Source organism: Cellulomonas triticagri (genome assembly GCF_003696205.1).
In the GTDB taxonomy this organism is placed as follows: Bacteria; Actinomycetota; Actinomycetes; order Actinomycetales; family Cellulomonadaceae; genus Cellulomonas; species Cellulomonas triticagri.
Genome location: NZ_RFFI01000008.1, coordinates 1 through 54,803, shown reverse-complemented (window position 1 = coordinate 54,803; position 54,803 = coordinate 1). Strand labels below are relative to the sequence as shown.

The window sequence follows — 54,803 nt, the reverse complement described above, 5'->3', positions numbered from 1 at the left end:
GTCCACGTCCGGGTGGTGGTCGGCGGCGTCCGCGAGCCGTCCGACGGCGTCCACCAGGGCGACACCGGTCGCGAACGACCCCGTCGCGAAGCGTGCCTCGGCGACGCCGCGCACGACGTGCCAGTCCTCGACGCCCTCGGCCGCGTGGAACAGGCCCGGCGTGATCCGGTCGTCCATGCGTCTCACGCTATCCCGGCGGCGCGGTCGCCGCCGGGCGTCAGCCCGCCAGGTCCAGCCAGGCGAGCAGCACGTTGCCGACGGTCAGCAGCCCGAGGACGAGCAGGCCGACGCGCAGCATCCCGTCGCCGAAAGCCGGTCGCGCCGCAGCGGCGGGGTCCGGGCGCGCAGCCTCGGGGGCGTCGGGGGACTGGTCGGGGTGCCCGTCGGGCAGGACGTTGGGCGGCGGGTGGTAGCCGTCGACCTGGCTGGACGGCTCGGCGTCGGCGGGCGCGGGCGCGGCGTCGGCCGACGGTGCGTCCTGCGTCGGGGCGAGGGCGGCGGCCGGGGACACCGGGCTGGTGGGAGCCGGGGCGTCCCACACGTTCACGGGCCGGAAGACGTCGTCCACGGTCAGCAGCTCGGGGCTGGTCGCCCCACCGAGCTCGGCGACCAGGTAGTCCACCACGAGCGGGACGTCGGCGGCGGCCAGCCGCTCGGGCAGGGCGGTGAGGTAGGCCGCGAGCTGGTGCTCGCCGACGGCGACGGCCCCGCCGCAGACCGCCACGGGGTCGAGGTCGCGCCCGCCGAGGCAGACGACGGCCTGCACGGCCCGCCGGTGCCCGGGGGCGAGCAGCGCGGTGAGGGCACCCGCCGCGCCCGCGACCTCGGCGACGTCCGGGGTGCGGCCGTAGCCGCGGTGCCGCAGGGTCCCGCCGAGGACGGAGATCTCGCCGTCCCACGGCAGCGTCTCGACCACGACGATGCCGCCGGGTCCGACCGCGACGTGCTCGACGGTGCCGCGGGTGCTGCCCGGGCGGTTCAGGCCCGTGAGGGTGACCCAGCCGGACGCGGCCGTCAGGGCGAGGGCGTGGCCGGTGCCGGGGGAGTCGTCGGCGGTCCGGTGCAGCCAGTCGTGGAACCAGCCGTCGTCGGCGTCCGCCTCCGGGCGCGCCTGCGGCACGTCGGTCGCCGCGCTCGTCGCGCCCGCGCCCCACCACCGGCCGAGCCGCCGCGCGCGTCGCGCGGTGCGCCCGGTGCCGTTCCCCTGGACCATCTGCTCACCCCGTAGAGACCTATCGGCGTCCCGGGTGCGGGTGCTGAGCGGAACCGGTCCACCGGTTCGGGTGGTGCGCCGGGGTCACCCCCGGCGCGACCGCGAGGTGCCGTCAGAGGCCGCTGCGGCGGGCGTACGCGGCCGCGTCGATCCCGCGCAGGTCGCAGAACTCCCGCACCGGCCCGGTGAGCAGCACGTCCACGTGCCGCAGGTCCGCCACCGTCGTCGCGCCGAGCAGCGTCATGATGTCGCCGACCTGCGTGAGCCACGCGTGGATGCGGGCGACCAGGGCGGCCTCGCCCTCGGTCAGCAGCAGCCGCAGGAAGCCGCCCGCGACACCCACCGCCGTCGCGCCCAGCGCGAGCGCGCGCACGACGTCGAGGGGGTGGCGGATGCCGCCGGAGGCGAGCAGGTCGACACCCTCCACGGGGGAGGCGTCCAGCAGGCCCTCCACGGCGGACTGCCCCCACCCGGCGAGGTAGTCCATCCCGCCGTCGTCGCGGCGCGCGGACTCGATGGCGGTGAAGTCGGTGCCGCCGCGGCCGGAGACGTCCACGGTCGTGACGCCGAGGTCCCGCAGCCGCTCGACGGTCCCGCGGGTCATGCCCGCGCCGACCTCCTTGACGACGACGGGCACGCCGACGCCGTCCACGATCGCGGCGATGTTCTCGGCCCAGCGCGTGAAGTCGCGATCGCCCTCGGGCATCACGATCTCCTGCGCGGGGTTGATGTGGACCTGCAGGCCGTCGGCCTCGAGGATCTCCACCGACCGCCGGGCCTGCGCCGGGGTGAGGTTGGCGTTGACGTTCGCCAGGACGAACCCGTCGGGGTTGAGGTCGCGCAGCACCCGGAACGACGGGATCGCGGCGGGCTCCCGGTGCAGGATCCCGGTCGACCCGGAGGCGATGGGCACGCCCGTCTCGCGCGCGGCGAGAGCCAGGGCGCGGTTGATCGTCTCGGTGTGCGCGGTGCCGCCGGTCATGCCGTTGATGTAGAGCGGCACGTCCCAGGTGAACGCCTGCGCGCGCGTGCGCAGCGACACCTGGGAGCGGTCCCCGGCGGCGAGGGGGTGGTTGAGGAACCGGACGTGGTCCAGGTCGTGCGCCCGGGGCTCGGCGTGCTGCTCCGAGGCGAGCCGGACGTGGTCGTCCTTGCGCCGTGCGTCCTGCGCCGCCGCGCCCGGGTCGGTCACGGCCGGACCTCGGCGTCGCGCGGAGCCTGGACCTGGAGTGACAGGTGCCGGACGTCGGACAGCGCCCAGCCGCGGAGCATCGGCTCCAGGTCGGCACCGGTGTCCACGAGGACGATGCCGCAGTCGCCGCCGCCCGCGCCCGAGGACTTCGCGGCCGCGCCGACGTGCTCGGCGGTCTCGCACAGCGCCCGCAGCGCCGGGGTCTCGATGTCCACACCGGCCTCGCGGGCCAGGGACGTGAGCAGCCCGCGCGCCCGGCGGATCTCGGCCTTCGCGGCGGGGGCGTCGTCCCGCTCGATGGCCTCGGCGAGGGCGTCCACGCACTCCCGGGACGCGGCGAGGAAGTCCGGGTAGTGCGTCTCCGTGACCTCCTTGCGCGACTGCATCGCCTCGACCAGGCGCATCGTCGACGCGGGCACGCCCGTCCAGCCGACTACCAGGCGCATCGACTCGGGCGTGGGCAGCCGCCGCACCGCGAGGCCGGGCCACTCGGCGGCCAGCAGGTCCGTGATGGGGCCGGACTGCGCGCGCAGCCAGTCGCGGTCGAGCGCCGCGTACCGGATCCACCCGCCGTACAGGCTCGCCGCGACGTCGCCGCCCGAGCCCATCGGGTTGACCTGCACCGTCGCCAGCAGCGCGAGCTTGAGCAGGTGCAGCGTCGGCAGGCCCAGGTCGTAGAACCGGTCCAGCGCGCGCACGGTCGCGGCGGTCACCGCGGCGGACGAGCCGAGGCCGAACTTCCGGCCCGAGCTGTCGTCGAGCTCGCTGGAGATCGTGATGTCGTAGAAGCCGAGCGTGCGGCCCTGCTCCGCGGCGAACCGCTCGACCACGTCGATCGCGGACAGCACGTAGTCGAACGGGCGGCTGTCGTGGTCCAGCACGACGCGGTCGCCGTCACGCCGCCACACCACCGGCAGCCGGCCGTACTGGTCGGACGCGATGGAGCCGGCGCCCTCGGCGCGGTCCAGCCGGACGGTGACGTGCCGGTCCACCGCGACCAGCACGGCGGGGTAGCCCGCCTCCACCACGGCGTACTCGCCGGCGACGAACAGCTTGCCCGGGGCGCAGACCTCGATCACGCGGCCACCCCCGCCCCGGCGGCCACCCGCAGGTCCGGGCCCGGGCGGGCGGTCACGACCCGGCGCGCCTCGTCGCCGTCGGTGCCACGAGCCAGCGCGGTCGCGACGACGTCGAGGTCCGCGCCGGAGCACAGCACCTTGACGTTCGGACCCGCGTCGATGGTCGCCCAGCAGGGCAGCCCCTCGGCGCGCAGCGCCTGCACCTCGTCCAGCACGGCCACCGTGTGTGCGGTCCAGTACCGGACCGGCGGGCGCGCGCCCAGCATCGTCGCGTGCATGCGCAGCGCGTTGGACTCGGCGAGCGCGCCCAGCGCCGCGAGGTCACCCGCGGCGACGGCGTCGAGCATGAGACGGACGTCCTGCTCCGTGGACTCGACCCAGCCGGGGAAGAACGGCGACGTCTCCACGGTGCGGCGCATCGCCACGCGGCTGGACACCGACTTCTGCCCGGCGTCCAGCACGACCACGGCCATCGCCGGGTCGAGCGGGCCCCCGGCCTCGCCGCCGGGCACGGGCTCGGCGTACGACGTCGCGTCGTCGGTCCCGCCGTGCCACACCACGAGCCCGCCGAACACCGAGCGCGCCGCCGACCCGGAGCCGCGCCGGGCCAGCCGGGACAGGTCGCGCGGGTCCAGGTCCAGGCCGTACGCGGCGGCCGCGGCACCGGCCAGCGCCGCGAAGCCGCTGGCGGAGGACGCGAGGCCGGCCCCGGTGGGGACGGTGGACTCCGAGGTCACGGTCGCGCGCGCGGTCGAGCCGGCACGCTCGCGCACGAGGTCGAGGAACCGGGACACCCGGCCGAGCTCGCCCTCGGACATCGGGCGCCCGTCCAGCGTGCCCGCGTCGGCCTCCGCGCCCACGGTGACGGTGGTGGTGGCGTGGAACGCGTCCAGGGTCAGCGACAGGCTGGACGTCGCGGGGATCGCCAGGGTCTCGTCGCGCTTGCCCCAGTACTTGGCGAGGGCGATGTTCGCGTGCGCGACGGCGGTCGCGGAGTTCGTCATCCGAGGGACACCTGGGCGGGAGGGGCGGGTCGTCGCGCGTCGGTCCGGTGCAGCCAGGTGCGCGCCGCGCCCGCGCGGCGCAGGGCAGCGGCGATCGTACCAGCGGAGGTCGCGTCGGCCGCGAGCGCGAGCATGCATCCGCCCTGGCCACCGCCGGTGAGCTTGGCGCCGAGCGCCCCGGCGGCGAGGGCCGCGCCGACGAGCCGGTCGAGCTCCGGGGAGGAGACGCCGAGCTCGGCGAGCATGCCGTGGGCGCGGGTCATCCGGGCGCCGAGGTCCTGCGGGCGGTCCAGCGCCAGGTCGTCCACGGTGTCCCGGGTGATCTGCCCCAGCGCCGCGACGAGCTCCGCGCCGCGAGCCGGGTGCCGGTCCCGGAACGACCGCACGTCGGCGACGGCCACCCGGGTGCGCCCGTGCACGCCGGTGTCGGCGACGACGAGGTGCGCGCGCAGGGCCAGGTCGAGGGAGCGGATCTCCCCGGCCTGGAACCACACGGGCTCGGTGGACGCCGTCGTGCGGGCGTCCAGCCCGGACGGGTTGCCGTGCGCGACCCGCTCACCGACCTGCACGAGGTCGAAGTGCTCCTGCGGGGTCAGCGTCCGCCCGACGAGGTCGGCCAGGGCGTGCGCGAGGGCGCCGGCGGTGGCGGCGCTCGACCCGAGGCCGCGCGCGGCCGGGATCGTGGACTCCGTGCTCAGCGTGATGCCGTGGTGCGGCAGCCCCAGGTGGTCGAGGGTCGCCTCGATGGCGGCGCGCGGCGCGGCCAGCACCTCGGGGGCGTCGGCCAGGGTGCCGGAGTACAGCACCGACTCCAGGGTCAGCGGCCCGTCCTCGCGGCGCGCGGTCGCGCGCATCGGGAGGCTCGCCAGCGGCAGCGCGATGGCGGGCTCGCCGTAGACGACGGCGTGCTCGCCCACCAGGATCGCCTTGGCCCGGGTGTGCCCGGTGCCGACGCGGCCCTCGGGCGCGGGGTTCGGCTCGTCGCGGATGGTCATGCTCCTCACATCAGGTGGGCGACGAACCACGGGGCTGCGTACAGCGACATGAACTGCACCCCGAAGTTGACGCCCAACCGGTTCAGGGTGCCGCACGTCAGCCCGACGAGCAGCACGGCGAAGACGTTCACGAGCCCGGCGTCCAGGTACGCCAGCAGCAGCACGAAGACGACGAACAGCGCCAGCACCGCCTCGTGCGGGACGTAGCGCGTGACGACGGCGGTCAGCCGGAACGAGTACCGGACCGCCAGGACGTACGACAGCACCAGGGCCAGCGCCCCGCCGACCAGCACCGCGACCACGAACTGCGACGTGCTCAGCAGGTGGTGCAGGTTCTGGTCCAGGCTCAGCACCGGCGGCGCGTTGAACAGAGCGTTCGCCGGGCCGACGGCGACGGGCGACAGCGGCAGGCCCACGGCCAGCAGCGGGATGATCAGCCCGGCGAGGTACGTCGAGTGCGCGAGCGCGGCCATCGCCGTGACTGCGCGCGAGGACCGCTCCACGGGCTGCTTCGCCCGGCCACCTGCGGCCTCGCCCATCAGCAGGGTCAGCGCGACCGGGCTGAGGAAGAACAGCGGCGTCGACGCCGCGGACACCGCCGCGCTGGTGCCGAGCTCGGCCCGCGTGAGCAGCTTGCGGGGGCTCAGCGGCGCGCCCTTCAGCTCGGTCGTGGTGATCCGCACCGGCGTCCGCCCGGCGCGCGGGAGCGCGGCCCGCAGCGTCGGGTTCAGCAGCGTGATCAGGCTGAGCAGCAGCGGGCCCGCCGTGATCGCGAGGAAGAACGACACCGTGATCGTGCCGTCCTCGGGCAGCACGCCCGTCTGCCGGTACAGCGCCTGCACGCCCTGGAACAGCAGGCCCAGCGGGACGATCGCCAGCAGCGACAGCACCTTGTTCTTGCCGAGCAGCGCGAGCACCACCGCGCCGCCCACGAACAGCAGCGACCCGTACTCCCGCAGCTGCTGGCCCAGCGGGGCGATGGCCTGGGCGATGCCGAGCGCCAGCGGCACCGCGACCAGCGTGCCGACCACCGAGCCCGCGGCCATCTTGCGGATCGTCTCCGCCGCGCGCCCCTCCTGCTTCAGGCGCAGGGCGTGGTCGATCATCGGCGCGGACAGCACCCCGCCCGGCAGGCCCACCAGGGCCGTGGGGATCGAGTTCGTCAGGTTCAGCGTCACCACCGCGGCGATGAAGAACGCCAGCACCACCTGCGGGTCCGTGCCCGCCAGCACCAGGGCCAGCGTCACCGGGAGCAGCACCGACGTCTCGTCGGTGCCCGGGATGAACCCGATCAGCGTGTACAGCGCGACGGCCGCGAGGGACGCGACGACCATCGGCAGCAGCAGGGAGAGGTCCACAGAGGTCTTTCGGAGCGGGGCGCACCCCCGGACGGGTCGGGGGAGCGCGAGCGGCTGGGCTCGGGGGTGGCGCGGGGGCGCCGGGGACTCAGGCCACCGGATCGCGGCCCGGCTGCCCGGGCTCTGCGGGGGCGTCGTCGGCGACGATCTGCACGTCCCGCTTCGGGCGCACGAGCGCGACGGCGCCGCCGAAGCCGACCACCGCCCCGCCGAGGCCCCAGAAGAACTCGTCCTGCCCGAGCGCGCGGCCCACCAGCACGGCGGCCACCGTCGCGGCGGCGCACACCGCCAGCGCCACGACCAGGTCGCGGAGCGACACCCGGTCGCCCCAGATCTCGACGTACTGCTCGTCGTCGCTCACGTTCCTCCTGACGTCGGCCACGGACCGCCACCCTAGGGCTCCGGCCGGGGGGACCCTGTGCGGCGGGTGTGCGGACGGCGTGCACGTGCTGGTCGGACTGCCGCGCGGTGCACCCGTCCGGGTGACGTCCGGCCGCCCGGACCCCGCCGGGGCCCCCGACACACTGCGCCCGCCGCGGGGTCCGCGGCAACTCGGGAGGCTCCGGTGGCGACGTGGCGCAGGACCCGGACGATGGGGAGGTATGAGCGACCAGACGACGCCCCAGGACCCGACGACCCAGCACCCGGCTCCCGAGCAGCCCGCGCAGCCGCTCGAGCACCCCGGCCGGACCGGCGACATGCGGCAGCAGCCCGACCACGGCGAGGACACCTACGTCGGCTCCGGCCGGCTGGACGGCAAGCGCGCGCTGGTCACCGGCGGCGACTCCGGGATCGGGCGCGCCGTCGCGCTCGCGTTCGCCCGGGAGGGCGCCGACGTCGCGCTGGTCTACCTCCCCGAGGAGGAGCCGGACGCCCGCGAGACCGTGCGCCTGGTCGAGGAGGCCGGTCGCCGCGCCCTCGCGCTGCCCGGCGACATCCGTGACGAGGCGTTCTGCGGCGAGGTCGTCGCCCGCACGGTCGCCGACCTCGGCGGGCTCGACGTCCTGGTCAACAACGCGGCGTACCAGATGGCGCAGGACGGCGGCCTGCTCGACCTCACCACCGAGCAGCTCGACCGCACGATGAAGACCAACGTCTACGCCCTGTTCTGGATCACCCGCGCCGCCCTGCCGCACCTGGCGCCCGGGTCGACGATCATCAACACGACGTCTGTCCAGGCGTTCCAGCCCAGCCCGCCGCTGATCGACTACGCCGCCACCAAGGCCGCGATCCTCAACTTCACGAAGGCGCTCGCGCAGCAGGTCGCGGAGCAGGGCATCCGCGTCAACGCCGTCGCGCCCGGCCCGATCTGGACCCCGCTGATCCCCGCGACGATGCCGACGGAGAAGGTGGAGGAGTTCGGCGGCGACACCCCGCTCGGCCGCGCCGGGCAGCCCGCGGAGCTCGCCCCCGCGTACGTCTTCCTGGCGAGCCAGGAGTCGAGCTACATCACGGGCGAGTACATCGCGGCGACGGGCGGCCGCATCGTCGGCTGACCGGGCGCCCGCCTGCTCAGCGCGTCGTCGCGCAGGGAGACCGCGTCGTCACCACCTACCTGAGGTGCCCCGGGCACCCAGTTCTCGCCCAGGCACCACTCAGCAGGCGTGAGCGCGACCTAGCGTGCACCCGTCATACCGACCGCGCGGGACGCACGGGCTCGCGGGTCGGACGGGTGCGACGCAGGGGAGTGGTGCGGAACGGTGCGAAGGCGACCCTCGGGAACAAGGCGGGCCTCGGCAAGGTGTCGAGCCAGGGCTTGTGCTCGCCGTACACCTCCTACGGCGTCAACTACCGGGTCTGAACGGGTGCGGCGATGAGGAAGCCCCCGGTCTTCCTGACCCTCCTCGTGGCCGTGCTCGCCGGGTGCACCGCCTCGCCTCCCGGCTCCGTCGGCGGGGAGGACGCTGACGGAGCCGGGAGGTCGAGAGCCCTGGACCTCGACGGGCCCTGGGCCGACGCCTTCTCCCAGGCGTACGAGCGGGCGTCCACGGACGAGCAGCGGGAGATCCTCGCGGACGGCGTGGTGACCGACGCGGAGTACGCGCAGGTGTACGACGCGTTCGCGCGGTGCCTCGCGGACGTCGGGTACGAGGTGACCTTCCCGCCGTCGGGTGGGATCACGATCCAGGGCGGCGCGCCGGATGCTCCGGACTCCGTGCTCCAGGACCTGGTCGGCGCGTGCGACGACCAGCACGTGGGTGACGTGGACTACCTCCACGAGCAGGTCTCGCGGAACCCTGAGAACCTCGACGAGTGGACGATCATGGCTGACTGCCTGGTCCGCGAGGAGGTCGTGCCGCCCTCGTTCGGGAGGGCGGACTACGAGGCGTGGTTCACGTCGGAGACGGCGGGCGACCTCCCCTACACCGTCGACGCACGGACTGCCGAGGTCGCGTTCGGTGCGTGCAACGCCGACCCCCTTGGCCTGTTCGGATGACGGGCCGCCGGACCACCGCGGCGCTGGCGGCGGTGGTGCTGACGGCTGACCGTGACGCCGTCGCCTGTGGTTTCCGCCCCCGCCCACCGCGATCCGCGCGTGCCGGGGGGCGTCGGCCGCGGGGGCCTCACGCGGCGAGCGAGCGGGCCCGGCGCAGGACCGCGTCGAGCATGTCCGGGGTGAGGCGGCCGGTGAAGGTGTTCTGCTGGCTGACGTGGAAGCAGCCCAGCAGGGTGACGCGCTCGCCGGTCGCCGGACGGTCGAGGGTCACCTCGGCGCCGTGCGCGAAGCGGGGCCGGGGTCGGGGGACCGCCCAGCCCTGCTCCGCGAGGGTCCGGAGCAGCGCGTCCCAGCCGAACCCGCCGAGCACGACCACGACGCCGGGTCGGACGATCTCCAGCTCGCGCGCCAGCCACGGCCCGCAGCGTCGTCGCTCCTCGGGCAGCGGGGCGTTGTCCGGCGGCGCGCAGTGCACGGGTGCGGTGATCCGCACCCCGGACAGGGTCAGCCCGTCGCCGACGTGCGTGGAGGTGGGCTGGGACGCCATGCCGACCCGGTGCATCGCGGCGAACAGGAAGTCCCCGGACCGGTCGCCGGTGAACATCCGCCCGGTGCGGTTGGCGCCGTGCGCCGCGGGCGCGAGGCCCACGACCAGCACGCGGGCGTCGGGGTCGCCGAACCCGGGCGCGGGGCGCGCCCAGTAGGTCTCGTCCCGGAAGGCGGCGCGCTTCACCGTCGCGACGTGCTCGCGCCACGCGACCAGGCGCGGGCAGGCCCGGCACTCCACGACGGCGGCGTCCAGGTCGGCGAGCCCGGCGGCCGCCGGCGCCGCGTGCGCCGGGTACCCGGGCTCGTCCGGCGTCGGGACCGGCGCCGCGGACGTGGCACGCACGGTCAGGCGAAGCGGTCCGGGTCGCCGGCGCCGACCCGCACGACCTCGGGGAAGCCCTCGGACCAGTCGACGACCGTGGTGGGCTCGGTGCCGCACTCCCCGGCGTCCACGACGGCGTCCACCACGTGGTCGAGCTCCTCCTTGACCGTCCAGCCGTCGGTCATGGGCTCGGTGTGGTCCGGGAGGATCAGGGTCGAGGACAGCAGCGGCTCGCCGAGCTCGTGCAGGATCGCCTGCACCACCCGGTTGTCGGTGATGCGCACGCCGACGGTCTTCTTCTTCGGGTGCGCGAGCCGCCGCGGGACCTCCTTGGTGGCCGGGAGGATGAACGTGTACGGGCCGGGCGTCGCCGCCTTGATCGCGCGGAACGGCGCGTTGTCCAGGCGGACGAGCTGACCGAGCTGCGCGAAGTCCGCGCACATCAGCGTGAAGTGGTGCTTGTCGCCGAGGTGCCGGATCGCGCGGATGCGGTCGGCGCCGGTGTGCGACTCCAGGCGGCACCCGAGGGCGTAGCCGGAGTCCGTGGGGTAGGCGACGAGGCCGTCCTCGCGCAGCAGCGCGACGACCTGGCTCACCGCCCGCGCCTGCGGGTCGTGCGGGTGGACGTCGAAGTACCGGGCCATGCCGTCGAGCGTAGGACCCGCGCGGCCCTCGTGCTGCCGGTCTGCCGGTCAGCCCAGGACGGCGACCAGGAAGTCCGCGTCGGCGTCGAACGGCCGCAGGTCCCAGGTCGAGAACCGGTGCTGCACCCGGAACCCGGCGGCGTGCGCGTCGTCGGTCAGCGCGTCGAACGCGTACCCTCGCCCGGCGCCGAACCCGACGACGAGCCGCCCGCCGGGCACGAGGTGCGCGCGGATGCGGCGCAGCACCTCGACCTCGGTGCCGGGCGCGACGAACGTGAGCACGTTCCCGGCCATGACGGCGACGTCGAACGGCTCGGCGACGCCCACGGCGGGCAGGTCGAGCTCGGCGAGGTCGCCCACGTACCAGTCGCCCTCGGGGTGGTCGGCGCGGGCGGCGTCGACGAGCACCGGGTCGACGTCCACGCCGACGACGCTGTGCCCGCGGCGGGCGAGCTCGCCGCCGACCCGCCCCGGGCCGCTCCCGGCGTCGAGCACCCGGGAGCCGCGCGGGAGCATGGCGTCGACCATCCGCGCCTCGCCCGCGAGGTCCGCGCCCTCGGCGGCCATGGTGCGGAACCGCTCGACGTACCAGGTGGACCGGTCGGGGTTCTGCCGGCCGATCTGCTCCCAGCGGGTGGGCTGACGCACGGACGTGCTCCTCGGGACGGCGGACGGGACGCCCCCGAGCGTAGGCGGCTCAGCGGTGCGCGAGCTTCTTCGCCGCCTTGCCGGCCTTCTTCGTCGCCTTCGTCCCCGCCTTGCGGGCGGAGGACGTGAGGGTGTCCAGCAGGTAGGTCGCGGCGGCGCCGAGCATGATGACGTCTTTCGCGATGCCGACGCCGTCCGGGCTGGGCCGCGGGTCGTTCTCGCCCCGGTGCAGGGCCGGGGTGCGCAGGTACATGCCGACGAGCGCGGCGGAGAACGCCGTGAACCCGGTGGCGACGGCGACGCGCGGCAGCACCGGCACCAGCAGGGCGGCGCCGAGGCCGACCTCGCTGGCCGCGACGGCCTTGGTGAACGTCTTCGGGTCGACGTCCTTCAGGAACGGGTACGCGCCCGACGCGAGGCCGTGGTACCCCTTCGCGGCGTCCTCGTCGGCCGAGAGCTTGTCGATGCCGGAGCTGAGGATGTACGCGCCGGCGCCGAGCCGGAGCGGGAGATGACGAAGCTTCACGCGTCCTCCAGGGGTGGGGTCCGGTCCGCCGGGCGTGCGCCCGGTCACCCGCCCGACGGTACGTCCGGGGGGACGGTCCCGCAGGGCGGGAGCATGCTGGACCCGTGACCGAGCAGACGCGCACGTCCACCATCGCCGAGGTCGCCGCCGCGACGGGCCTGACCCCGCACACGCTGCGGTACTACGAGCGCGACGGGCTGCTGCTCGACGCCGTGGCCCGCAGCACGTCGGGGCACCGGCGGTACACCGAGCGGGACGTGGCGTGGCTGCACCTGCTGACCCGGCTGCGGGCGACCGGGATGCCGGTGCGCGACATCCGCGCGTACGCGGACCTGGTGCGGGCGGGCGACGGCACCGAGCCCGCCCGCCTCGCGATGCTGGAGGCGCACCGGGACCGGGTGCTCGCCGAGCTCGCCGAGGTGCGGGCGCACCTGGCGGGCATCGAGCTGAAGATCGACGTGTACGCGGGCCGGCTGGGCAGCGGCGACCCGGTGCCCGAGGACGCGGCCCGCGCTGCGGGCTGACCCCTCAGACCGCCGCGAGGTGCGCGGGCCGGACCTCGTACGGGCCCGGGGCGAAGGTCAGCTCGCCGTGCCCGCCGGCGAGGGCGCGCAGGTCCATGGCGTAGCGGACGACCTCCGGCTCGGGGACCGTCGCCTCGATCCGGACCCGGCCGTCGTCGGTGGTGGACGTCGCGGTGATGTGCCCGCGCCGCCCGGACAGGTCTCCCAGGACGTCGCCCTGCGCGGCGGCGGGCACGACGACGGTGACGTGCACGGTCGGTTCGAGCAGCACCGTCCCCGCGTCGGCGAGCGCCGCCCGGACCCCGGCGGCCGTGGCGGTGCGGAACGCCATGTCCGAGGAGTCGACGGCGTGCGCCCGCCCGTCGTGGACCTCGACCTGCACGTCCACGACGGGGTGGCCGAGCGGGCCTCCGGCGGCCAGCGCCTCGGCGGCGCCGCGCTCGACGGCGGGCAGGTAGGAGCGGGGGACGGCCCCGCCGACGACGGAGTCCACGAACGCGAAACCCGACCCGGGCGGCAACGGGGTCAGCCGCAGGTGGACGACGGCGAACTGCCCGTGCCCGCCGGACTGCTTCTTGAGGCGCCCCTCGGCGGCGGCGGGCCGGGCGAGGGTCTCCCGGTAGGCGACCCGCACGGGCTCGGTGGTGACGTGCACGCCGAACACCCGGGCCAGCCGCTCGACCGCGACGGCCAGGTGGGCGTCGCCGAGGCCGCGCAGGACGCTCTGGTGCGCGGTGCGGTCGACCCGCAGGGTCGGGTCCTCGGCGGCGAGGCGGGTGAGGGCGCCCGACAGCCGGTCGTCGTCGGCCTGGCTGACCGGTACGAGGGCGACGGCGAGCACCGGCTCGCGCGGCGGCGGGCCGGCGGGTCGCGCGGGGCGGGCCTGGGAAGCCAGGAGGGTGCCGGTGGGGGCGCCCGAGAGCTTGGCGACGGCCGCGACCTCCCCGGCCCGGACGACGTCGGCGGGCAGGTGCTCACGGCCGCGCAGCCGGAACAGGCCGTGCAGGCGCTCCTCGGTGCCGGTCGCGGTGGACACCAGGCGGTCGCCGGGGCGGACGGTGCCGGACAGCACCTTGAACACGGACACCTGGCCGACGAACGGGTCCGCGACGGTGCGGAACACGTGCAGGACGGTCTCGCCGTCAGGGTCGGCGGGCAGGTCGAGCACGGGAGCGTCCGAGCCGGGGTCGCCGACGCGCAGCCGCGCGGGGCGGTCGGCGGGCGACGGCCCGATCTCGCACATCAGGTCCGCGAGCCGGTCGACGCCGACGCCCGTGGCCGCGGAGACGAGCAGCACCGGCACGGCCCCGCCGGTGCGGACCTCGCGGGCGAGGGTGCGCTCCAGGTCGGCGGGACCGGGCTCGTCGCCGGACAGGTAACGCTCGAGCTGGTCGTCGTCGTGCGCGACGATCTCCTCGGTGACCTCGTCGTGGACGCGGCGCTCCTCGTCGGCGACGTCGGCGGGCAGGTCGGCGTCGTGGTGCCGCCCGTCGGCGTCGTAGTCGAGGGCGCGGTCGGACAGGACGTCGGCGACGCCGTGCAGGGCGTGCTCCTCGCCGAGCGGGAGCTCCAGCGGGACGACGCCCGCCGGGTCGTGGCCGGTGCGGCGCGCGAGGTCGCGGACCTGGTCCAGCACGCGGTGGAAGTCGGCGCGGGCGCGGTCCTCCTGCGCGACGACGACGAGCCGCCCGATCCCGGCCTCGTCGCAGCGCCGCCACGCCGCCTCGGTGCCGGACTGTACCCCGTCGACGGCGCTCACCACCAGCACGGCGAGGTCCGCGACGCCGAGGGCCGCGTCGAGGGCGCCCGCGAAGTCCGGGGAGCCGGGGGTGTCCAGCAGGGTCACCCGGTGCGGGCAGCCCTGCGAGCAGGTCCAGTCCAGGTCCGCGACGCCGAGCGCGACGGACGACCCGCGGGCCGCCTCCTCGGGCTCGTGGTCGCACACCGTCGAGCCGTCCTCGACCCGCCCGGCCCGGGGGATCGCCCCGGCGCGCAGCAGCAGGGCCTCAGCCAGGGTCGTCTTGCCGGATCCGCCGTGGCCGACGAGCGCCACGTTGCGGACGGTCGGCCTCGTCGCCGCGTCCATCCAGGTCTCCTGGTTCGTGCCGGGAGAGCCAGGCTATCCGGGTGCGACGGCCCGCGGGAGGGCTTCCGGCCCCGGGATCGGCCCCGCCGCCGGGCGAGCGGCGGCGGACCTTCCGGGCGGCATCCCCCGCGGCAGCGGACGACCCCCGGCCGCGAGGTGCGGCCGGGGGTCGTCGTGGGGGACGGCGGGGCGCCGTCAGGCGCTGGTCAGGACGCCGACAGGATGTCCACGACGAAGATCAGCGTGGACCCACCCGGGATCGAGGAGGTGTCCTCGTCGCCGTAGCCCAGGTCCGGCGGGACGACCAGCAGCACCTGGCTGCCGACGGTCTGCCCGACGAGGCCCTGCTGCCAGCCCTGGATGACGTTGCCCAGCGGGAAGCTGGTGGACGCCCCGCGCTCCCAGGAGGAGTCGAACGGGGTGCCGTCCCAGAGCCAGCCGCTGTACTGCACGGTGAGGGTCTGGCCGGACTCGACCGGCGCGCCCGCGCCCTGGATCAGCGGCTGGGCGACGAGCTCGGTGGGCGGCTCGGCGTCGACGGTCTCGATGGACGGCGCGCCGTCCTCGGCGAGGGTGACCGTGGGCAGGCCCTCGGGGATGTCGGTGACGGCGGTGCCCTCGGCCCGCGTCGGGATGGCCTCGGTGCTCATGATCTCGACGGCCATGAGCACGGTGTCGTCCTGCGCGGGGCTGGCGTAGAGCAGGCGGGCGCCGACCTGGGCGCCGACGAGGACGTCCAGCAGCGCGTCCGGGACGTTGCCCGGCTCTGCGACGTACGCCTGCGGCGTCGCGCCGTAGGTGCCGCCCTGGCTGGAGCCGTCCGAGCCGAGCACCGCGACGATGTTGAGCATCACCTGGTGCCCCTCCTCGACGGTCTCGCCGTCACCGGGCTCGGCGACGCGCGCGACGTCCGCGGACACCGAGAACGGCTGCTCGAAGTCGAGGGTCGGCTCCGCGCCGGGCTCGCCCGTGACGGTCACCGCCTCGAGGGCCGCGACGTCCTCGGCGCTCGCCGTCGCGGCGCTCGCGGACGGGGAGGCGGAGGCCGACGGGTCGGCGGAGGTGTCGTCGCTGCAGGCGCTGAGCAGCACCAGCGAGGCGGCGAGGAGGGTGGCTGCGGCCGTACGGCGCACGTGCTCGTCCTTCGTTCGGGGGCGGCTGATCCGGCCGCCATGGTAGGCGCCGAGCCTGGGCGGGGCCCGGGCGCGGTGTGCGCGGACCGTGCGGGTGCTGTGCCCGGACGGGTCAGCCGCGCGCCACGATCGCGTCCGCGTGCCGGGTGATCCAGCCCATCAGCGGCAGCAGGTGGTCGGCGAGCTCGCGGCCCAGCGGGGTCAGCGAGTAGTCCACGCGCGGCGGGATGGACGGGGTGGCCTCGCGCAGCACCAGGCCGTCGGCCTCCAGGGTGCGCAGCGTGGAGGCGAGCATCTTCTCGCTGATGCCCTCGACGAGGCGGCGCAGCTCGCCCCAGCGCAGCGTGCGCTCGGACAGGGCGACCAGCACGAGGACGCCCCACTTGCTGGTGACGTGGTCGAGGACGACCCGGCTCGGGCACGCCGCCGGGAGCACCCCGCCGGTGAGCAGGCCGGACAGCACCGACGCGGATTCCGGCGCGTGTGCGGGGCTGACCTCGATGCTTACGCTCATGCCAGTACCTTACGCGAAAGTGGGTACCCGCGATCGGGAAGGGCGCTGGCGGATCCGGGGTTGGCTGGTGGTGCCGGACGCGTCAGGTGCCCGGCCGCGCACGCACCACCACCGAAGGAGTCCCCATGTCGATCGTCGTCACCGGTGCCACCGGCCACCTCGGCCGCCTCGTCGTCGAGCACCTGCTGGCCGACGGCGTCCCCGCCGACCAGGTCGTCGCCGCGGGCCGCCGCACCGAGCGCCTCGCCGACCTCGCCGAGCGGGGCGTGCGCGTCGCCGCCGTCGACTTCACCGACCCGGCGTCGCTGACGGCTGCCTTCGACGGCGCCGACGTCGTGCTGCTGGTCTCCGGCAGCGAGGTCGGGCAGCGGGTCGCCCAGCACACCGCCGCCATCGAGGCCGCCAAGGCCGTGGGCGTCGGTCGACTCGTCTACACCTCCGCGCCGCACGCCGACACCACGCCGCTGGTCCTCGCGCCCGAGCACAAGGCCACCGAGGAGGTGCTGCGCGCGTCCGGGCTGACCTACACGATCCTGCGCAACGGCTGGTACACCGAGAACTACCTCGGCGACGTCCAGGGCGCCGCCGAGTCCGGCGAGATCGTCGGCGCCTACGGCGAGGGCCGGGTCGCCTCCGCGCCCCGCGACGACTTCGCCGCGGCCGCCGCCGTGGTGCTCCGCACCGAGGGCCACGACGACGCGACCTACGAGCTCGCCGGTGACGAGGCGTGGGGCTTCGCCGACCTCGCCGCCGCCGCCGCCGAGGTGCTCGGCCGCCCCGTGACCTACCGGGCCGTCACCTCCGACGAGCAGCGCGCCGCCCTGCTCGCCGCCGGGCTGGACGAGGGCACCGCCGGGTTCGTCGTCGCGCTCGCGGAGAACACCCGCGACGACCTGCTCGCCGGGGCCGACGGCACTCTGTCCCGGCTCATCGGGCGGCCGACGACGCCGCTCGTGCCCGCGCTGCGCGCGGCGCTGACGCCCGCGTCCTGACCTGCCGGCCGGGCCGCCCCGACCGGGGGCGGACCGGGGTGCGGGACGGCGCGCTCGGGGGGATCGTCGAGGGCATGACGCGATTCGGCTACACCCTGATGACCGAGCAGTCCGGGCCCAAGCAGCTCGTGGAGTACGCCGTTGGCGCCGAGCAGCGCGGCTTCGACTTCCTCGTCTCGTCCGACCACGCCTTCCCCTGGATCGACGAGCAGGGCCACGCCCCCTACGCCTGGACGCTGCTCGGCGCGGTCGCGCACGCCACGTCCCGCGTCGACCTCATGACCTACGTGACGGCGCCGATCATCCGCTACCACCCGGCCGTCGTCGCCCAGAAGGCCGCGACCCTCGGCGTGCTGTCCGACGGGCGGTTCACGCTCGGCCTCGGCGCGGGCGAGAACCTCAACGAGCACGTGGTCGGCGAGCGCTGGCCCGCCGTCGGCGAGCGGCACGACATGCTCGAGGAGGCGATCGAGATCATCGCCTCCCTGCTGGACGGCGACCGGCTCACCTACGACGGCCAGCACTTCCGCGTCGACTCCGCCCGGCTGTGGGACCTGCCGGAGGACCCGGTCGAGATCGCCGTCGCCGTCTCCGGCGGCCAGTCGATCTCCCGGTTCGCGCCGCTGGTCGACCACCTCGTCGCCACCGAGCCGAAGTCCGACCTCATCCGGGGCTGGGATGAGGCCCGCCGGGCGGCTGCCGCCGAGTCCGGCTCCGGGGACGCGCTCGTCCCGTCGCGGAAGATCGGCCAGATCCCGATCTCCTGGGACCCCGACCCGGAGGTCGCGAAGCAGCGGGCGCACGAGCAGTTCCGCTGGTTCGCCGGCGGCTGGCACGTCAACGCCGACCTGCCGACCACCGAGGCGTTCGCCGCCGCGAGCCAGTTCACCCGGCCCGACGACGTCGCCGCGACCATCCCGTGCGGGCCTGACCTGGATGCGATCGTCACGGCGGTGTCCGCGTACTGGGAGGCGGGGTTCACGGACATCGCGCTGGTGCAGGTCGGGGACGCGGCGCAGCAGCAGTTCCTCGACGAGGTGGCGGAGCCGCTGCTCGAGAAGCTCCGGTCGGCCGCGCCGTCGTCCTGAGAGGAACGTGAAGGTTGCGCAACCCTGCGTCTGCGCAACGTCGAGGTTGAGGGAGGAGCACCATGGCCGTGACCGCGTTCCAGGACCTGCCCCTGGCCGACCGGGACCGCGCGTGGGACGGAGCCGCCGCCGAGCGGCGGGTCCGCGCGTGGGCCGGGGTCGAGGAGGAGCCCAACGAGCGATACCGGGACGCGCACGTCTGGTACGACGCCGACGCGAAGCAGAACCTCACCGCGTACAAGCTGCTGATCGCCGACGTGGTGGACGGGAGGCTGGTCGCCGTGCCGCGCGGGGTGTTCGCGGCCGCCGCCGTCCTGCAGGGCTCGCGCGGCGGGATCGACATCCCCGCGAAGGACGCCGACCGCGCCCGCAGCCACCTCGCGAAGTACTACGCGAAGCTCGACGACGCACCGCCCTGGGAGGATTGAGCGGCACCGCGCGCACCGGGCGGGCGGACGGCAGGATTCGGGTCGGCGAACCGGCGTGGGGCGCGTGACGGGCCGCGGCCGGGCGGCGGACCATGGGGCCGTGCCCCCCGAACCCGCCCCGACGCCGACGCCCACCGCCCGCCAGGTCCGGCGGTGGCGCCGCTACCTCGCCGACGAGCGTGCCGAGGCCGCCGCCTACCGTGACCTCGCCTCGCGTCGCACCGGCGAGGAGCGGGCGATCCTGCTCGCCCTCGCCGACGCCGAGAAGCGGCACGAGCAGCACTGGCTCGACCTGCTCGGCGGCCGGGTCGGCCGCCCGCTGCGCGGCGACATCCGCTCCCGCGGTCTCGGCTGGCTCGCCCGCCGGTTCGGCGGCGTGTTCGTCCTCGCGCTCGCGCAGCGCGCCGAGGCACGGTCCGCCTACGCCGAGGACGTCGACGCCACCCCGACCATGGCGGCGGACGAGCGCATCCACGAGGAGGTCGTGCGCAGCCTCGCGATCCGCGGCCGCAACCGGATCTCCGGGACGTTCCGCGCCGCGGTGTTCGGCGCCAACGACGGCCTGGTCAGCAACCTGGCGCTGGTGCTCGGCATCGGCGCCAGCGGCGTCGCCCACTCGACCGTCCTGCTCACCGGGCTCGCCGGCCTGCTCGCCGGGGCCCTGTCCATGGGGGCGGGGGAGTACGTGTCCGTGCGCTCCCAGCGCGAGCTGCTGGAGGCCTCGCGGCCCAGCGCGCACGCCCGCGAGGCTCTGCCGCACCTCGACCTCGACGCGAACGAGCTCGCGCTCGTCTACCGGGCGCGGGGCATGGCCGAGGACGACGCCGCCCGGCGGGCGCAGGACGTGCTCGCGCGGGCCGCGCTGCTCGGCGCGACGGTGCCCGCGTCCGACCTGGGGGTGGCGGCGGACGGCGCGGACGTGGCGGGTGCGGAGGACGACGTCGCGGAGGTCGACGAGCACGAGACCGTCGGGACCGCGGTCGGGGCGGCGGCGGCGAGCTTCTGCTTCTTCGCCGGGGGCGCGATCATCCCCGTGCTGCCCTACCTGTTCGGCCTGGAGGACTGGCTCGCCGTCGGCGTCGCGACCGGTCTCGTGGGTGTCGCGCTGCTCGGCACGGGTGCGACCGTCGGCGTGCTGTCCGGCTCCTCGCCCGCCCGGCGGGCGCTGCGCCAGCTCGGCATCGGCCTCGGTGCCGCGGCGGCGACGTACCTGCTCGGACTGGCGTTCGGCACCAGCGTCGCGTGATGTTCGGCTGTCCGGACGCCGGAGGTGCGGCGGGACGAACGGTGTGAAATACCCCATCGGGGGGTGAGGTAAGCCTTGCCTCCGATGTACCGTGGCGAGCATGACGACGTCCACCGCCGCACCGGCCGTCACCACGCCGTTCCGGTTCTTCGACGTGCGCGTCGCCCGGATCGAGCAGCTGAGCCCGTCGTTCCGGCGGTTCACGTTCACCGGTGACGACCTCGACCAGTTCGCCGACAACGGCTACGACCAGCGCATCAAGCTGCTCATGCCGTTGCCCTGCGGCTACGAGACCGTCCCGAGCGGTGACAACTGGTACCTCGAGTGGCGCGACCTCCCGGACGAGCTCCGCCACCCGCTGCGCACCTACACGGCGCGCACCGCCCGCCACGACGTCCGCGAGCTCGACGTCGACATCGTCCTGCACGGCGAGGTCGGCCCCGCGTCCCGCTGGGCCAGCAACGCCGTCGTCGGCGACCCCCTCGTCATCCTCGGGCCCAACCGCGAGCACGACGGCCCCGCCGGGGGCATCGACTTCGTCCCGCCGGCCCACGCCGACCGGCTCCTGCTCGCCGGCGACGAGACCGCCGCCCCCGCCATCGCGGGCATCCTCGAGCGCCTGCCCCGCGACGCCCGCGGCGAGGCCCTCATCGAGGTCCCCGTCACCGGCGACATGCTCCCGCTCGACGCCCCCGCCGGGGTCACCGTCCGGTGGCTGCCCCGCGACGGCGCCGCCCACGGGTCCCAGCTCGTCCCCGCCGTGCAGGCCGCGTGCCACCGGCTCATGCCGCACGAGGTCGCGCGGCCCGAGGGGATGGACGTCGAGGACGTCGACATCGAGACCGGGATCCTCTGGGAGGTCCCCGTCGACCACAGCACCGGGCAGGCGCTCGCGCAGAGCGCCGCGCTCTACGCCTGGCTCGCGGGGGAGGCCGGGTCGATCAAGACCCTGCGGCGGCACCTCGTGGGGACGTGCGGGGTGGACCGGAAGGCCGTGGCGTTCATGGGGTACTGGCGCGAGGGGCGGGCCGAGGGGGCCTGAGCCGCGGTCGGTCCCTCCGACCGCGACACCCGGCAGCCCTGGCGAGCACCCGGCTACAGGGTGCACCGCGCGTCGGGCGCCGGGACCGTGAGGTCGACGAGGTACGCGGACGCGATCTCGTCCACGCACGGGCTCGCGCCGCTCATCACGACGGTGTGCTGCTCGCCCTCGACGGTCAGCACGGTGCCGCCGATCTGCTCCGCGAGGTGCGCGCCGCTCTCGTAGGGCGTGGTGGTGTCGCCGGTGATCGAGACGACCAGCGTCGGCGGGACGTCCTCGAGGCCCTGCGCGTACGGGAAGCCGAGCGTCGGCTCCGCGGGCCACGCCTCGCACGCGTCCCGCGCGCCTTCGGTCAGGTCGACGCCCGGGTCGATGAACGGGGCCGCCTCGACCACGGCGGCGCGCAGCTCGGCGGTCTCCTGGGGCGTCATCCGCTCCTCGTCGACGCAGTTGATCGCGAGGTTGGCCTCGGGGAAGTTCGGCCAGCGGCCGTCCTCGTCCCGGCCCGCGTACACGTGGCTGATCGTCTGCAGGAGGTCGCCGCGACCCTGCTGGACCTCCGTGATCCCTTCGATGATGACCGGCCACGCCTGCGAGTCGTACAGTCCCGCGAGCACCCCGTCGACGGCGGCGTCGAAGTCGAGGCCGGGACCGATCTCGGTCGGCACCGGGGCGTCGAGCAGCGGGCGGACGATCTCCTGGAACGCCGCGGTGGCCCCCGCCGGGTCGGTGCCGAGGGGGCACCCGGGCTGCTGCGCGCAGAACGCCGCCATCTGGTCGAACGCCCGCTGGAACGCGACGAAGCTCGCCACCCGCCGCTCGGCCTGGTCGTGCCGCGGGTCGACCGCCCCGTCCAGGACCATCGCCCGCACGGCCTCGGGGAACATCTCCGCGTACACGGCGCCGAGCCGCGTCCCGTAGGACTGGCCGAGGAACGTCAGCTGCTCGTCGCCGAGCACCTCGCGGAGCACGTCCATGTCGCGGGCGGCGTCCCGGGTGCCGAGGTGCGCCAGCACCTCCTCGCCGCCCGAGCCCTCCGCGCAGCCCTCGGCCAGGTCGCGGGTGTCCTCCTGGGTCCAGCGCACCGTGGTCCCGATCGCCGTGGTCGGCACGCTCCCCTCGTCCGCCTGCGCGTCGGAGTAGCAGTCGACGGCCGGGGCCGACGCGCCCACGCCGCGCGGGTCGAAGCCGACCAGGTCGAACCGCTCGGTCATCGGGCTCTGCGCGAGCGCCGCCGCCGTGGTCGACGCCGCCGACAGCCCCGAGCCCCCGGGGCCGCCCGTGTTCAGCACCAGGGACCCGATCGCCTCGCCGCGGGCGGGCACGCGCATCAGCGCGATCGACGCGACCTCGCCGTCGGGGGCGTCGTAGTCGAGCGGCACCTCCAGGCGCGCGCACTCGTGCGTGGGGTCGGCGGACAGCGCCTGGACCTCGATCGCGGTGGTCGCGTACTCCGCGCACGCGCCGAAGGTCAGCTCCTGGTCGTAGAACCGGTCGAGCGCGGCGGGGGTCGGCTCCCCGGGGTCGGGCGACTCGGGAGGCGACGACGGGCTGCACGCGGCCAGCGCGAGCAGCACGCCCGCGGCGGCGACCGCGGCGGCGCGGCGCGGGGTGCGGGACGACATGGGGCTCCTTCGAGCGGCCGGCGGTGGCCACGGGTCGGTGGTCCGGTCGCCATCCATCCGACACCAGGCCCGGAGAACGTGCCCGACGAAGCGGCACCCGCGCGCCTCCGCCGGGTCAGCGCCGTCGGCGCAGGTACCGGGTCCGCACCACCGGGTAGGCGCTCGCGGAGAGCGCCGCGCTCTCCGCGTCTCTCGCGGGGGAGGCCGGGTCGCTCACGACCCTGCGGTGGCACCTCGTGGGGACGCGCGGGGTGGACCAGAGGCCGTGGCGTTCACGGGGTGCTGGCCTGGAGGGCGGCCCGAGGGCGCTTGTTGGGCCCGCCGTCCTGCTCGGGGGCGGCGTCCGTGCTCTCGCCGTCGTCCTCGGAGGGGGCGAGGCCGAGCAGCTCCAGCAGGTCGCGGGCGTCCGCGGCGTCGTGGGCGTGGGAGCACACCACCCGGGTCGCTGTCTGCCTCGCCAGGCGCCACCGCCGCGCCTCGCCGTCGTCGTCGACCGTCGGTGCCGTGCCCACGGTCCGGGGGTCGCTCAGATCCATCCCACTCACCCCTCGCTGCCTCCCGGCGACCGGTCGACTCCGGTCCGCCCCGGCCCAGCGTCGCACCGGGGACACCACCCAGATCCCGGGCGGGGGGTGGGAGCGAGCCGGGGTGCCGTCTGACGCCGGGTTCTGGGTAGGTGGTGTTCAGGAGCCCCCTGTCCTGCGGCTGTGCGCCCGATGCTGCCACGGCGCCCGGGGCCCGGTGATGGCGGCCCTGCCGTGGCGCACCACCGCTGGGAGAGGACGCAGTCGATGAAGCACACCCCGGGGCCGTGGTCGGCCCTCGCGCTGAGCGCCGCGCCCGCCGTGACCCTCGCCGCGTGCACGAGCAGCGACCCGGAGCCGGCCGAGCCGACGGCTGCTGCTGTCGAGCCGACCCCGGAGACCGGCACCGACGAGGACACCGAGACCGTCGCCGTCACCGAGGTCGACGACGCCGGAGCCGGCGTCGTCGGATCGACCGAGGGCCTGGTGACCGCCCCGTGGGCGCATCCGGCCCAGAACGTCGGTGAGGAGCTCGCGACGGTCCAGCTCGCGTCGCTGAGCGTCCGCATCAACGACTCGGGGCGCTTTCCCGGGACGCGGGACCAGTACTTCTCCGACGGCACGCAGGCGCTGGCCGAGGGCGCCCCGGTGGTCTACCTGTCCTGGACCGTGACGAACACCGGGGACGAGCCGGTGCGGCTGGGGGCGAGCATGGTGAACGTCCGGCCCACGGCGGACGGCCGCAACCTCGGGTACGACACCAACGAGGGGTTCCGCGAGCTGGGCCTGTCGCCCGACGCGGTCAAGGAGTACCACGAGGACAACATCTACGTGCTCGGTCCGGGGGAGTCGTTCACCGAGGGGATGAACTTCCCGCTGGGCGAGATCGACGTGCTCGACCTCGACCTCACGTTCACCCCGAGGAGTGCGGACGGCGACCTCGAGCACGACCTGGCCGTGAACGAGCGGATCTCGGTGCCGCTGGCTCGCACCTGACCCCGCTCCCCGACGAGGGCCGGGTCGACCTCGCGGTCGGCCCGGCCCTCGTCACGCAGGCCGCGGCCCCGCCCGCCGATGGGGTCAGCCCGCCGAGGCACCTAGGTGCTGCCCGGAGCCGCGGTGAGTGGCCGAGGCGGCTGCCAGCGTCGGGGTGTTCTGCGCTGCCCGCGTCGCGACCTCAGGGACGGGCGGTGCGCCGTGTCCGGGGGAACGCTGGATCGGAGTGTCATGACAGCAGGGTGGAAGGTCCGCGCGGCGTGCGCGGTCGCAGGATCGATGGTGCTCGCGGGGCTGACCGGCTTCGCCGGTGGCGCGGCGCACGCTGACGACGCCGCGGAGGTCGCGCCGACCTCGGGCGCCGAGTTCGAGGCGCAGGCGAGCGAGCTGCTGGCGCTGGAGGGTGTCGAGGCGGTCACGGTCGACGCCGCGGGCACCGTGGTCCTGACGACGACCGACCCGGTCGACGCGCTGGAGGACGTCGCCGAGGAGTTCGTGGAGGACCACCGCAACGTCGAGGTCCGGTTGCTGGACGCGCCGCTGAGCGCGCTGTCCGTCACCGACGTCGTCGGTGGCGCGGGGTACGCGGCGATGAGTGGGTCCAGCGACGATCTCGGTCTGTGCTCGATCGGCTTCGCCGGGTTCACCCCGGACGGGGCTCCCGCGGTCGTCTCCGCCGGGCACTGCACGGATGACGGCTCGTACGCCGACGCGGTGCTGACCGTCCCCGCGGGCGACCCCGCAGGCGGCGGTGCGACCGGCAACGACGACATCGCGGGTCTCGCCGAGCTCGGCGCGTTCGGGTTCTCCCAGTTCGGAGGCCCTGGCAACACCGAGGGTCAGGCGGACGCCGCCAGCACCGACGTGTCGGTGATCGACGTGACGAACACGGACCTGGACCTGCTGCCGGTCGTCACCGACTGGACCACCACCGGTGACCTGTCGGCGTCGACGCGACCGGTCACCGCGGTCGGCACCGCGCGCCCGGGCGCGAGCGTGGTGAAGTCCGGCCGCACCACCGGGTTCACCTCCGGCACCGTGGACTCGATCGGCTACGCGAGCGTCGACGGCCGGACGGTCTACGGGTTCTGGACCGATGTGCCCGGCGCTCCGGGCGACTCCGGCGGCGCGGTCCTCCAGGGCAGCACCGCGGTCGGCGTGGTCTCCGGCGGTGGTACGGCAGGCGGGGCCCCCGTCATGTTCGCGGCCGACCTGCAGGCCGCGCTGGCGGTGACCGGCGGGTACTCCGTCGCGGTCCAGGTCGCCGCGCCCGTGCTCACCGGCCCGGCCACCGGATCGGTCGTCGCCCCCGGTGCCACGATCTCCGGCACCGCCGGTGCCGGGACGACCCTGGCGGTCGAGCCGTCGGTCGGGGAGCCCTTCGAGGTCCCGGTCGGCGCCGCGGGCACGTGGTCGTTCCCCGCGACCGAGGTCCTCGGTCCGATCAGCTACACGCTGGTCGCGCGCTCCGGGTACTCCGCCTCCGCGCCGACGGTGCTGGAGTACGAGGTCCTGCCCGTCACCGCCCTCACCTCCCCGGGTGACGGCGAGCGGGTGCTGACCAGCGTGCAGCGCCTCGCCGGGGTCGGTGCCGCGGGCGAGGACGTCGCGCTCACCGGTGACGTCGAGGCCGTGGTCGAGGTCGCGGAGGACGGCACCTGGGAGCACGAGGTCGACCTGTCCTACGGCCGCTACACCGTGACCGTGCAGCAGATCACCGGAACCCCGGGCGAGCCGTCGACCAGCACCTTCGAGGTCGTCCCGGTCGCCCCGGCGATCACCGACCCCGTCGACGGGGGCTCGTTCACCCCGGCGACCGCGCCGACCACCGTGTCCGGCACGGGGCTCGACGGCGCGCGGGTCGGCCTGGACACCGGGCACGGCCCGCTGCTGCACGCCGACGTGGTCGACGGGACGTGGACGATCGAGCTGCCCGAGGCGCTGGAGGCCCGCGACCACCGGTTCACCGCGAACCAGTCCCTCGCGAGCGTCGACAGCGACTTCGGCCAGCCCGTGACGTTCACCGTCGCCGCGGACGCCGCGGTGGTCGGTGACGACGTCGCCGCGGCTGCGGCCCCCGGTGGCGGGGACGACGGGGTGCTCGCGCAGACCGGCGTCTCCGCCGCGCTGATCGTGCTGGTGGCCGCGATGCTCGTCGGCATCGGGGCGCACACGGTCATCCGCGCCCGCCGCACCCCGGTCGCGGGGGTGCGGACCATCGCCTGACCCAGCGGCGTCACGACGCAGAGCCGGGGTCCGCACCGTGGGGCGGGCCCCGGCTCTCGCGCGTGTGCGGGGGTCGTCGTCGCACAGAGCTCCCGGCTCCGGGAGGAAAGCGCTCGCCTGCGCATCCTGCAGGCGTCAGGGCCCGACTTGACAGTCTTGCTGACCTCGATGACTGCCGCTGCTAGCCTCGGACGAGGTCGTGACCTGCGACAGCGTGCTCAGGCGAGCGGTCGGACGACCGACCCGGCGAGCCCTGTGCCGTCGCTCCGAGGTCACGTCACCTGTACGTCCGGCGACCATCCAGGGGGGATGAGGCGTGAACCTGAACGGCCTGCGGGCGTTCGTGGCGGTGGGGGAGCTCGGCAGCATCCGGGACGCCGCCGTCGAGCTCGGCTACTCGGAGTCGGCGGTCAGCCGCCACCTCACGGCGTTCGAGCGATCCGTCGGCGGCGCCGTGTTCGAGCGAGAGCGCGCCGGGATGCGCCTGACGGATCGCGGCGAGGCGATCCTGCCGCTCGCGCACGAGGCCCTCGGGACCGTCGCCGCGATCGTCGGAGATCCCGGTACCGCACGTCCGGGGCACGTCGAGACTGCGACATCCGCAACCGTCCGTGCGTGATCCGCAGGATCCTCGCGGAGCAGTCGCCGTCCCGACGAGCATCGCGGTGCGGGGGTCGTCCTGGCCGGGTACCCGGGTTCCGGGACGAGCAGCCGCCGCAGCACGGCTCTCGTTCACCCATCACAGAAGGAGCACGTCCATGCTCGAGACCACTTCCCGGTCGAAGACGACCACCATCGCCGCCGCGGCTGTCGCGACCCTCATGGGTCTGACCCTCGGGGGCGTCGCCATGATGTGGGTCACCGGAACCTTCGCGCTGTCGACGGCGACCGCCGCGACGCTGTGGAACGCGTTCGAGGTCGGCGGCTGGGCCTTCTCGATCGCGCTCGCGGCGTTCTCCGCCGGCACCTCGGCGGCGATCTACGCCGCGATCCGGGGATTCGTGGCCACGCTCGGCAAGGCCGCCGCCCGCAAGGCGTTCATCGCGTGACCGCGCGGTCGGCGGCCGCCCGTACGAGCGTCCGCCGACCGTCCCGCCCCGAGCACGAGGAGGGTCCATGACCGGTCCAGCCGTCGAGGTCGCGCGCCTCGCACCGGACCTCGCACCCCGCTCCCCGCGCGGCGCGGCGCTGCGTGGGCTGGTGCTCGGCGGTGCCCGCGGGGCCGACGTCACCGTGGCCGCCGTGCTGGCGCTGGCGATCGCCGGGATCGGCGCCGCCGCCGGGTACGGCGCCTACGCGCCGGACCCCGGGCAGGGTGGTGTCGTCCCCGGACCCGGCACGCTGCCGTCGACGGTGCTGACCATCCTGGGGCAGAACCTCGGCGCCGTGCTGCTGGCGTTCACCGGCGCGATGACGTGGGGCCTCGGGACGATCGCCGCGCTGCTGACGACGAGCGCCTGGGTCGGTGCGACCGCGCACGCCGTGATCGCCGAGATCGGCGCGCAGGAGGTCGTCGCCCGGGTGCTCCCCTACGTCCTGCTCGAGTTCGGCGGCCTGCTGCTGGCCGCGGCCGGCGGGCTCTACCCGGTCGTGGTCCTCGTCGGGTCGCTCTTCCGAGGTCGTCCCCGGCCACCGTTCGCCGTCGCGCTCCGCACCTCGCTGGGTCTGCTCCTCACGGGGATGCTGCTCGTCGTCGTCGGGGCCGTGGTCGAGGCGGCGCTGATCGTCTGGACCCACCCGTCGTGATCGGAGAGAAGACCATGACCGTCCGCACCTCGGACCCGGTCGACGTCGCTGCCACGCAGACGACCGCGCCGCGTCGGCGTGCCACCGGACGCACCTGGGGCCTGCTCCTCCTGGTCGTCAGCGCCCTCACGGCGGCGCGCGTCCCGCAGGTGAGCGACGACGTGGCAGCCCGGCTCGCCCGGGGCGACAGCGGCGTCGACCTCGACGGCCTCGAGCAGGCGGAGCTCGCCGTGACCATCGGCACCGTGACGGCGCTGGTGCTGGCGCTGGCGCTCCAGGTGCTCGTGGTGGCCGGTGCCATCGCGGTCGAGCGGCGGACGGCCGCCGCGGGACGGCTGGTCGTGGCAGGTCGTCCGCTCTCGCTGACGTTCCTGGTGGTCGGCGGTGTGCTCGTGCTGGCTCAGGGGACCGCCCTGCTGCTGCCCGCCGCGGGAGGTCGGGTCGAGGTCCTCGTGCCGCTCGCGCTCGTGGTCGCGACGGCGGCCACCGCCCTGGCCCGCGACGGCGCCCGGTGGGGCCTGCCCGCGAGGGCGGCGATCGCGGTCGGGACCGCGCTGATGCTGACGTTCGTGCTGTGAGGGGCTCCCTGCGATGACGTTGACGACCTTCTACCGCCGGTTCTCGCGGCCGGTCGCGGGCGCCTGCGCCCTCCTGCTGGTCGCGGTGCTGGTGCTCGCGTTCGCCACGGCGGACCTGGATGCCGCTCGCTACGGCACGCTGCTCGTCGTCGGCACGGGCGCCGGCACCGTGCTGCTCGGGGTCGCAGCCGCCGTCCCGCGGCTCCCCATCGGCCTGACGTGGCCGACCTACCTGGTCTCCGCCTGGGCGGTCGCGGCCGCTGCGGGTCCGGGCACGCTGGGCGGGCCCGGTCAGGTGATCGCCTGGGCCGTCGCCGGTGTGTGCGTGCTGATGGCGATCGGTGCCTGCATCGTGCACTACGACGTCGCGCAGAACCGTCCGGTGTCACGCCTGTGACCACGCCCGAGCCACGTCGGGGCCGGGGGCTGGGGACCGCCGTCGACCTGTGGGCCGTCCGGTTCCTGACCACCTTCTCGCTGCGCATCCGGGTGCGGGTGTTCCTGACGGGGGCGCTCGCCCTGTCGGCCTGCGCCGCCGCGGCCACGGCCGGTCTCGCGTTCGCCGTCGTGTCCGCGGTGGTGACCGCCGCCGGGGTCCTGGTGCCCGGAGCGCGCGAGGCGCTGGGGTGGTCCGCCGTGCTGCTCCTGGCCGGGCTCGTCGCCTACGGAGGGACGGGCTCCCTGCTGCGGGAGACCTTCTCGCGGGTGCGGTACGCGGTGCCCGCGTCACCGGTGCGTGGGCTGTGGCTCGCGATGGACCTCCCGCTGCGCCAGGTCGTCCTGGCCGAGCGAGGGACCGAGCAGCTGCCTCGCGCCCTGGTGTCCGGCGGCCTCGTCCTGGGGACCGCGGGCGCGTTGACGAGCACCGGCAGCGTCGCCGCCGCGGCCGCCGCGCTCCTCGTGCTCGGCCTGGTGGTCGCGGCCGAGGGAGCGTGCCACCTCGTGGCGATGCGCGCCGCCACCCGCTCGCGCGTGCGACGCGCCCCCGTGGGCGTCTGGGAGCTGTACGTCGTCGTGCTCGGTCTCGCGGGCGGTGCCGTGCTGCCGCCTCTGGTCCGGATCGCGACCGGGGTGCGCGCGGACGCGGTCGCGGACGCGCTGGCGGCTGCCGACGTCGTGGGGCTGCGGGCGGCGGCGCTGGTGCTCGTGCTCAGCGGCGTCGTGCTCGCCGCGGTCGTGACGGTCGTCGCGATCCGGCGACCCGCCGAGGACGTCCCGCTGCTCGGGATCGACGCGCCGGCGATCGTCGCCGCGAGGTTCACCCTGGGACGTCGATGGCGCCGGCCGACCTGGTTCGGGACGGTGGCCTGGGGAACCGGGTCGATGACGCCGCAGCCTGCGGTCCTGGCCCTGTTCCGCCTCGTGCTCGCCGCCACCGCGGTCGCCGTCGGGGTCAGGCTCGCGGCAGGGCCGGTCGCCATGGGCGTCGAGATCCGCGGGGTCGCGCTGGACGCGGTGGTCCGCTCGGCGGTCGCCCTCACGTCGGCGACCGTCGCCGGCCTCGTCACGGCAGGCACCGTGGTGGTCGCGGGGCACGGCGCCAGGCTGTGGCACTACCGCACCCTGCGTGAGCTGGGCAGCCCCGTGGCCGTGACCTGGGCCGCCCACGTCGCGGGTGCGGTGGTCCAGTGCGCGGCGTTCGGTGCCGCGCTCGCGCTGGCGGCCGGTGCGATCACCGGCCGCGCGCACCCCGAGATCGTGTCGATCGCCGTGGTGGTGGCTCTCGCGGACCACCTCGCCGAGTCCCTGTTCGCCCGTCCCACACGCGACGAGGGCGAGCGCACGGGCAGCACCGCCACGGCTGTGGTGGGGATCGCGCTCGTCGCGCCCGCGCTCGTCGCCGCCGTCGCGGGTGGCGTGTGGGCCTGGGTTTCCGTCGTCTACGTCGTCGTGCTAGCTGGAGGAGGTCTGCTGTGCTTCGAGATCCGGTCACGGAACATCCCGGTGGTCGCGGTCGCATGAGCGACGGGGAGCCGCTCGCGGTCCGGCTCGACCAGGTGACCGCCGGGTGGATCGAGGGCAAGCCCGCGCTGCGGTCCGCCTCGTTGACGATCGCGGCGCGCGGCGTCACCGGGGTCGTCGGACCGAACGGCTCGGGCAAGTCGACGCTGGTCGAGCTGATCAGCGGCTACCTGCGTCCGTGGCAGGGCACGGTCCAGGTGGGCGGTGCCGCACCGGACTCGGGCTCGGTGCGCAGCCGCCGCCGCATCTGCCGGACGGCACCTGCGCTCTTCGGTCTCATGACGGTCCGTGACCACCTGGTGCTGTCCGCCCGGGCGCCCGGCGGTGACCTCGACGTGCAGGTCCGGCGGGCCGAGCGGCTCGGGTTGGGCCCGTGGCTCGACGAGAACGCGGGAACGCTGTCGTCGGGCACGGCCAAGAAGCTCTGGTACCTCTTCTGCACCGCAGGTGACTTCGAGCTGGTGGTGCTGGACGAGCCGTTCAACGCACTCGACCTGGGAGCGGTCGACGTCGTCGTGGACGAGATCGTCCGCTGGGCGGAGGACCGGGCGGTCGTCGTCGTCGCCCACCAGCCCCCGGCGGGTCTGCCGGTCGAAGCCGTGGTCGACCTGGAGACGGCGGGGCACCGTGGGTGAGCGTCTGGCACCGGTCCGGGTCGAGGCCACCGCGGTCGGGAAGTCCTACGACGGTCGCAGCGTCCTGCGAGATGCGACCTTCGTCCTCGAGCCGGGGACCGTCACGGTCCTGCTCGGGCACAACGGCGCCGGGAAGTCCACGCTCGTCCGCCGCCTGGCAGGGCTGGTCCGAGGGGAGGGGGAGGTGCGCCTGGCGGGCCGGCCGCTCGTCGACCACCCCGAGCCGCACCGGGTCCTGGGTGTCGACCTCGGTACTCCGCAGGTGCACCCGGGGCGGACGGTGCGGTCGCACCTGCGGCTGCTCGCGCACGGCATGCCCGACGCCGCGGTCAGGGTCGCGCAGGTCGCGGAGCTCTTCGGCGTCGGGCCGCTGCTGGACCGTCGGCCGACGGGCTTCTCGACGGGGATGAAGCGCGGCGTGGCACTGGCGGCCACCTGGATCGCCGACCCGTCGGTGCTGGTGCTGGACGAGCCGATCAACGGTCTCGAGGTCGCGGCCGTGCGCCGGGTCAAGGACCTCGTGCGTCGGCACGCCGACCGCGGGGGCACGGTGCTGGTCGCCTCGCACGTGCTCGCCGAGGCCGAGCGCATCGCGGACCGGGTCCTGGTGCTGGAAGGCGGGGGCGTCGTCGCCCACCAGGACCTCGCCGGGTACGTCGCGCGCGCCGGGGCGCAGGACATCGACGTGGTCACGGACGACCAGGGACGGCTCGAGGCCGCGCTCGCGGCGGCGGGGATCGCCTCCCGATCGACCGCGACCGGTGTGGTCGTCTCAGGGGTGTCGCAGCGCGCTGTCGCCGAGTGCGCGCGCGATGCCGGCGTGCTCGTGCTCGAGCTGCGACCGCGGCGGCCGACGCTCGAGGACGTCTTCCTGTCGGGCGGCGTCCCGGCTCCCGGTTCTGTCGAGAGGACACGCACATGACCGCATCGGTGGGGTTCGCGTGGCAGACCCTCTGGTCCCTCCGGTTCGTCCGCGTCGTCGCGTCGTCGGCCGTCGTGGTCTCCGCGGCCGGGGCGGCGCTGCTCACGCTGGCGCTCGCCGCCGTGCCCGGCGCGGACCTGAGCCAGGACGGGCTGCTGCTCGTGCTCCTGCGGACCAACGTCGCCATCCCGGTCGTCTCGGCCGTGCTCGCGGTCGCGGTGGTCGGGGGCGACGTCCGCAGGGGCACCGTCCTCGCCGGGGTGCTGCGCGCCCGAGGCCGTGGGCGGGCGTGGATGGCGCGGCTGCTGGTGGCCGTCGTGTCGTCGGCAGGGGTCGCGCTCGCCTGCACGGTGGTCTGCGTCGCCGTCGTGACCGCCGTCGCCGGGCCCCTCGCGCCGGGGGTGGTGCTTCCTGCGGCGCTCGGGACGGTCGCCCTCGCCGTCGGGTGGGCGTGCGTCGGAGCCGGATCGGGCTCGGCGATCCGCAACCCCCTCGCCGCCGTCGCGGTGCCGGTGGTCGTGGCGTACGCCGTCGAGCCGATCATCCGGACGTCCGCTGCGTTCGGACCCGAGGTGCTCCGGGTCCTGGCGGCGCGGCTGCCGTTCTCGTCGGGGACGGACCTGGTGCGCGGGGACGCGACCACGTCGGGCGCGGTGCTCGACTCGGCGGCCGCGTGGCAACCGGGGGCGGTCGTCTTCGGCGCCTTCGTGCTCGCCGTCGCCGCGGCCGGTCACGTGGTGTTCCGGCGTGCCGACCTCGTCCCGACGGATCTCGCGTGACCCGGGCCCGCGCCGTCGGCGCGACCACGTTCGTGCTCGCAGCGAGCCTGCTGGTCGGCTGCGCACCTGGGGCGGCGTCGGGTTCGGCGACCCCCGACCCGGAGCGGGACGGTCCCCTCACCGAGTACCTCGCCCAGGTGTTCGGTGACAGCACCGACCCCGTGGCGCTCGCCGACCAGCAGCGCGCCATGCAGGAGGCGGTCGCCGCGTGCATGGCGGAGCAGGGGTTCGACTACGTGCCCCGCACCCCGCAGACAGCCGGTGAGGCCGTCGGCGGGGAGCTGCCCGAGTGGGGTTCCGCGGCGTTCGCGGAGCAGTACGGCTACGGGATCACCACGCTCACCGAGCTCACTGGCGGCGACGAACCCAAGGACCCCAACGCCGACCTCGTCGCCGCGCTGTCCGAGGCCGGCCGCGCGGAGTGGGAGGTGGCGCTCTACGGGGACGGAGGATCGACGGAGGTCAGCGGATGCGTCGGCACCGCGCAGCGCGAGGTGTACGGGGGCGGGGTCCTCGAGGACCCGACCTACCTGGCGATCCAGGCAGAGCTGATCCCGTTGTACGACGGGGTCGGCGCTGACGCGAAGGTCCTGGAGGCGACGCGGCAGTGGTCCGTGTGCATGCTGGACGTCGGCCACGACGTCGGTTCGCCGGACGAGGCGATGTCGGGGCTGTACGCGGAGGTCGAGGCCCTCGACGTCGGCGCCGGGATCCCGGCCGAGCTCGTCAGCCGCGAGATCGCGATCGCCACGGCCGACCGTACGTGCCAGGAGGACTCCGGGCTCACGGCGGTGCGGGCCGAGGTGGAGCGCGCGCTGGAGGAGCAGTTCGTCGCCGAGCACCGTGCCGAGCTCGAGGAGCTGGTCGCGGCCGCCGGGGAATGATGATCTCGGGCAGCTCGTGGAACGACCCGGGGGATCTGAGGCGGTCAGCCCACGTCCCTGCCTGGTCAGCGTCGCCGGCGCAGGTACCAGATCCGCGTCACGTTCGCGCACACGAACAGCACCCCGACCCCGATGATCGTCAGCACCGGGTTGCCGACGACCATGCCCGCGAGCGTCAGCGCACCGCCGACGACCAGCGCGGTGACGATGCGGATGACGGCGGGTCGGTCCTCCGGGGGCAGGCGGGTCGGCTGGGTCACGGCACCAGCCTCGCACGGGCCGCGCGAGGCGCCCGCACCGTCAGCCCCGGTACTCCTCGTCCGTGACGTGCTCCAGCCACGTGGTCGTGGTCGCCGGGTCGTCGGCGCTCTCCAGCATCGCGAGGTGCTCCATCCAGCAGTCGGGCGTGGCCCCGTGCCAGTGCTCCTCCCCGGGGGCGGTGTAGAGCGTCTGCCCGGGCCGGACCTCGTGCACCGTGCCGTCCCGTCCGCCGACCAGCGCGACGCCCTGGGTGACCCGCAGGTACTGACCGCGCGCGTGCGAGTGCCACGCGGTCCGCGCACCGGGGGCGAACCGGACGGTCGCGACGGACATCCGCTGACCCTCGGCGTGAGGGACCGCCACCATGTCCACCCACACGTCCCCCGTGAACTGCTCCGGCGGGTTCTTCACGGTCGCGGGCGTCGGGTCGATCTGCATCAGAGCACCTCCTTCGCGATGGTGAGGGCGGAGACGGCGCGCGGCCATCCGGCGTAGAACGCCACGTGGGTGATGGCCTCGACGATCTCCTCGCGGGTCAGGCCGTTGTCCAGGCCCATCGGGATGTGGGCGCGCAGCTGCTCGGTGTTCCCGGCGCTGACCAGGCTGCTGATGGTGACGAGGGACCGGTCGCGGGGCGAGAGGTCCGGGCGGGCCCAGACTTCGCCGAACAGGACGTCGTCGGTGAGGTGCACGAACGCGGGGGCGAGGTCGCCCACCAGGCGCTGCATCGGGGATTCGGTGGACACGGGTGCTCCTTCGGGGAGGGGATCGACCCCTCGACGGCAGGCACGCGCCCGGCGCACGGCTGCCCGGGAGGCAGGCCCTGTCAGGACCCCTCAGCGGCACGGCCGTGCAGCCGCTCCCGGATCTCCGGTGCCATCTCGACGTCGTGCGGCAGGGCGACGAGCACGTCCGGGGTGACGGCGATCCCCTGCGCCCCGGCGACGGACGCGAGCGCGCCCCAGTGCGACGCGGCCATCCCCTCGTACGACTCACCGTGGATGGGCTCGTCCGGCCCCACGACGGTGCGCGCGGTGTCGGCCAGGTCGGCAGGGGTCGTCCAGGTCCACATGTCGACCGGACCGCTGGTCGACCACCCGCGGTCGTCCAGCAGGGTGACCCGGCGCCCGTCGGCGGTCTCCAGCGCCAGCACGGCGGAGATCGACACCTGCCACCGGTCGCCCGCGTGCGCCTCGCCGTCGAGGGCGATGCGGGTCACCAGGCGCTCGGGGGTGGTCATGGTCGGCACGCTACGCGGCCCGCGCGTGGCCCGGCTCAGAGGGAGCGGTCACGGCGACAGCGCGGGCCTGTCCGCGAGCACCTGGGCGATCCGCGACTGGTCGACGTGCCAGGCGCCCAGGTCAGGGTGGATCGACTCGACCACGCGCCGCATGGCGTCGCTGCCGTCCTCGATGACGCCCTGACGGATGAGGGGTTCGAGGTGCGCCACCCGGTTGCGCAGGAGGTGTGTCGTCGCGACGTCGTCCACGAGCTGGCGGTGGTCACCGGCGATGTGGGGGAACCCGGCACCGAGTGCCTGGCGCCAGAGGGTCGCCTTGCTCGGGCTCTTGCGGATCGTCCGCGCCGGGAGCAGGTACCGCCAGGTGCCGAGAGTGAGGTGGGCGACGACGTCCCCGTGCGTGACGTCCCGTCGAGGTCGACTCGACATCGCGACGGCCTTTCGCGCACGGGCGCACGCCCCGGGGAGGTCCTTCCCGAGCAGTCCGCGAAGGGTGCGGCACGGATCCAGCGTCCAGTCCGGGCCGTGCCGGGTGCCAGGGTCACGCCGGTCGGGGACTCTGTTCCACTCACGCAGGCGCGCGTCGATCGTGTTGCGCAGCACCACCTCGACCACGTGGAGCGACTCGTACACGGCGGAGGAGGCGGCGATGTTCCACCTGGAGAGGTCGAGCGCGTCGGAGGTGCGTCCGTGAGTGGCGACCAGGTAGGGGCGCAGGCGTTCAGCACTCAGGTACTGGCTGAGCGTGTCGCCGTCTGCGGGTCTGGTCGGGTTGAGGGGCAGCAGCACCGGTAGGCTCCTTCCCGAAGGCGGGGTAGTTCTTCCCGTTCCGATTCACAGGAGGCCCTCTCGTCGTCTCGACGGAGGGCCTCCTGCGTGTCTGGGGCCCGCCGTTCCGGTGCTGATCGGATCGAGCGGTCCCAGGGGATCGTGCCGCTCCCGCCGGTCGACGCCAGCACCTACCCAGGTCAGCGCGTGACGTCCCGACACCGGGCGCTCGGCGGTAGGACCGGTGCGCCTGTGCCTCGGGCCGCGCGCCTCCCGCCCGCGCGCGCCCCGACACCCGCCATGCTGGTCCCCGGAGGTGAGCCGGTGCCGGAGGGACGGACCCCGCGGGTCGCGGGGGTGCGCGGGAGCAGGTGGGCGGGCCACGTCGGTGCGGTCCTGCTGGTGCTGGGCGGTGGGGCGGTGCCCCCGGGTCCGCGGCAGCCGGTGGACTGGTCGACGGGTCAGGTCGTCGTGACCCTGGTGGCGGCGGTGCTGGTGCTGCCCCGGCACCGGTGGCCGCGGTCGGTGCTGGCGGCGACGGTCGGCCTGCTGGTGGTCGCGGGGGTGCTGGACCTGTTCAGCCTGGGCCCGGCGAGCGCGGTGGGTGTCGCGACGTACGCGACGGTGCTGGGGCTGTCGCGCCGGGCGGGGTGGCTGACGACGGCGGCGGTGACCGTGGTCGTGGCGGCGGCGGGGGTGCTCGCCGGGATGGTGGGCCCGCAGTACGCGCTGGTGGTGATGCTCGGCGGGGCGGTCGGCGAGGCGATCCGGTCGCAGCGGGCGGTCGTCGCGGCGGTGACGGAGCGCGCCGAGCGGGCGGAGCGGACCCGGGAGGCGTTGGCGCGGCAGCGGGTCGCGGAGGACCGGCTGGGGATCGCGCGGGACCTGCACGACGTGGTCGCGCACCAGATCGCGGTGATCAACCTGCACGCCGGGGCGGCGACGACGGCGCTGCGGTCCCGGCCGGACGCGGCGGAGGAGTCGCTGGCGACGATCCGGCAGGCGTCCCGGGAGGTGCTGGCGGAGATCGGCGACCTGATGGCGACGCTGCGCGACCCGGACCAGGTGGACACGGGGCCGCTGGGGCTGGCGCAGCTGGACGAGGTGGTGCGGGGGTTCGCGGTGCACGGGCTGGACGTGCGGGTGCGGGTGGACGGCGACCCGGTGGACCTGCCGGGTCGGGTCGACGTGGTCGCGCTGCGCGTGGTGCAGGAGGCGCTGACCAACGCGCACAAGCACGGGACGCAGGGCCGCGCGCACGTGCGGCTGGAGTACCGGCCGCGCTCGCTGGGCATCACGGTCGCGAACCCGGTGGACCCGGCGGCGGACGCGGCGCAGGGGGTCGGGACGCGGCAGGGCCTGGTGGGGATGTCCGAGCGGGTGGAGTCGGTCCGTGGCACGCTCGCGTCCGGGCGGGACGGTGCCGGGACGTGGGTCGTGGCGGTGGACCTGCCGTACGGACCGCAGCACCCCTCCGGGGGAGAGGGAGCCCCCGCATGACCACCGTGCTCGTCGTGGACGACCAGACGCTGATCCGGTCGGCGATCCGGGACCTGGTGGACCACGCCGAGGGGCTGACGGTGGTCGGCGAGGCGGGGGACGGCCGCCGGGCCGTGGAGCTCGCGCGGTCGCTGCGCCCGGACGTGGTGCTGATGGACATCCGGATGCCGGGGACGGACGGGATCGCGGCGACGCGGGAGATCTGCGCGGACCCGGACCTCGCGGAGGTGCGGGTGCTGGTGCTGACGACGTTCGAGGAGGACGCCTACATCGTCGGGGCGCTGCGCGCGGGGGCGAGCGGGTTCCTCGGCAAGGGCGCGGAGCCGGACGAGATCGCGCAGGCGATCCGGTCGGTGCACCGGGGGGACGCGCTGCTGTCGGCGGCGGCGACCCGCAGCCTCATCGACCGGTACGTGCGGCCGGTGGACGCGGACCGGACCCCGCCGGCGCTGCACGACCTCACGGAGCGGGAGCGCGAGGTGCTGACGCTGGTCGGGGCCGGGCGGTCGAACGACGAGATCGCCGCGGACCTGGTCATCTCCCCGCACACCGCGAAGACGCACGTGAACCGGGTGATGGTGAAGCTGCACGCCCACGACCGGGCCCAGCTCGTCATCGCGGCGTACGAGAACGGGCTGGTCCGGCCGCGGGGCGCGTGACGCGACGCCCGGCCGGTGTGCGCGGGGACCCGCACCCGGCCGGGCGTCGCGCCCCGGTCACTCGTACCGCAGCGAGGAGATCGGGTCCTGCCGGGCGGCCCGCAGCGCGGGCAGGGTCCCCGCGAGGAACGCGATGGCCATGACGCCGAGCACCACGGTCGCGACGGTCACGGGCTCGAACACGATGAGCGTCAGCCCGGGCAGCTCGGACAGGATCGTGTCGGCGAGCGCCGACGAGACCACCTGCCCGACGCCGACGGCGGCGAGCACGCCGAGCACGGACCCGAGCAGGCCGATGACGACGGCCTCGACGCTGAACAGCGCGAACACCCGGGCGCTGGACAGGCCCATGGCCTTCATGAGGCCGACCTCGCGGGTGCGCTCCTGCACGGCCATGAACAGCGTGTTGATGATGCCGATGGACGCGGCGACCAGGGCGATGATCGCGAACCCGTTGAGCACGAGCACGATGGTGTCGATCACCGAGGTGATGGTGCCGAGCTGGTCGTCCAGGGTGACGGCGGTGTACCCGTCGTCGGTGAGCCGGTCCTGCAGGGCGGTGGTCGCGTCCTCGCCGGCGTCGGCGTCGAACCAGACGGACGCCGACGCGTAGACCTCGTCCTGCCCGGCGGGCGCGCCGACCCGCTGCAGGGCGTGCAGCGCGTCGACGAGGGCCGTGTTGGGGACGGCGCCGGTGGCCGAGATGAGGCCGGGCTCGGCGACACCGACCACGACCGTCTCGGCGGTGACCTGCGCGCCGGTCGCGTCGGTGAGCGCGAGCGTCACGGTCGACCCGACGGCGTCCTGCGCGTCGGCGAACCCGAGCGCGTCCAGGTAGGTCGAGGGCAGCACGATCTCGGGCTCGGCGGCGTCGAGGTCCACCTGGTCGCCCGCGGCGAGCTCGACCTCCATCCCGGGCACGAACTGGCTGAGAGCGAGCTGGTACGGGGTGCCGTCGTCGTGCTGCACGTAGTCCAGCGTCACGGCCGTCGCGCCCTGCACCCGCAGGACGCCGTCCGTCGCGGCGAGCGCGTCCAGGTCGTCCTGGGTGAGCGCGACCATCGAGCCCGCACCGGGCGTGCCCGCCGGGGGACCGGTGGTGCTCGCGATCTGGTTCGGGTCGTACTCGACGGGCCCGCTGCCCTGCTCGCGCTCGACGGTGCGGGTCACCGTCATCACGTCGTCCACGCCGATCCCGGCGAGGGTGCTGGCGATGTAGCTGCTGATGCCCGCGCCGATGCCGTTGGTCAGCGACAGCGTGAACGCGCCGATCACGATGGCCAGGACGGTCAGGCCGGTGCGGAGCTTGGACCGGAAGGCGTTGGAGAACGCCCGGCGGACGACGTCGGTGGCCCTCATGCCGCCACCTCCTCGTCGTGGCGGGGGACGATCAGGCCGTCGCGGACGAACACGGACCGGTCGCAGCGCGCCGCGAGGTCCTCGTCGTGCGTGACGACGACCAGCGTGATGCCGTGCCGCCGGTTCAGGTCGAACAGGATGCCCTCGACCGTCGACCCGGTCGCGGAGTCGAGGTTGCCGGTGGGCTCGTCCGCGAAGATCACGCGCGGCTGGTTGATCAGCGCGCGGCTGATCACGACGCGCTGCTTCTGCCCGCCCGACAGGTCGTTGGCCTTGTTCCCGGCCTTGTCGGCGATGCCGAGCTGGTCGAGCGCCGCCATGCCGCGACGGGCCCGCTCGCGCGCCGGGACCCCGGCGATGGCCAGGGGGAGCGTCACGTTGTCGAGGACGCTCGCCGACGGCGTGAGGAAGAACTGCTGGAAGACGAAGCCGAACTTCTGGTTCCGCGTGCGGTTGAGGCTCTTCTCGCCGAGCCGCGACGTCTCCTCGCCCTCCAGCGTGATCGTGCCGGACGTCGGCCGGTCGAGCAGCGCCAGCAGGTGCATGAGCGTGGACTTGCCGGAGCCGCTCTTGCCGACGATCGCGAGGGACTCGCCCTCGGCGATGTCCAGGTCGATGCCGCGGAGCGCGTCGAAGGCGGTGCTCCCGGAGCCGTAGGTCTTGCGCAGATCTCGGACCGAGATCAGGGGTGTGCTGGTCACGTGGTGGTACTCCCGGTGGGGCCGTCGGTGGGGACGGCACCAGCCTCGCGAACGGCGGCCCTGGGCGGATCCCGCGGCGGCGGACACCTGCGGTACCGCGTCCGCGGTACGTGGCCACTGCCGCGGGTCGTCCTCAGGTCTGGGGGCGTCCCCACCACGTCGCGCAGCGCAGCAGCCACTCCACCGGCCCGTAGGCGAACCGCCGCAGCCACCACGCGCTGAGCAGGCACTGCGCGACGACGAGCGGCACGCACAGCAGCACGACGGGCGTCACCGTCGGCAGCGCCGGGAAGTCCACCACCAGGCCCGCGGCGAACAGCACGACGGCCGCCCCCGCGTAGTTGCTCAGCGCCATCCGGCCGAGCGGTTCGAAGAACGCGGCGATGCCGCGCCGCAGCGGCGTGCGCCACAGCAGCGCGAGCCCGGTCGTCCAGACCGCGGCCATCGCCAGCCCGGCGGTCGCGCCGGCGGTCGTGAACCGGGGGTCGCCCGGCTGCGTCAGCTGCCAGGCCACGGCGGGCGCCGTGAGCACGGCGGCGACGGCGAAGGCCACCGCCACGACGCGGGTGCGGGTCTCCAGCACCCGGGGCAGCCCGTACGCGGCGCCGCCCGCGCCCAGCAGCATCAGCCCGGGCGTCGCGGCGAGGCCACCGCCGAACACGACGTACGCCGCCCCGGTCCCCAGCACACCGAGCGCGAGCACCGCCCACCGGGGCAGCAGCGCGACCTGCGGCAGCACCAGCAGCCCGACGACGCCGTACTCGATCAGGATGTTGCCCGGGTACACCAGCATGAGCGCGGCGCCCACCACCCCGATCGCCACCAGGCGCCGCACCAGCACCAGCCACGCGCGCCCCGAGCCGACGCGCGCCCGTGCCCCCGACAGCACGAACCACAGGCTCATGCCGAACAGCAGCACGAAGATCGGCACGAACCGCGTCTGCACCGTCAGGTAGAGCGCGTCCCGCACCGGGTCGTGCACCCCGTCCCGGCTCGCGAGCAGGGCGTCGTCGCCGACGCGGGTGATGTCCAGGGCGTTGACCAGCAGGATGCCCAGCAGGGCGAACCCGCGCAGCGAGTCCAGGAACCGCCAGCGCGTCGCGCGCGGGGCGGATGTGGTCGGGGACGGTGCGGCGAGGGTCGTGGGTGCGTGCGGCATACCCCCAGACCACCACCGGGGAACCTCCCGGCGGATCGGCCCCGGGTCCGGTCTCGTCGGTTGCCCCTCCGCCCGGGGCATGACGTCGGCCGAGGTCGGCGCACCCCCCGGGGCTACGCGAGCCCGGCGGCGAGGATGCGCAGCGCGGCCTGCCCCTGACCTGCCGTCTCGGTGCCGAGGAGCCGCCAGGGAGCGGCGTCCTCAGGGAGGTGGCGGGCGAGGGTCAGCACCCGCGAGCGGTCCGATCCCGCGAACTGCTCGCGTGCCGCGAAGGGGTCGTCCAGGCACGCGAGCAGCACGGCGGCGTCCTGCAGGTGCCGGCCCGGGTCGCGGGAGTCCGCGCGGAACGCCGCCGCCTTGAGCACCAGGGCGCCGAGGACGGACGGGGTGCTGAGGACCGTCGGGGCGCCGCGCGCGATGCGCAGCGTGGCCAGGACGGTGCGACGCAGCGCCTGCGTCCCGCCGTCGATCGCGACCATCGTGCGACCGCGGAGCCTCCCCACGACCGATGGTGCGGCGTGGTCGGCGATCAGCAGGTCGACCACCCCGTCCGCGGTCGCACCGGGAGAGGCCGTCACGACGTCGACCTGCCGACGGTCCCGCCGGAACCGGTGCGCCGTCCGCTCTCGCGGGTCGATCGGCTCCACCAACCGGTAGCCCAGACGCTCCAGCACGCTGGCGGCGGCCCCGGGGAGCCCGCGGGTGGTCTCGACGTGCAGCACGATGTCGACGTCGTCGGTCGGGCGGACGGCCGTGATCCCGTGCGCGGCGGCGTGCACCTGCGTCATGAGGCCACCGACGAGCGTCCACCTGTCGTGCGGGAACGCCGCCTCGATCTCGGCGACGTCGGGCCACGGCGCACCCCACCCGCCGGGCGGTGTGGGGACGTCGACCTCGGTGCGTTCGATCACGGGTCCGATCTCAGGTGGGCCTGCAAGGTGTCGAGCCCGGCACGGCGCTCGCGGAGGTCGGGCGACGCCGCCAGGTCGAGCGCGGCGAGCACCGGGCCGACCGCGAGCGCGCGCACGACGGCGAGGTCCATCGTCGTCGCTCGCAGGGTGACCACCCCGTCCGGCCGGGGGTTGAGTGCGTAGGTCCGGACGAGGTGTTCGACGGCGTCCGGAGCGACGTACCCGTCCGCCGTCCCCACCGCGGCGGCGAGGCCGATCGCCTCGCGGCGCGGGCTGATCAGGTGGGGGGCGAGTCGGGGCAGCGCGGCACGGTGGGCGTCGAAGGCGGTGGCCGTGGCGCGCCGTCGGGTCCGCTCCACCAGGGCCAGCGGGGTGAGCGTGCGCAGGCGTCGTCGCAGGCGGGCGGTCTGCGACGTCCCGAGCCACGGGGTCGGAGCGTGCTCCAGCAGGGCGATCGCCGCCCATGCCGTGGGCGGTGCCCACGCCTGTTTCCCGGTGCGGGCGACGGAGGCGTACCGCTCGACGGAGGTCGCGTCGATCACCCCGCGGGCGACCTGGTGCAGGTCGCCCGCCAGCACGAGGTTGCGCACCTGGCGCGTCGTGACGCCGAGCCGGTGCGCGGTCTCGGTGATGCCGAGCAGACCACTCATGACAGGTAGTTTCCGCTTCCGGAAGCTACCTGTCGAGATCGCCGTGCCGCACCGGGCGCACCCCCACCCCTGCCGGGTACGCCAGATGCGGTACCCGGGACCGTCTCCCGGCCCGATTCGCCGCGCGTCCCCGCTGCTGACGATGGAGGTCATCCCACCGTCGAGCCTTCCTAGGAGTCCGCCATGTCCACGTTCCTCGCGAAGCTGGGACGCTTCAGCGCCACCCACCGGCTGGTGGTGATCCTGGCCTGGGTGGCGGTCTTCGCCGGTGTCACCGGTGTGCTCGCCGTCAACGGCACCGGGGAGAACTCGCCCGACACCATCCCCGGGTCGCGGTCGTCGCAGGCGCTGGAGGTGATGGCCGAGCACTTCCCGTCCGAGGGCGGTGCCGCCACGCAGGACACCCGCCACACCTCGTTGCAGCTCGTGTTCCACCCGGGCGACGGGCTGGTCACGGAACCGGCGGTCGCCGAGCAGATCGCCCGGGTGCTGGCCGAGGCCGCGGACCTGCCCGGGGCGCCGACGGTGAGCGACCCGCTCGACCCGGCGCAGCCGTACGTCTCCCCGGACCAGACGGTCGCCGTCAGCACCCTGACCTACGGGACCCTCGACGAGGAGCAGCAGGAGCCCGCCTACGACGCCGCCCTGGCGCTGCGGGATGCCGCCCCGGCGGACCTCGGCGTGGAGCTCGGCGGCAACCTCGTGCCGCTCGGCGCCCCCGAGCAGGGCGTGGGCGAGATGCTCGGCGTGCTCATGGCGTTCGTGGTGCTGCTGCTGACGTTCGGGTCGATGCGGGCGGCGGGCGCGAACCTGCTCGCGGCGGTCGTCGGCGTCGGCGTGGGGCTGGTCGGCGTGCTGGCGTACGGCTCGATCATGCCGATCGGCGAGAACTCGATCATCCTCGCGGCGATGCTCGGCCTGGCCGTCGGGATCGACTACAGCCTGTTCATCCTGTCGCGGTTCCGCAACGAGCTGCGCGCCGGCAGGCCGGTGGTCGACGCGGTCGCCACGGCCACCGGGACCGCGGGCACGGCGGTCGTCTTCGCGGGGCTCACCGTCATCGTGGCGCTGGTCGCGCTGCTGGTCGCCGGCATCGGGTTCATCACGGAGATGGGTGTCGCCGCGGCGTTCGGGGTGCTGGTCGCGGTGCTCGTCGCGCTCACGCTGCTCCCGGCCCTCATGCGCACCATGGGCCTGAAGACGCTGTCGGCGAAGCACCGGGCCGAGCTCGCCGCCGGGCGCGTGCGGACCGAGACCGAGCACCCCCGGACGGGGTTCCTGGTGCGGTGGGGGAACGGCGTCGTCAAGCGCCCGGTGCTCGCGCTCCTGGCCGGCGTGGCCGTCCTGGTCGTGGTCGCCCTGCCCGCGCTGAGCATGAAGACCGCCTTCAGCATCCCCGGCGGGACCGACCCCGAGAGCACCGAGCGTGCCGCGTACGACCTGGTCGTGGAAGAGTTCGGCGGCGTGCAGTCGCCGCTGATCGTGCTCGCCGAGGGCGAGGACGTCGCCGCGCACACCGCCGCGGTCGAGGCCGACCTCGCCGGCCTGCCGGGCGTCGCCCGGGTCGTGCCCGCCGAGGTCACCGCCGACGGCGACTACGCCCGCATCACGGTCATCCCCACGGGTGGGCCGATCGACGACGCCACCACCGACCTGGTCCACACCATCCGCGAGCAGGAGGACGCCATCGCCGGGGTGCACCTCGAGGTGACCGGGGAGACCGCCATCGGCATCGACCAGACCGCCGCGCTCAACGAGGCCCTGGTCAAGTACGTGGTCGTGATCGTGCTGATCTCGCTGGCGCTGCTGGTCCTGATGTTCCGGTCGATCCTGGTCCCGGTGCTCGCGACGGTCGGCTACCTGCTGTCGGTGCTCGCCTCGTTCGGCGCCAGCACGGCGATCTTCCAGTGGGGGTGGACGTTCCCGCTGATCCAGGCGCCGCAGGGCGACCCGATGATGAGCCTGCTGCCGATCCTGCTGGTCGGGGTGCTGTTCGGGCTCGCGATGGACTACCAGGTGTTCCTGGTGTCCCGGATCAAGGAGATGCACGACCAGGGGCTCGACGCGAAGGCGGCGATCCGGGAGGGCTTCGCCCGCTCGGCGCCCGTGCTGGTCGCCGCCGCGTCGATCATGACGGTGGTGTTCGCCGGGTTCGCGTCCAGCACGTTCAACGTCGCGGCGTCCATCGCCTTCGGCCTCATGGTCGGCGTCCTCGCGGACGCGTTCGTCGTGCGGCTGGTGCTGATGCCCGCGCTGCTGTCGCTGCTCGGCGAGTCCGCGTGGTGGCTGCCGCGCTGGCTGGACCGCGTGCTGCCGCACGTCGACACCGAGGGGCACGCCCTCGACGCCGCCGCCCCGGCGGCGCCGGAATGGGAGCCGGTCCGGGTGTAGGCGCACACCCGGCCCACCACGTCTGTGGCGGGCCGGGTGGTCGGTGCGGTGCCCACGGCACGGCGACCACTCACACCGCGAGCACGGCCCGGATGCCCGGAGTCTGGTCGGCGTCGTGCGTCACGGCGTCCCGGGCGTCGACCCCCGCCGGATCTCGTTGTCGGGGTGCTCGGCGTCGTAGGCGCGACGTGCCTCGGCGATGGCGTCCCTGTGGTCGAGGGACCAGGCGGACAGCGCCTTGACCAGGTGCGTCAGGCTCGCGCCGGTCTCGGTGAGGCGGTAGTCGACCTGGGCGGGCACGGTCGGGTAGACGGTCCGCAGCACCAGGCCGTCACGCTCCATCTTGCGCACCGTGAGCGTCAGCATCCGCTGGGAGATCCCGTCGATGGCGCGCTCGAGCTCCCGGAAGCGTCGGGCGCCGTTCGCGAGCTCGACGACGACGAGGACCGACCACTTGTCGCCCACGCGGTCGAGCACGTCGCGGATCCCGCAGTCGGGGTGGTCCGGTTGCCCGCACGGTGCCAGCTCTGCGGGGCGGGTGGTGACATCGGTGTGCGTCACTGACGTTCACCTGCCTCCTTGTGGGGCACCCTCGGGCCGTTCACGATCGCCATGGTGACGAAGGAACCACGGAAGGAGATCGAACCGCAATGATCATGGTGACCGGCGCGAGCGGACAGCTCGCCTCCCTCACGCTCCAGCAGCTGTCCGACCGCAGGCTGCCCGCCGTCGGCGGCAGCCGGACTCCTGCGGACGGGCAGCGCCACCTGGACTTCGACGACCCTGGCGGCCTGGACCTCACGGGCGTCTCGACGCTGGTCCTGGTCTCGGCCGGGTACGCGGAGGACGACCAGGTCATCGCCCGTCACCGGGCGCTCCTCGACGCAGCGGTCCGCGACGGTGTCGTGAGCGTGATCTACACCAGCGTCACGAGCGCCGGCGATCATCTCGGTTTCGCCCTCGCCCACCGGGCGACCGAGGAGCTGGTCAGAGCCAGCGGTCTCGGGTGGACGATCCTGCGCAACGGGCTGTACGCCGAGCTCTTCGCCTCGTTGCTGACCTGGACGCCGGAGGGGCTGGAATCAGCGCTCGGTGACGGCGCGGTGTCCGCGGTGGCGCGGGCCGACCTGGCCGCAGCCGCGGCCGTCGTCGCCAGCCGCCCGGCCGTGCACGCCGGGAGGACCTACGACCTGGTCGGCACCCCGATCACGGCCGGCGACGTCGCCGCACGACTCGACGTCACACACCGGTCGTTCGGGCTCGGCGCGTACCGCGCCCGCCTCCTCGCGGACCGCACGCTGCTGCCGTTCCAGCCGCCGATGCTCGTCTCGATCGCGACCGCCGCCCGGCACGGCTTCCTCAGCAGCTCCAGCCCTGATCTCGCCGACCTGCTCGACCGACCGTCGGTCGAGTCGCTGGTGGTCGCGGCGAACACCGTGGCCGCGATGCGTCCGAGCGGGCGCTGACGCGGCACGACCCCGTGGTGCACTGGTGCGTCGCGTGCGGCGGGGCCGTGTCGGGCACGGGCGGGAGCCCGGCCGCTCAGCGCCCGCCGCGCACCAGGCCGGACTCGTAGCCGAAGACCACCAGCTGGGCGCGGTCGCGGGACCCGGTCTTCATGAGCGCGCGGCTGACGTGCGTCTTCGCGGTGGCCGGGCTGATGAACAGGTGCACGCCGATCTCGTCGTTCGACATCCCGCGCGCGACCAGCCCGACGATCTCCCGCTCCCGCTCCGTGAGGTCCGCCAGTCCCGGCAGCGGCGCCGCGACGGCGGGCTCGGGCGTGGCGGTGACGCGCTCGACCAGGGCCCGCGTCGCGGCGGGGGACAGCAGCTGGTCCCCGCCCGCGACGGTCCGCACGGCCGCGATCAGGTCCTCCGGGGCGATGCCCTTGCCGAGGAAACCGCTCGCGCCCGCCCGCAGCGCCGCGATGACGACGTCGTCGGTCTCGAACGTCGTCAGCACCAGCACCTTCACGCCCGCGAGCGCGTCGTCGTCGGTGATGCGCCGGGTGGCCTCGACGCCGTCGACGCCGGGCATGCGGATGTCCATGAGGACGAGGTCCGCCCGCGCGCTGCGCACGACCGCGACGGCCTCGGCGCCGTCGGACGCCTCGCCGACCACCTCGATGTCCGGGACCGAGTCCAGCAGCAGGCGGAACGTGCCGCGCAGCAGCGCCTGGTCGTCGGCCAGCACGACCCTGATCATGCGGTCTGGTCTCCTGTCGTCCGTGCGGGAGTGGTGGGGGTGGCGGGGGAGAGGTCGGCGGGCAGGACCGCGACGACCTCGAACAGGTCGCCCGGGCCCGGACCGGCGCGCAGCGTGCCCCCGGCGGCGGCTGCGCGCTCGTGCATGCCGATCAGCCCGTTGCCCGTGCCCGGTGCGGCGGGGTGCCCGGCCGGGGGCAGCGGGTTGGTGACGCGCAGCCGCAGCCCGGCGGACGTCCACCCGACGGCGACCTGCACAACGGAGCCCGCCGCGTGCTTGGAGGCGTTGGTCAGCGCCTCCTGCGCGATCCGGTACGCGGCGAGGTCCGCGTGCTGGGCGAGCGGGACCGGGGTGCCGGTGCGGGTGAGATCCACCTGGACGCCGACCGAGGCGAGCCCGGCGACCAGGTCGTCCAGCGCCCCGAACCCCGGGACGGGCGCCAGCGAGGCGTTCGGGTCGCTCGCGGGGTCGTCGTCCTCGTCGCGGCGGCGCAGGAGCCCGATGGTGGAGCGCAGCTCGTCGATGGCCCGACCGGTGTGCTGCGCGATGTCCCCGAGCGCCCGCTCCGCCGCGACGGGGTCGGTGCGCATCAGGTACCGGGCGACGCCCGCCTGCGCGTTCACCAGCGTGAGGTTGTGCGCGAGCACGTCGTGCAGCTCGCGGGCGATCCGCAGCCGCTCGTCCAGCACCGCGCGCTGGGTCCGCTCCTCGCGCTCTGCGGCCAGCCGACGCGCCCGCTCCCGCCGACCGGAGCGCCACACGCCCGCGGCGGCCGCGGTGACCACGACGTAGAAGACGACGAGGTCCGCGAGGTACCAGGACCGCGAGTTGGTGAGGTAGCCGATCGAGCCCAGCCAGGTGCCCGCGACCAGGCCCGCGGTCCAGCCGACCCGGGCCGGCACCCGGCCGGCGAGCGTCGCGACGGCGAGCATCGTGGCCAGCGGTGCGGGCTGGTAGGCGCCCATGCCGCCGGTGACCTGGGCGACCTCGGTGGCCACCGGCAGGTAGACGAGGATCGTGGTCTCGGCGGCCAGCGTGCCGACCAGCGCCAGCACCGGGCGCCAGGTGCGCAGCAGCAGCGGTGCCCACGCGCCCACCACGGCGGTGAGCAGGGCGGTGTCGGGGGCCTCCCACGTGCCGGTCCGTACGGCGGCGGTCCAGTACATGCCGCCCAGCCAGGCGACGGTCAGCGCGAGCTGCGCCCCGGTCGGACGCCCGCCCGCACCGAGCGCGGTGGTCCGCCGGAGGGCGGCGCCTGCTCGGGCGACCCGGGCCGTGCCCGCCCCGGGCACCGTCGTCGACCCCGCCACGTCCGTGCTCCTCCGCTCACCCGCCCTCGCGGTCCTCCCCGGGGGCACCGCACGCCCCGGCCGCCCCATGCTCCTCCGCTCCGGACCCCGCGCGCATCAGCCCGCTGCGGTATCTGAGGTGGGCGCTGCGGGGACGTCAGTCGGTGAAGTGGTGGATCTCGTCCGGGTGGATGACGATCCGGACCTGCGGCGCGGCGAGCATCCCCGCGAGACCGGCGGCGTGGTCGGCGTCGTCGAGGTCCCAGTACCGGTGGGCGAGGCGCTCCGCGAGGGCGTGCGCCCCGTCGGTCTCGACGGTCACGCGACCGGCGACGGAGACCCAGTGCTCGGGCTCCCCGGCGGGTGCGGCGACGACGAACGACGCCCGCGGGTCCTGGGCGAGCCGCCGGACCTTGAGGGTGCCGGGTCCGGTGAACAGCTGGATCGTGCCGTCGTCGGCGGCCTCGAACCACACCGGCCGCGGCTGCGGGGGCACGGGTCCGGCGGCGACGGTGAGGAACCCGTGCAGCGGGCGGGCGAGGAGCGCGCGGTCCTCGGCGGTGAGCGTGGTGGTGGACATGGTGGGCCTTCCGGGTCGGCGTCCCTGGTCCTCCAGGTCAACCCGCCGGGACGCGTGACGCATCCCGGCGGGTCCCGGCTGGTGCCTGCTCTGCCCTAGGCCCGGTCGGCGACGGTGCGCACGACGGCCTTCCCGGCCTCCATGACCAGGAAGACGCCGACGGCGATCCCGGCGGTGAGGGCCCAGGAGTGCAGGCCGATCGGTGCGGAGTCGAACCAGGTGTTCATGAACGGCGCGTACGTGAACACGAGCTGCAGGGCGACGAGGGCGGCGGCGGAGATCCACAGCCCGCGGTTGCCGGTGAGCACCCGCCAGGTGAGCGCGGAGCCGTTGAGCAGCCGGCAGTTCAGCAGGAACGCGAGCTGGCCGAGCGCGAGCATCATCACCGCGGAGGTCTGGGCGACGGCGTAGTCCCCGGTGCGGTCCCGCTCGAGGAGGTAGACGAGCAGGGTCGCGGCGCCGATGACGACGGACGCGATGAGGACGACGGACAGGGCCCGCGGGGACAGCACCTGCTCGGACGACGAGCGGGGCTGGCGCCGCATGATGCCGGGCTCGGCGGGCTCGCCCGCGAGGGACAGCGACAGCGTGAGCGCGGTGGCGAGGTTGATCCAGAGGATCTGCACCGGGGACAGCGGCAGCGCCAGGCCCGCCAGGACCGCGACGAGGATGACGAGCGCCTGCGCGCCGTTCGTGGGCAGCAGGAAGACGACGGACTTGCGGATGTTGTCGTAGATCCGCCGTCCCTCCTCGACGGCCCGCTCGATGGTGGCGAAGTTGTCGTCCGCGAGGACGATGTCCGCGGCCTCCTTGGTGGCCTCGGTGCCCTTGATGCCCATGGCCACGCCGACGTCCGCGCGCGTGATCGACGGGGCGTCGTTGACGCCGTCGCCGGTCATCGCCACGACCTCGTCGTGGGACTGCAGCGCCCGGACGATGCGGAGCTTGTGCTCGGGGCTGGTGCGCGCGTAGACGTCGACGTCGCGGACGACCTCGCGCAGGGCGTCGTCGTCCATGGCCTGCAGCTCGGCACCGGTGAGCGCCGGCACCTCGCCGTCCTTCGGGGCGATGCCGAGCTCGCGGGCGATGGCGGTGGCGGTGCCGCGGTGGTCGCCGGTGATCATCTTGACCCGGATACCCGCGGCGTGGGCCTCGGCGATGGCGGCGGTGGCCTCCGGGCGGGGCGGGTCGACGATGCCGACGACGCCGAGGAACGTCAGGTCGCCGTCCAGGTCGTCGAGCGCGATCTCGTCGACCCCGTCGGCGGGGCGGGTGGCGGCGGCCAGCACGCGCAGGCCCTGCGCGGACAGGGCGTCGATCCGCTGCTCCCACGCCTCGCGGTCGAGCGGGGCGGTCTCGCCGGTCGCCGAGCGCTCGGTGGCGGACCGGTCCAGCAGCCGGTCGGGGGCGCCGACGACGTGCACGACGCGGGTCGTGCCGTCGGCGCCGGGGACGTCGTCCAGGGTGGCGGCGAACTTGTGGGTGGACTCGAACGGCACCGCGCCGACGCGGGTCGCGGCGTCGGTGGCGGCGCCGGCCTTGGCGGCGAGCACGTCGAGCGCGCCCTCGGTGGGCTGGCCGACCACGCGCCAGCCGTCGTCGGTGCGCTCCACGTGGGCGTCGTTGCACAGGCCCGCGGCGAGCACGAGCGCGGCGAGGTCGGGGTGCGCGTCCAGGTCGGCGGTCGTGCCGTCCTCGGTGACGACCCGGCCCTCGGGCGCGTACCCGGTGCCCTCGACGTCGTACGCCGCGGCGGCCGTGACGACGGTGCGCGCGGTCATCTCGTTCTGCGTGAGGGTGCCGGTCTTGTCGGAGCAGATGGTGGTGGTGGACCCGAGCGTCTCGACGGCCGCCATCTTCCGGGTGATCGCGCGGCGGCGGGCCATCTGCTGCACGCCGAGCGCCAGGGTGATGGTGACCAGCGCGGGCAGGCCCTCGGGGACGGCGGCGACGGCGAAGCCGATGGCGGCGGAGATGAGCTCCTCGACGTCGAAGTCGTGCACGAACCGGCCGACCAGCAGCATGACCACGGCGAGCACGCCGATGAGGATCGACAGCTGCCGCCCGAGGTGCCCGAGCTGGCGGGCGAGGGGGGTGTCGAGCTGGTCCTGTTCGGCGACGAGCGCGGAGATGCGCCCGATCTCGGTGTCCCCGCCGGTCGCGACGACGACGCCCTCGGCGTTCCCGGCGGTGACGATGGTGCCGGAGAACAGCATCGACGTGCGGTCGCCGACCCCGGCGTCGGCCTCCACGGGCTCGACGTCCTTGGTCGCGGGCACGGACTCGCCGGTCAGCGCGGACTCGTCCACCTGCAGCTGCCCGGCGGTGAGCAGCCGGACGTCGGCGGGCACGCGGTCGCCGCTGCGGACGCGGACCACGTCGCCGACGACGAGCGTCGCCGAGTCCACGACCCGCCACTCGCCGTCGCGACGGACCTGCGAGTCGAGGGACTGCATCTTGCGCAGCCCCGCGAGCGCGGACGCGGCGCGGCCCTCCTGGATGAAGCCGATCAGGCCGGTCGCGACGATGACGACGACGATGACCGCGAAGTCGACCCAGTCCTGGGTGAGCGCCTTGAGCACCGCGGCGCCGATGAGGATGTAGATGAGCACGTCGGCGTACTGGCTGAGCAGGCGGCGCAGCGCGGACGGCTGCGGCGGCTCGGGCAGCTCGTTGCGGCCGTCGCGGTCGAGCCGCTGCGCCGCGTCGTCCTCGCGCAGCCCCTCGGGCGTCGCGTCGGCGGACCGCAGCACCTCCTCGGCCGGGTGCGCCCAGGGCGCCTCAGGCGTCGTGGTGCGGGGGTGGTCGGGGGCGGCGGTCGTCATGCGGCGTGCTCCTCGGAGGCGTCCGGCGGCGCTCGGCCTCGGCCGCGGGCACCCACCCGCGGGACGGCCCCGACCCCCGACGACCCGGGTGACCGGCACCGACGCCGCGCGACGCGGCCCCGCCGACGCCCGTGTCCCCCTGACCAACGGGCCGGGTCCGCGCGGAGTTCCCCCGCGCGGCGGCCGGTGTCAGGGCCGCGTGGCCTGCGCGGGGACGATCGTGAGCAGCCGCTCGAGCCCGAGGATCCGCAGCGTGCCGCTGACCCGGTCCGGGACGTTGCTGAGCGTGCACGGCACGCCGCGGGCGGTGCACGCGCGGTGGCAGTCGAGCAGGAACCCGACGCCGGTGGAGTCGAGGAACAGCACGTCGGCGAGGTCGAGCCGCATCGGCAGCCCCGCGGCGGCGGCCCGGGCGAGGGCGCTCGCGGACTCCTCGGACAGGGCCGCGTCGATCTCCCCGGCGAGGGTGACCGTCGTGACGGTCCCGTCGTCGTGCGCCCGGATGGTGCCCGTGGTCCTCATGATCGCCCCCCAGCGACGCCGCCCGACGGCGGCCCCCGTGTTCCCCCTGCCCAGCGGCTTTCACCCTGGTCGCACGAGGGTAGGTCGTGGTGGCGCGGGAGTCATCACCCGTTCGCGGTCCGAGCGGGTGATCCCGGCCCCGTCGGGGCGCGGCGGGTCACCCCGCGGACGTCGTCGCCGGTCAGCGGCCTGACCGCGCCGTCCGGTCCCGGGTCCGCCGCGGGTCCGGCCTACGATCACCCGGTGCCGCCCCGTTCCCCGCTGCCGCCCCGCCACGGCCTCGGCGCCGCGTGGGTGCGCACGCCGGACCGGGACCGGACCCGCCCGGAGACCTGGCCGGACGCGTGGCCCTCGCTCGCCGCGTGGCTGCGCGCGCGGCTCCCCGAGGTCGTGGACGTGGACGCGATGGTGGCCGACGGACGGTTCGTCACCGAGGACGGCCGGGTCGTCGGCGCCGCGGACCCGTACCGGCCGCACGCGTTCGTCTGGTTCCACCGCGACCTGCGTCCGGAGCCGGAGGTGCCGGGGCGGATCCACGTGGTGCACCGGGACGAGCGGCTGGTGGTGGTGGACAAGCCGCCGTTCCTGTCCTCGATCCCGCGCGGGCGGCACGTGCTGCAGAGCGTCGTCGTCCGGCTGCGCACCGAGCTCGACCTCCCGGAGCTGTCGCCCCTGCACCGGCTGGACCGCGTCACGTCCGGGCTGCTGATGCTCGCCACCGAGCAGCGGTGGCGCGGCGCGTACCAGACCGCCTTCGAGCGCCGGGCCGTCACCAAGACGTACCGGGCGCTCGCGCCGCTGCGCCCGGACCTGGACCTGCCGGTGGTGGTGCGCAACCACATCCGCAAGGACCGCGGCGACTGGCAGGCGCAGGTCGTCCCCGACGCACCGGTCAACGCCGAGACGCTCGTAGAGCTCGAGGACGAGGTCGACGGCCTCGGCGTCTACCGGCTGTCGCCGCGCACCGGGCGCACCCACCAGCTGCGGCTGCACCTGCACGGGCTCGGCATCCCGATCGTCGGGGACCCGCTGTACCCGCGGGTGCGGGACGTGGACGTGGACGACTTCGCCGAGCCGCTGCAGCTGCTCGCCGCGGACCTGGCGTTCACCGACCCGGTGGACGGCGTGGAGCGGGAGTTCCGCAGCGTCCGCACGCTGCCCCTGCGGGTGGAGGACCCGCCGGCCCGGGATACCGTCGGGGGGTGACGACCCCCGCCGCGAGCCGCACCGACCCCGACGTCCAGTCCTACCGGATCGTCGCGTTCCTGGAGGCCGCGACCTGGGCGGGCCTGCTGGTCGGCATGGTCCTGAAGCACGTCACGCGCACCACCGAGCTGGGCGTGCAGATCTTCGGGCAGGCGCACGGGCTGGTGTTCCTCGCCTACGTCGCCCTGACGGTCGTCGCCGGGGTGCGCCTGCGGTGGGGCTGGTGGCCGACCCTCGTCGCGCTGGCCGCGTCGGTGCCGCCGATGGGCACGCTCCTCGCGGAGCGGTGGCTGCGCCGCAGCGGTCGCCTGGTGGGCCGGGCGCCCGCCGCACCGGCGCCCGCCGACTGACGGACTGACGGCGGGGCGTCACGGCGTCAGGGTGCCCCGACGAGGACGTCCTGGATGGCGACGGCCGCCGCGCCGCGCGCCCACATCACGAAGTCCGGCGGCTCGACCAGCAGCCGCACGGGGTCGGCGTCGGGGTGCCGGTCGGCGGCGCACGCGGTGCGGACGGTGTCGCCCGCGACGTCGAGCAGGCCGCTGCCCTCGCCGGACACGACGACCGTGCCCGCGCCGGTGGCCCCGGTGACCCAGGCGAGCAGCCGGCCGAGCGCCCGGGCGGCGGCGTCGACGGCGCGGACGGCGGCGGTGTCGCCCGCGGTCGCGGCGGCGAGC

General features: G+C 75.1%; 59 protein-coding genes and 1 pseudogene (1 of these 60 running past the window's edge). 26 read left to right on the top strand and 34 right to left on the bottom strand.

The window, feature by feature from the left end:
• The 8 genes from EBM89_RS02735 to EBM89_RS02700 all read right to left on the bottom strand — a co-directional run.
• On the bottom strand, positions 1-177 hold the 5' end (the start) of the coding sequence (locus EBM89_RS02735; protein ID WP_122147929.1) for a 4a-hydroxytetrahydrobiopterin dehydratase. Its footprint begins 474 nt before the window's first position; 177 of the gene's 651 nt are visible here — the first part of the coding sequence; it begins with the start codon at positions 175-177; its stop codon lies beyond the left edge, outside the window.
• Between the two features lie 40 nt (positions 178-217).
• A complete protein-coding gene (locus EBM89_RS02730; protein WP_122147928.1) occupies positions 218-1,213 on the bottom strand; it encodes a nuclease-related domain-containing protein in 996 nt (331 codons plus the stop codon).
• Between the two features lie 112 nt (positions 1,214-1,325).
• Positions 1,326-2,405, bottom strand: coding sequence for a type 2 isopentenyl-diphosphate Delta-isomerase (fni, locus tag EBM89_RS02725; RefSeq protein WP_122147927.1), 1,080 nt, complete (start codon positions 2,403-2,405; stop codon positions 1,326-1,328).
• Complete coding sequence (locus EBM89_RS02720) at positions 2,402-3,484, bottom strand: phosphomevalonate kinase (RefSeq protein WP_122147926.1); 1,083 nt, start codon at positions 3,482-3,484, stop codon at positions 2,402-2,404. Before EBM89_RS02720 ends, fni begins: the two co-directional genes overlap by 4 nt.
• The gene (gene mvaD / locus EBM89_RS02715; protein WP_122147925.1) at positions 3,481-4,488 is read right to left on the bottom strand and encodes a diphosphomevalonate decarboxylase; all 1,008 of its coding nucleotides are present in this window, start codon (positions 4,486-4,488) and stop codon (positions 3,481-3,483) included. Before mvaD ends, EBM89_RS02720 begins: the two co-directional genes overlap by 4 nt.
• Positions 4,485-5,483 (bottom strand): mevalonate kinase, encoded by a 999-nt coding sequence (gene mvk, locus EBM89_RS02710; RefSeq protein ID WP_122147924.1) that lies wholly within the window; start codon positions 5,481-5,483, stop codon positions 4,485-4,487. Before mvk ends, mvaD begins: the two co-directional genes overlap by 4 nt.
• Before the next feature lie 5 nt (positions 5,484-5,488).
• Positions 5,489-6,841 carry a tripartite tricarboxylate transporter permease gene (locus tag EBM89_RS02705; RefSeq protein WP_122147923.1) on the bottom strand — a complete coding sequence of 451 codons (1,353 nt, stop codon included), beginning with the start codon at positions 6,839-6,841 and terminating at the stop codon, positions 5,489-5,491.
• Between the two features lie 88 nt (positions 6,842-6,929).
• Positions 6,930-7,202 (bottom strand): PrgI-related protein, encoded by a 273-nt coding sequence (locus EBM89_RS02700; RefSeq protein ID WP_122147922.1) that lies wholly within the window; start codon positions 7,200-7,202, stop codon positions 6,930-6,932.
• 241 nt (positions 7,203-7,443) lie between these two features.
• Here EBM89_RS02700 and EBM89_RS02695 point away from each other — a divergent pair, with 241 nt between their 5' ends.
• Positions 7,444-8,337 (top strand): SDR family oxidoreductase, encoded by an 894-nt coding sequence (locus tag EBM89_RS02695; RefSeq protein ID WP_122147921.1) that lies wholly within the window; start codon positions 7,444-7,446, stop codon positions 8,335-8,337.
• Between the two features lie 317 nt (positions 8,338-8,654).
• Positions 8,655-9,278 (top strand): hypothetical protein, encoded by a 624-nt coding sequence (locus EBM89_RS02690; protein ID WP_122147920.1) that lies wholly within the window; start codon positions 8,655-8,657, stop codon positions 9,276-9,278.
• 127 nt (positions 9,279-9,405) lie between these two features.
• Here the strand turns inward: EBM89_RS02690 and EBM89_RS02685 are convergent, their stop codons facing one another.
• Genes EBM89_RS02685 through EBM89_RS02670 form a run of 4 tightly spaced genes read right to left on the bottom strand, consistent with a single transcriptional unit; the run spans position 9,406 to position 11,967 of the window.
• A complete protein-coding gene (locus tag EBM89_RS02685) occupies positions 9,406-10,170 on the bottom strand; it encodes a uracil-DNA glycosylase (RefSeq protein WP_122147919.1) in 765 nt (254 codons plus the stop codon).
• Between the two features lie 2 nt (positions 10,171-10,172).
• Positions 10,173-10,793: an L-threonylcarbamoyladenylate synthase gene (locus EBM89_RS02680; RefSeq protein WP_122147918.1), complete on the bottom strand. Its 621-nt coding sequence runs from the start codon at positions 10,791-10,793 to the stop codon at positions 10,173-10,175.
• A 48-nt stretch (positions 10,794-10,841) separates the two neighbouring features.
• The gene (locus tag EBM89_RS02675) at positions 10,842-11,441 is read right to left on the bottom strand and encodes a class I SAM-dependent methyltransferase (RefSeq protein WP_122147917.1); all 600 of its coding nucleotides are present in this window, start codon (positions 11,439-11,441) and stop codon (positions 10,842-10,844) included.
• A 49-nt stretch (positions 11,442-11,490) separates the two neighbouring features.
• Entirely contained in the window at positions 11,491-11,967 is a 477-nt protein-coding gene (locus EBM89_RS02670) for a DoxX family membrane protein (protein ID WP_122147916.1), read from the bottom strand.
• A 104-nt stretch (positions 11,968-12,071) separates the two neighbouring features.
• Between EBM89_RS02670 and EBM89_RS02665 the strand changes: the two genes are divergently transcribed.
• Positions 12,072-12,491 (top strand): MerR family transcriptional regulator, encoded by a 420-nt coding sequence (locus tag EBM89_RS02665; RefSeq protein WP_122147915.1) that lies wholly within the window; start codon positions 12,072-12,074, stop codon positions 12,489-12,491.
• Positions 12,492-12,495: 4 nt separating this feature from the next.
• Here the strand turns inward: EBM89_RS02665 and EBM89_RS02660 are convergent, their stop codons facing one another.
• From EBM89_RS02660 to EBM89_RS02650, 3 genes are all read right to left on the bottom strand, one after another.
• Positions 12,496-14,577 carry an elongation factor G gene (locus tag EBM89_RS02660; protein WP_122147914.1) on the bottom strand — a complete coding sequence of 694 codons (2,082 nt, stop codon included), beginning with the start codon at positions 14,575-14,577 and terminating at the stop codon, positions 12,496-12,498.
• A 206-nt stretch (positions 14,578-14,783) separates the two neighbouring features.
• A complete protein-coding gene (locus EBM89_RS02655; protein WP_122147913.1) occupies positions 14,784-15,710 on the bottom strand; it encodes an FKBP-type peptidyl-prolyl cis-trans isomerase in 927 nt (308 codons plus the stop codon).
• Positions 15,711-15,822: 112 nt separating this feature from the next.
• Entirely contained in the window at positions 15,823-16,224 is a 402-nt protein-coding gene (locus EBM89_RS02650) for a winged helix-turn-helix transcriptional regulator (protein WP_122147912.1), read from the bottom strand.
• A 125-nt stretch (positions 16,225-16,349) separates the two neighbouring features.
• Here EBM89_RS02650 and EBM89_RS02645 point away from each other — a divergent pair, with 125 nt between their 5' ends.
• The 5 genes from EBM89_RS02645 (at position 16,350) to EBM89_RS02625 (ending at position 21,020) form a co-directional block, all read left to right on the top strand.
• The gene (locus EBM89_RS02645; protein ID WP_122147911.1) at positions 16,350-17,216 is read left to right on the top strand and encodes an SDR family oxidoreductase; all 867 of its coding nucleotides are present in this window, start codon (positions 16,350-16,352) and stop codon (positions 17,214-17,216) included.
• A 74-nt stretch (positions 17,217-17,290) separates the two neighbouring features.
• On the top strand, positions 17,291-18,304 hold the full coding sequence (locus tag EBM89_RS02640; protein WP_122147933.1) for a TIGR03557 family F420-dependent LLM class oxidoreductase: 1,014 nt from the start codon (positions 17,291-17,293) through the stop codon (positions 18,302-18,304).
• A 62-nt stretch (positions 18,305-18,366) separates the two neighbouring features.
• Complete coding sequence (locus tag EBM89_RS02635) at positions 18,367-18,732, top strand: hypothetical protein (RefSeq protein WP_122147910.1); 366 nt, start codon at positions 18,367-18,369, stop codon at positions 18,730-18,732.
• Positions 18,733-18,832: 100 nt separating this feature from the next.
• The gene (locus EBM89_RS02630; RefSeq protein WP_122147909.1) at positions 18,833-19,978 is read left to right on the top strand and encodes a VIT1/CCC1 transporter family protein; all 1,146 of its coding nucleotides are present in this window, start codon (positions 18,833-18,835) and stop codon (positions 19,976-19,978) included.
• 100 nt (positions 19,979-20,078) lie between these two features.
• On the top strand, positions 20,079-21,020 hold the full coding sequence (locus EBM89_RS02625) for a siderophore-interacting protein (RefSeq protein WP_122147908.1): 942 nt from the start codon (positions 20,079-20,081) through the stop codon (positions 21,018-21,020).
• 53 nt (positions 21,021-21,073) lie between these two features.
• Here the strand turns inward: EBM89_RS02625 and EBM89_RS02620 are convergent, their stop codons facing one another.
• Both EBM89_RS02620 and EBM89_RS02615 read right to left on the bottom strand, forming a co-directional pair.
• Positions 21,074-22,645 carry an alpha/beta fold hydrolase gene (locus EBM89_RS02620; protein ID WP_122147907.1) on the bottom strand — a complete coding sequence of 524 codons (1,572 nt, stop codon included), beginning with the start codon at positions 22,643-22,645 and terminating at the stop codon, positions 21,074-21,076.
• 272 nt (positions 22,646-22,917) lie between these two features.
• Positions 22,918-23,181, bottom strand: coding sequence for a hypothetical protein (locus EBM89_RS02615; protein ID WP_122147906.1), 264 nt, complete (start codon positions 23,179-23,181; stop codon positions 22,918-22,920).
• 255 nt (positions 23,182-23,436) lie between these two features.
• On the opposite strand from EBM89_RS02615, the gene EBM89_RS02610 reads away from it, so the two are divergent.
• From EBM89_RS02610 to EBM89_RS02555, 12 genes are all read left to right on the top strand, one after another.
• Entirely contained in the window at positions 23,437-24,165 is a 729-nt protein-coding gene (locus EBM89_RS02610; protein WP_122147905.1) for a hypothetical protein, read from the top strand.
• A 231-nt stretch (positions 24,166-24,396) separates the two neighbouring features.
• Positions 24,397-26,391 (top strand): S1 family peptidase, encoded by a 1,995-nt coding sequence (locus tag EBM89_RS02605; RefSeq protein ID WP_147463426.1) that lies wholly within the window; start codon positions 24,397-24,399, stop codon positions 26,389-26,391.
• A gap of 316 nt (positions 26,392-26,707) precedes the next feature.
• Positions 26,708-27,010, top strand: a complete 303-nt coding sequence (locus tag EBM89_RS02600; protein ID WP_122147903.1) for a LysR family transcriptional regulator — start codon at positions 26,708-26,710, stop codon at positions 27,008-27,010.
• A gap of 139 nt (positions 27,011-27,149) precedes the next feature.
• A complete protein-coding gene (locus EBM89_RS02595) occupies positions 27,150-27,440 on the top strand; it encodes a hypothetical protein (RefSeq protein ID WP_122147902.1) in 291 nt (96 codons plus the stop codon).
• 67 nt (positions 27,441-27,507) lie between these two features.
• Positions 27,508-28,137, top strand: a complete 630-nt coding sequence (locus EBM89_RS02590; RefSeq protein ID WP_122147901.1) for a stage II sporulation protein M — start codon at positions 27,508-27,510, stop codon at positions 28,135-28,137.
• 14 nt (positions 28,138-28,151) lie between these two features.
• Complete coding sequence (locus EBM89_RS02585; RefSeq protein WP_147463425.1) at positions 28,152-28,715, top strand: hypothetical protein; 564 nt, start codon at positions 28,152-28,154, stop codon at positions 28,713-28,715.
• Between the two features lie 13 nt (positions 28,716-28,728).
• Complete coding sequence (locus EBM89_RS02580; protein WP_122147899.1) at positions 28,729-29,112, top strand: hypothetical protein; 384 nt, start codon at positions 28,729-28,731, stop codon at positions 29,110-29,112.
• Positions 29,109-30,677 (top strand): hypothetical protein, encoded by a 1,569-nt coding sequence (locus EBM89_RS20990; RefSeq protein WP_158609451.1) that lies wholly within the window; start codon positions 29,109-29,111, stop codon positions 30,675-30,677. The genes EBM89_RS02580 and EBM89_RS20990 overlap by 4 nt, the downstream gene beginning before the upstream one ends.
• Positions 30,674-31,312 (top strand): ATP-binding cassette domain-containing protein, encoded by a 639-nt coding sequence (locus tag EBM89_RS02570; protein WP_122147898.1) that lies wholly within the window; start codon positions 30,674-30,676, stop codon positions 31,310-31,312. Before EBM89_RS20990 ends, EBM89_RS02570 begins: the two co-directional genes overlap by 4 nt.
• Positions 31,305-32,234: an ABC transporter ATP-binding protein gene (locus tag EBM89_RS02565; protein ID WP_158609449.1), complete on the top strand. Its 930-nt coding sequence runs from the start codon at positions 31,305-31,307 to the stop codon at positions 32,232-32,234. Before EBM89_RS02570 ends, EBM89_RS02565 begins: the two co-directional genes overlap by 8 nt.
• Positions 32,231-33,013: a hypothetical protein gene (locus EBM89_RS02560; RefSeq protein ID WP_122147896.1), complete on the top strand. Its 783-nt coding sequence runs from the start codon at positions 32,231-32,233 to the stop codon at positions 33,011-33,013. Before EBM89_RS02565 ends, EBM89_RS02560 begins: the two co-directional genes overlap by 4 nt.
• Entirely contained in the window at positions 33,010-33,897 is an 888-nt protein-coding gene (locus EBM89_RS02555; protein WP_122147895.1) for a hypothetical protein, read from the top strand. Before EBM89_RS02560 ends, EBM89_RS02555 begins: the two co-directional genes overlap by 4 nt.
• Positions 33,898-33,962: 65 nt before the next feature.
• Here the strand turns inward: EBM89_RS02555 and EBM89_RS02550 are convergent, their stop codons facing one another.
• The 5 genes from EBM89_RS02550 to EBM89_RS02530 form a co-directional block, all read right to left on the bottom strand.
• Positions 33,963-34,157, bottom strand: coding sequence for a hypothetical protein (locus EBM89_RS02550; RefSeq protein WP_122147894.1), 195 nt, complete (start codon positions 34,155-34,157; stop codon positions 33,963-33,965).
• 40 nt (positions 34,158-34,197) lie between these two features.
• The gene (locus tag EBM89_RS02545; RefSeq protein WP_122147893.1) at positions 34,198-34,596 is read right to left on the bottom strand and encodes a (R)-mandelonitrile lyase; all 399 of its coding nucleotides are present in this window, start codon (positions 34,594-34,596) and stop codon (positions 34,198-34,200) included.
• Positions 34,596-34,904 (bottom strand): carboxymuconolactone decarboxylase family protein, encoded by a 309-nt coding sequence (locus EBM89_RS02540; protein ID WP_233571492.1) that lies wholly within the window; start codon positions 34,902-34,904, stop codon positions 34,596-34,598. The genes EBM89_RS02545 and EBM89_RS02540 overlap by 1 nt, the downstream gene beginning before the upstream one ends.
• A gap of 80 nt (positions 34,905-34,984) precedes the next feature.
• Complete coding sequence (locus tag EBM89_RS02535) at positions 34,985-35,398, bottom strand: hypothetical protein (protein WP_122147891.1); 414 nt, start codon at positions 35,396-35,398, stop codon at positions 34,985-34,987.
• Positions 35,399-35,446: 48 nt separating this feature from the next.
• A complete protein-coding gene (locus EBM89_RS02530) occupies positions 35,447-36,187 on the bottom strand; it encodes a hypothetical protein (protein WP_122147890.1) in 741 nt (246 codons plus the stop codon).
• A gap of 303 nt (positions 36,188-36,490) precedes the next feature.
• On the opposite strand from EBM89_RS02530, the gene EBM89_RS02525 reads away from it, so the two are divergent.
• Positions 36,491-37,666 carry a sensor histidine kinase gene (locus tag EBM89_RS02525; protein WP_122147889.1) on the top strand — a complete coding sequence of 392 codons (1,176 nt, stop codon included), beginning with the start codon at positions 36,491-36,493 and terminating at the stop codon, positions 37,664-37,666.
• Positions 37,663-38,325, top strand: a complete 663-nt coding sequence (locus EBM89_RS02520) for a response regulator (protein WP_122147888.1) — start codon at positions 37,663-37,665, stop codon at positions 38,323-38,325. The genes EBM89_RS02525 and EBM89_RS02520 overlap by 4 nt, the downstream gene beginning before the upstream one ends.
• A 57-nt stretch (positions 38,326-38,382) precedes the next feature.
• On the opposite strand, the gene EBM89_RS02515 is transcribed toward EBM89_RS02520, so the two are convergent.
• The 5 genes from EBM89_RS02515 to EBM89_RS02495 form a co-directional block, all read right to left on the bottom strand.
• Positions 38,383-39,684 carry an ABC transporter permease gene (locus EBM89_RS02515; RefSeq protein ID WP_122147887.1) on the bottom strand — a complete coding sequence of 434 codons (1,302 nt, stop codon included), beginning with the start codon at positions 39,682-39,684 and terminating at the stop codon, positions 38,383-38,385.
• On the bottom strand, positions 39,681-40,385 hold the full coding sequence (locus tag EBM89_RS02510) for an ABC transporter ATP-binding protein (RefSeq protein WP_233571491.1): 705 nt from the start codon (positions 40,383-40,385) through the stop codon (positions 39,681-39,683). Before EBM89_RS02510 ends, EBM89_RS02515 begins: the two co-directional genes overlap by 4 nt.
• A 133-nt stretch (positions 40,386-40,518) precedes the next feature.
• A complete protein-coding gene (locus tag EBM89_RS02505; RefSeq protein ID WP_158609448.1) occupies positions 40,519-41,544 on the bottom strand; it encodes a DUF418 domain-containing protein in 1,026 nt (341 codons plus the stop codon).
• Between the two features lie 113 nt (positions 41,545-41,657).
• Positions 41,658-42,455, bottom strand: a complete 798-nt coding sequence (locus EBM89_RS02500; protein ID WP_122147885.1) for a hypothetical protein — start codon at positions 42,453-42,455, stop codon at positions 41,658-41,660.
• Positions 42,452-43,105, bottom strand: coding sequence for a hypothetical protein (locus EBM89_RS02495; protein WP_122147884.1), 654 nt, complete (start codon positions 43,103-43,105; stop codon positions 42,452-42,454). Before EBM89_RS02495 ends, EBM89_RS02500 begins: the two co-directional genes overlap by 4 nt.
• A 183-nt stretch (positions 43,106-43,288) precedes the next feature.
• Here EBM89_RS02495 and EBM89_RS02490 point away from each other — a divergent pair, with 183 nt between their 5' ends.
• Positions 43,289-45,496, top strand: coding sequence for an MMPL family transporter (locus EBM89_RS02490; protein ID WP_122147883.1), 2,208 nt, complete (start codon positions 43,289-43,291; stop codon positions 45,494-45,496).
• Positions 45,497-45,616: 120 nt separating this feature from the next.
• Here EBM89_RS02490 and EBM89_RS02485 read toward each other — a convergent pair whose 3' ends face one another.
• Positions 45,617-45,973: a winged helix-turn-helix transcriptional regulator gene (locus EBM89_RS02485; RefSeq protein ID WP_233571490.1), complete on the bottom strand. Its 357-nt coding sequence runs from the start codon at positions 45,971-45,973 to the stop codon at positions 45,617-45,619.
• A 173-nt stretch (positions 45,974-46,146) separates the two neighbouring features.
• Here EBM89_RS02485 and EBM89_RS02480 point away from each other — a divergent pair, with 173 nt between their 5' ends.
• Positions 46,147-46,962, top strand: coding sequence for an NAD(P)H-binding protein (locus EBM89_RS02480; protein ID WP_122147881.1), 816 nt, complete (start codon positions 46,147-46,149; stop codon positions 46,960-46,962).
• A gap of 76 nt (positions 46,963-47,038) precedes the next feature.
• On the opposite strand, the gene EBM89_RS02475 is transcribed toward EBM89_RS02480, so the two are convergent.
• From EBM89_RS02475 to EBM89_RS02455, 5 genes are all read right to left on the bottom strand, one after another.
• Positions 47,039-47,704, bottom strand: a complete 666-nt coding sequence (locus EBM89_RS02475) for a response regulator (protein WP_122147880.1) — start codon at positions 47,702-47,704, stop codon at positions 47,039-47,041.
• A complete protein-coding gene (locus EBM89_RS02470; protein WP_158609446.1) occupies positions 47,701-49,014 on the bottom strand; it encodes a sensor histidine kinase in 1,314 nt (437 codons plus the stop codon). Before EBM89_RS02470 ends, EBM89_RS02475 begins: the two co-directional genes overlap by 4 nt.
• Positions 49,015-49,150: 136 nt before the next feature.
• Positions 49,151-49,573 carry a pyridoxamine 5'-phosphate oxidase family protein gene (locus EBM89_RS02465; protein ID WP_122147878.1) on the bottom strand — a complete coding sequence of 141 codons (423 nt, stop codon included), beginning with the start codon at positions 49,571-49,573 and terminating at the stop codon, positions 49,151-49,153.
• Positions 49,574-49,668: 95 nt separating this feature from the next.
• Positions 49,669-52,398, bottom strand: coding sequence for a cation-translocating P-type ATPase (locus EBM89_RS02460; RefSeq protein ID WP_122147877.1), 2,730 nt, complete (start codon positions 52,396-52,398; stop codon positions 49,669-49,671).
• A 189-nt stretch (positions 52,399-52,587) separates the two neighbouring features.
• Positions 52,588-52,920, bottom strand: coding sequence for an STAS domain-containing protein (locus tag EBM89_RS02455; RefSeq protein WP_122147876.1), 333 nt, complete (start codon positions 52,918-52,920; stop codon positions 52,588-52,590).
• Positions 52,921-53,163: 243 nt separating this feature from the next.
• On the opposite strand from EBM89_RS02455, the gene EBM89_RS02450 reads away from it, so the two are divergent.
• Together EBM89_RS02450 and EBM89_RS02445 are read left to right on the top strand one after the other, a co-directional pair.
• Positions 53,164-54,126, top strand: a complete 963-nt coding sequence (locus EBM89_RS02450; protein WP_122147875.1) for a pseudouridine synthase — start codon at positions 53,164-53,166, stop codon at positions 54,124-54,126.
• Entirely contained in the window at positions 54,123-54,476 is a 354-nt protein-coding gene (locus EBM89_RS02445) for a DUF3817 domain-containing protein (RefSeq protein WP_122147874.1), read from the top strand. Before EBM89_RS02450 ends, EBM89_RS02445 begins: the two co-directional genes overlap by 4 nt.
• 26 nt (positions 54,477-54,502) lie before the next feature.
• Here EBM89_RS02445 and EBM89_RS20985 read toward each other — a convergent pair.
• Positions 54,503-54,803 (bottom strand): annotated as a pseudogene (locus EBM89_RS20985) (MarR family transcriptional regulator); the annotation flags it as partial.

Bases quoted from the DNA above. Each gene is read 5' to 3' on its own strand.
- EBM89_RS02610 (WP_122147905.1), top strand. From the start codon at position 23,437: ATGAAGCACACCCCGGGGCCGTGGTCGGCCCTCGCGCTGAGCGCCGCG.
- EBM89_RS02455 (WP_122147876.1), bottom strand. From the start codon at position 52,920: ATGAGGACCACGGGCACCATCCGGGCGCACGACGACGGGACCGTCACG.
- EBM89_RS02560 (WP_122147896.1), top strand. From the start codon at position 32,231: ATGACCGCATCGGTGGGGTTCGCGTGGCAGACCCTCTGGTCCCTCCGG.
- EBM89_RS02590 (WP_122147901.1), top strand. From the start codon at position 27,508: ATGACCGGTCCAGCCGTCGAGGTCGCGCGCCTCGCACCGGACCTCGCA.
- EBM89_RS02505 (WP_158609448.1), bottom strand. From the start codon at position 41,544: ATGCCGCACGCACCCACGACCCTCGCCGCACCGTCCCCGACCACATCC.
- EBM89_RS02520 (WP_122147888.1), top strand. From the start codon at position 37,663: ATGACCACCGTGCTCGTCGTGGACGACCAGACGCTGATCCGGTCGGCG.
- EBM89_RS02690 (WP_122147920.1), top strand. From the start codon at position 8,655: ATGAGGAAGCCCCCGGTCTTCCTGACCCTCCTCGTGGCCGTGCTCGCC.
- EBM89_RS02465 (WP_122147878.1), bottom strand. From the start codon at position 49,573: ATGTCCACCACCACGCTCACCGCCGAGGACCGCGCGCTCCTCGCCCGC.
- EBM89_RS02730 (WP_122147928.1), bottom strand. From the start codon at position 1,213: ATGGTCCAGGGGAACGGCACCGGGCGCACCGCGCGACGCGCGCGGCGG.
- EBM89_RS02580 (WP_122147899.1), top strand. From the start codon at position 28,729: ATGACGTTGACGACCTTCTACCGCCGGTTCTCGCGGCCGGTCGCGGGC.
- EBM89_RS02570 (WP_122147898.1), top strand. From the start codon at position 30,674: ATGAGCGACGGGGAGCCGCTCGCGGTCCGGCTCGACCAGGTGACCGCC.
- EBM89_RS02545 (WP_122147893.1), bottom strand. From the start codon at position 34,596: ATGCAGATCGACCCGACGCCCGCGACCGTGAAGAACCCGCCGGAGCAG.
- mvaD (WP_122147925.1), bottom strand. From the start codon at position 4,488: ATGACGAACTCCGCGACCGCCGTCGCGCACGCGAACATCGCCCTCGCC.
- EBM89_RS02480 (WP_122147881.1), top strand. From the start codon at position 46,147: ATGATCATGGTGACCGGCGCGAGCGGACAGCTCGCCTCCCTCACGCTC.
- EBM89_RS02695 (WP_122147921.1), top strand. From the start codon at position 7,444: ATGAGCGACCAGACGACGCCCCAGGACCCGACGACCCAGCACCCGGCT.
- EBM89_RS02640 (WP_122147933.1), top strand. From the start codon at position 17,291: ATGACGCGATTCGGCTACACCCTGATGACCGAGCAGTCCGGGCCCAAG.
- EBM89_RS02495 (WP_122147884.1), bottom strand. From the start codon at position 43,105: ATGAGTGGTCTGCTCGGCATCACCGAGACCGCGCACCGGCTCGGCGTC.
- EBM89_RS02535 (WP_122147891.1), bottom strand. From the start codon at position 35,398: ATGACCACCCCCGAGCGCCTGGTGACCCGCATCGCCCTCGACGGCGAG.
- EBM89_RS02460 (WP_122147877.1), bottom strand. From the start codon at position 52,398: ATGACGACCGCCGCCCCCGACCACCCCCGCACCACGACGCCTGAGGCG.
- EBM89_RS02620 (WP_122147907.1), bottom strand. From the start codon at position 22,645: ATGTCGTCCCGCACCCCGCGCCGCGCCGCCGCGGTCGCCGCCGCGGGC.
- EBM89_RS02660 (WP_122147914.1), bottom strand. From the start codon at position 14,577: ATGGACGCGGCGACGAGGCCGACCGTCCGCAACGTGGCGCTCGTCGGC.
- EBM89_RS02615 (WP_122147906.1), bottom strand. From the start codon at position 23,181: ATGGATCTGAGCGACCCCCGGACCGTGGGCACGGCACCGACGGTCGAC.
- EBM89_RS02490 (WP_122147883.1), top strand. From the start codon at position 43,289: ATGTCCACGTTCCTCGCGAAGCTGGGACGCTTCAGCGCCACCCACCGG.
- EBM89_RS02635 (WP_122147910.1), top strand. From the start codon at position 18,367: ATGGCCGTGACCGCGTTCCAGGACCTGCCCCTGGCCGACCGGGACCGC.
- EBM89_RS02585 (WP_147463425.1), top strand. From the start codon at position 28,152: ATGACCGTCCGCACCTCGGACCCGGTCGACGTCGCTGCCACGCAGACG.
- EBM89_RS02595 (WP_122147902.1), top strand. From the start codon at position 27,150: ATGCTCGAGACCACTTCCCGGTCGAAGACGACCACCATCGCCGCCGCG.
- EBM89_RS02605 (WP_147463426.1), top strand. From the start codon at position 24,397: ATGACAGCAGGGTGGAAGGTCCGCGCGGCGTGCGCGGTCGCAGGATCG.
- EBM89_RS02650 (WP_122147912.1), bottom strand. From the start codon at position 16,224: ATGAGCGTAAGCATCGAGGTCAGCCCCGCACACGCGCCGGAATCCGCG.
- EBM89_RS02680 (WP_122147918.1), bottom strand. From the start codon at position 10,793: ATGGCCCGGTACTTCGACGTCCACCCGCACGACCCGCAGGCGCGGGCG.
- EBM89_RS02475 (WP_122147880.1), bottom strand. From the start codon at position 47,704: ATGATCAGGGTCGTGCTGGCCGACGACCAGGCGCTGCTGCGCGGCACG.
- EBM89_RS02515 (WP_122147887.1), bottom strand. From the start codon at position 39,684: ATGAGGGCCACCGACGTCGTCCGCCGGGCGTTCTCCAACGCCTTCCGG.
- EBM89_RS02645 (WP_122147911.1), top strand. From the start codon at position 16,350: ATGTCGATCGTCGTCACCGGTGCCACCGGCCACCTCGGCCGCCTCGTC.
- mvk (WP_122147924.1), bottom strand. From the start codon at position 5,483: ATGACCATCCGCGACGAGCCGAACCCCGCGCCCGAGGGCCGCGTCGGC.
- EBM89_RS02625 (WP_122147908.1), top strand. From the start codon at position 20,079: ATGACGACGTCCACCGCCGCACCGGCCGTCACCACGCCGTTCCGGTTC.